The 56,633-nt window shown below is 70.7% G+C and carries 53 protein-coding genes and 3 tRNA genes (1 of these 56 running past the window's edge); 19 read left to right on the forward strand and 37 right to left on the reverse strand.

From position 1 onward, the window contains the following. Window positions 1-78: 78 nt before the first annotated feature. Entirely contained in the window at window positions 79-1,221 is a 1,143-nt protein-coding gene (locus ABD733_RS11950) for a TIGR03364 family FAD-dependent oxidoreductase (RefSeq protein WP_344796483.1), read from the reverse strand. A 106-nt stretch (window positions 1,222-1,327) separates the two neighbouring features. Here ABD733_RS11950 and ABD733_RS11955 point away from each other — a divergent pair, with 106 nt between their 5' ends. After that, window positions 1,328-1,909, forward strand: a complete 582-nt coding sequence (locus ABD733_RS11955) for a phosphatase PAP2 family protein (RefSeq protein ID WP_344796485.1) — start codon at window positions 1,328-1,330, stop codon at window positions 1,907-1,909. A 34-nt stretch (window positions 1,910-1,943) separates the two neighbouring features. Further along, window positions 1,944-2,399, forward strand: a complete 456-nt coding sequence (locus tag ABD733_RS11960; RefSeq protein ID WP_344796487.1) for a MaoC/PaaZ C-terminal domain-containing protein — start codon at window positions 1,944-1,946, stop codon at window positions 2,397-2,399. 85 nt (window positions 2,400-2,484) lie between these two features. Here the strand turns inward: ABD733_RS11960 and ABD733_RS11965 are convergent, their stop codons facing one another. Next, window positions 2,485-2,859 carry a winged helix-turn-helix transcriptional regulator gene (locus ABD733_RS11965; protein WP_344796489.1) on the reverse strand — a complete coding sequence of 125 codons (375 nt, stop codon included), beginning with the start codon at window positions 2,857-2,859 and terminating at the stop codon, window positions 2,485-2,487. Between the two features lie 89 nt (window positions 2,860-2,948). Here ABD733_RS11965 and ABD733_RS11970 point away from each other — a divergent pair, with 89 nt between their 5' ends. After that, a complete protein-coding gene (locus tag ABD733_RS11970; RefSeq protein ID WP_344796491.1) occupies window positions 2,949-3,803 on the forward strand; it encodes an SDR family oxidoreductase in 855 nt (284 codons plus the stop codon). Window positions 3,804-3,861: 58 nt separating this feature from the next. On the opposite strand, the gene ABD733_RS11975 is transcribed toward ABD733_RS11970, so the two are convergent. After that, window positions 3,862-4,086, reverse strand: a complete 225-nt coding sequence (locus tag ABD733_RS11975; protein ID WP_344796493.1) for a hypothetical protein — start codon at window positions 4,084-4,086, stop codon at window positions 3,862-3,864. Between the two features lie 89 nt (window positions 4,087-4,175). Here ABD733_RS11975 and ABD733_RS11980 point away from each other — a divergent pair, with 89 nt between their 5' ends. Next, complete coding sequence (locus tag ABD733_RS11980; RefSeq protein ID WP_344796495.1) at window positions 4,176-4,364, forward strand: hypothetical protein; 189 nt, start codon at window positions 4,176-4,178, stop codon at window positions 4,362-4,364. Window positions 4,365-4,366: 2 nt separating this feature from the next. Continuing rightward, the gene (locus ABD733_RS11985; protein ID WP_344796497.1) at window positions 4,367-4,864 is read left to right on the forward strand and encodes an isochorismatase family protein; all 498 of its coding nucleotides are present in this window, start codon (window positions 4,367-4,369) and stop codon (window positions 4,862-4,864) included. A 216-nt stretch (window positions 4,865-5,080) separates the two neighbouring features. On the opposite strand, the gene ABD733_RS11990 is transcribed toward ABD733_RS11985, so the two are convergent. From ABD733_RS11990 to ABD733_RS12020, 7 genes are all read right to left on the reverse strand, one after another. Then, window positions 5,081-6,520: an MFS transporter gene (locus ABD733_RS11990; RefSeq protein ID WP_344796499.1), complete on the reverse strand. Its 1,440-nt coding sequence runs from the start codon at window positions 6,518-6,520 to the stop codon at window positions 5,081-5,083. Then, entirely contained in the window at window positions 6,517-7,239 is a 723-nt protein-coding gene (locus tag ABD733_RS11995; protein ID WP_344796501.1) for a histidine phosphatase family protein, read from the reverse strand. The genes ABD733_RS11990 and ABD733_RS11995 overlap by 4 nt, the downstream gene beginning before the upstream one ends. Then, entirely contained in the window at window positions 7,239-8,846 is a 1,608-nt protein-coding gene (locus ABD733_RS12000; protein ID WP_344796503.1) for a phospholipase D-like domain-containing protein, read from the reverse strand. The genes ABD733_RS11995 and ABD733_RS12000 overlap by 1 nt, the downstream gene beginning before the upstream one ends. A gap of 78 nt (window positions 8,847-8,924) precedes the next feature. After that, the gene (locus tag ABD733_RS12005; RefSeq protein ID WP_344796505.1) at window positions 8,925-9,653 is read right to left on the reverse strand and encodes a PIG-L deacetylase family protein; all 729 of its coding nucleotides are present in this window, start codon (window positions 9,651-9,653) and stop codon (window positions 8,925-8,927) included. Next, complete coding sequence (locus ABD733_RS12010) at window positions 9,650-10,660, reverse strand: acyl-CoA dehydrogenase family protein (protein ID WP_344796507.1); 1,011 nt, start codon at window positions 10,658-10,660, stop codon at window positions 9,650-9,652. The genes ABD733_RS12005 and ABD733_RS12010 overlap by 4 nt, the downstream gene beginning before the upstream one ends. Before the next feature lie 5 nt (window positions 10,661-10,665). Further along, window positions 10,666-11,367: a glycosyltransferase family 2 protein gene (locus tag ABD733_RS12015; RefSeq protein ID WP_344796509.1), complete on the reverse strand. Its 702-nt coding sequence runs from the start codon at window positions 11,365-11,367 to the stop codon at window positions 10,666-10,668. Next, window positions 11,364-11,972 (reverse strand): class I SAM-dependent methyltransferase, encoded by a 609-nt coding sequence (locus ABD733_RS12020; protein WP_344796511.1) that lies wholly within the window; start codon window positions 11,970-11,972, stop codon window positions 11,364-11,366. Before ABD733_RS12020 ends, ABD733_RS12015 begins: the two co-directional genes overlap by 4 nt. Before the next feature lie 159 nt (window positions 11,973-12,131). Between ABD733_RS12020 and ABD733_RS12025 the strand changes: the two genes are divergently transcribed. After that, window positions 12,132-13,613, forward strand: a complete 1,482-nt coding sequence (locus ABD733_RS12025) for an LCP family protein (protein ID WP_344796513.1) — start codon at window positions 12,132-12,134, stop codon at window positions 13,611-13,613. A 45-nt stretch (window positions 13,614-13,658) separates the two neighbouring features. Here the strand turns inward: ABD733_RS12025 and ABD733_RS12030 are convergent, their stop codons facing one another. From ABD733_RS12030 to rplU, 11 genes are all read right to left on the reverse strand, one after another. Continuing rightward, entirely contained in the window at window positions 13,659-14,126 is a 468-nt protein-coding gene (locus ABD733_RS12030) for a VanZ family protein (RefSeq protein ID WP_344796515.1), read from the reverse strand. A gap of 112 nt (window positions 14,127-14,238) precedes the next feature. After that, window positions 14,239-14,311 (reverse strand) — tRNA-Ala (locus ABD733_RS12035). A gap of 153 nt (window positions 14,312-14,464) precedes the next feature. Continuing rightward, the gene (rsfS, locus tag ABD733_RS12040) at window positions 14,465-14,842 is read right to left on the reverse strand and encodes a ribosome silencing factor (protein WP_344796517.1); all 378 of its coding nucleotides are present in this window, start codon (window positions 14,840-14,842) and stop codon (window positions 14,465-14,467) included. A gap of 66 nt (window positions 14,843-14,908) precedes the next feature. Continuing rightward, window positions 14,909-16,315, reverse strand: a complete 1,407-nt coding sequence (locus ABD733_RS12045; protein WP_344796519.1) for a hypothetical protein — start codon at window positions 16,313-16,315, stop codon at window positions 14,909-14,911. Beyond that, window positions 16,312-17,001: a nicotinate-nucleotide adenylyltransferase gene (gene nadD, locus ABD733_RS12050; protein ID WP_425552920.1), complete on the reverse strand. Its 690-nt coding sequence runs from the start codon at window positions 16,999-17,001 to the stop codon at window positions 16,312-16,314. Before nadD ends, ABD733_RS12045 begins: the two co-directional genes overlap by 4 nt. 62 nt (window positions 17,002-17,063) lie before the next feature. Then, a complete protein-coding gene (locus ABD733_RS12055; protein WP_344796523.1) occupies window positions 17,064-17,291 on the reverse strand; it encodes a hypothetical protein in 228 nt (75 codons plus the stop codon). 54 nt (window positions 17,292-17,345) lie between these two features. Further along, entirely contained in the window at window positions 17,346-18,635 is a 1,290-nt protein-coding gene (locus ABD733_RS12060) for a glutamate-5-semialdehyde dehydrogenase (RefSeq protein WP_344796525.1), read from the reverse strand. Between the two features lie 72 nt (window positions 18,636-18,707). Then, entirely contained in the window at window positions 18,708-19,478 is a 771-nt protein-coding gene (gene proB, locus ABD733_RS12065; RefSeq protein WP_425552921.1) for a glutamate 5-kinase, read from the reverse strand. Between the two features lie 65 nt (window positions 19,479-19,543). Next, the gene (gene obgE / locus ABD733_RS12070) at window positions 19,544-21,169 is read right to left on the reverse strand and encodes a GTPase ObgE (RefSeq protein ID WP_344796527.1); all 1,626 of its coding nucleotides are present in this window, start codon (window positions 21,167-21,169) and stop codon (window positions 19,544-19,546) included. A gap of 114 nt (window positions 21,170-21,283) precedes the next feature. Continuing rightward, window positions 21,284-21,541, reverse strand: a complete 258-nt coding sequence (gene rpmA, locus ABD733_RS12075; protein ID WP_344793570.1) for a 50S ribosomal protein L27 — start codon at window positions 21,539-21,541, stop codon at window positions 21,284-21,286. 17 nt (window positions 21,542-21,558) lie between these two features. After that, window positions 21,559-21,870 carry a 50S ribosomal protein L21 gene (gene rplU / locus ABD733_RS12080; protein ID WP_344796529.1) on the reverse strand — a complete coding sequence of 104 codons (312 nt, stop codon included), beginning with the start codon at window positions 21,868-21,870 and terminating at the stop codon, window positions 21,559-21,561. Between the two features lie 182 nt (window positions 21,871-22,052). Between rplU and ABD733_RS12085 the strand changes: the two genes are divergently transcribed. Further along, window positions 22,053-22,346, forward strand: a complete 294-nt coding sequence (locus ABD733_RS12085; protein ID WP_344796531.1) for a DUF4031 domain-containing protein — start codon at window positions 22,053-22,055, stop codon at window positions 22,344-22,346. On the opposite strand, the gene ABD733_RS12090 is transcribed toward ABD733_RS12085, so the two are convergent. Both ABD733_RS12090 and ABD733_RS12095 read right to left on the reverse strand, forming a co-directional pair. Further along, complete coding sequence (locus tag ABD733_RS12090; protein ID WP_344796533.1) at window positions 22,319-22,999, reverse strand: hypothetical protein; 681 nt, start codon at window positions 22,997-22,999, stop codon at window positions 22,319-22,321. The genes ABD733_RS12085 and ABD733_RS12090 overlap by 28 nt on opposite strands. A 141-nt stretch (window positions 23,000-23,140) precedes the next feature. Continuing rightward, window positions 23,141-25,909 (reverse strand): Rne/Rng family ribonuclease, encoded by a 2,769-nt coding sequence (locus tag ABD733_RS12095; RefSeq protein WP_344796535.1) that lies wholly within the window; start codon window positions 25,907-25,909, stop codon window positions 23,141-23,143. Window positions 25,910-26,211: 302 nt separating this feature from the next. Between ABD733_RS12095 and ABD733_RS12100 the strand changes: the two genes are divergently transcribed. Further along, entirely contained in the window at window positions 26,212-26,820 is a 609-nt protein-coding gene (locus ABD733_RS12100; RefSeq protein WP_344796537.1) for a vitamin K epoxide reductase family protein, read from the forward strand. 135 nt (window positions 26,821-26,955) lie between these two features. After that, the gene (locus ABD733_RS12105) at window positions 26,956-27,828 is read left to right on the forward strand and encodes a DsbA family protein (RefSeq protein ID WP_344796539.1); all 873 of its coding nucleotides are present in this window, start codon (window positions 26,956-26,958) and stop codon (window positions 27,826-27,828) included. A 70-nt stretch (window positions 27,829-27,898) separates the two neighbouring features. Here ABD733_RS12105 and ndk read toward each other — a convergent pair whose 3' ends face one another. The 4 genes from ndk to ileS are packed head-to-tail and all read right to left on the reverse strand — an operon-like array spanning window position 27,899 to window position 33,567. Further along, window positions 27,899-28,318, reverse strand: a complete 420-nt coding sequence (ndk, locus tag ABD733_RS12110; protein WP_344796541.1) for a nucleoside-diphosphate kinase — start codon at window positions 28,316-28,318, stop codon at window positions 27,899-27,901. 56 nt (window positions 28,319-28,374) lie between these two features. Continuing rightward, window positions 28,375-28,812 (reverse strand): DUF4233 domain-containing protein, encoded by a 438-nt coding sequence (locus ABD733_RS12115; protein WP_344796543.1) that lies wholly within the window; start codon window positions 28,810-28,812, stop codon window positions 28,375-28,377. A 5-nt stretch (window positions 28,813-28,817) separates the two neighbouring features. Further along, entirely contained in the window at window positions 28,818-30,341 is a 1,524-nt protein-coding gene (locus ABD733_RS12120) for a bifunctional folylpolyglutamate synthase/dihydrofolate synthase (protein ID WP_344796545.1), read from the reverse strand. Then, entirely contained in the window at window positions 30,334-33,567 is a 3,234-nt protein-coding gene (gene ileS, locus ABD733_RS12125; protein WP_344796547.1) for an isoleucine--tRNA ligase, read from the reverse strand. The genes ABD733_RS12120 and ileS overlap by 8 nt, the downstream gene beginning before the upstream one ends. Before the next feature lie 274 nt (window positions 33,568-33,841). On the opposite strand from ileS, the gene ABD733_RS12130 reads away from it, so the two are divergent. Continuing rightward, entirely contained in the window at window positions 33,842-34,825 is a 984-nt protein-coding gene (locus tag ABD733_RS12130) for a cation diffusion facilitator family transporter (RefSeq protein ID WP_344796549.1), read from the forward strand. 105 nt (window positions 34,826-34,930) lie between these two features. Here the strand turns inward: ABD733_RS12130 and ABD733_RS12135 are convergent, their stop codons facing one another. Both ABD733_RS12135 and ABD733_RS12140 read right to left on the reverse strand, forming a co-directional pair. Further along, complete coding sequence (locus ABD733_RS12135; RefSeq protein WP_344796551.1) at window positions 34,931-36,793, reverse strand: hypothetical protein; 1,863 nt, start codon at window positions 36,791-36,793, stop codon at window positions 34,931-34,933. Between the two features lie 137 nt (window positions 36,794-36,930). Next, window positions 36,931-37,554, reverse strand: coding sequence for a TetR/AcrR family transcriptional regulator (locus tag ABD733_RS12140; protein ID WP_344796553.1), 624 nt, complete (start codon window positions 37,552-37,554; stop codon window positions 36,931-36,933). Window positions 37,555-37,633: 79 nt separating this feature from the next. On the opposite strand from ABD733_RS12140, the gene ABD733_RS12145 reads away from it, so the two are divergent. The 4 genes from ABD733_RS12145 to ABD733_RS12160 are packed head-to-tail and all read left to right on the forward strand — an operon-like array spanning window position 37,634 to window position 42,762. Then, window positions 37,634-39,274, forward strand: coding sequence for an ABC transporter substrate-binding protein (locus ABD733_RS12145; RefSeq protein WP_344796555.1), 1,641 nt, complete (start codon window positions 37,634-37,636; stop codon window positions 39,272-39,274). Window positions 39,275-39,287: 13 nt separating this feature from the next. Then, window positions 39,288-40,241: an ABC transporter permease gene (locus ABD733_RS12150; protein ID WP_344796557.1), complete on the forward strand. Its 954-nt coding sequence runs from the start codon at window positions 39,288-39,290 to the stop codon at window positions 40,239-40,241. Next, a complete protein-coding gene (locus ABD733_RS12155) occupies window positions 40,238-41,107 on the forward strand; it encodes an ABC transporter permease (protein ID WP_425552914.1) in 870 nt (289 codons plus the stop codon). Before ABD733_RS12150 ends, ABD733_RS12155 begins: the two co-directional genes overlap by 4 nt. Next, complete coding sequence (locus ABD733_RS12160; protein ID WP_344796559.1) at window positions 41,104-42,762, forward strand: dipeptide ABC transporter ATP-binding protein; 1,659 nt, start codon at window positions 41,104-41,106, stop codon at window positions 42,760-42,762. The genes ABD733_RS12155 and ABD733_RS12160 overlap by 4 nt, the downstream gene beginning before the upstream one ends. A 111-nt stretch (window positions 42,763-42,873) precedes the next feature. On the opposite strand, the gene proP is transcribed toward ABD733_RS12160, so the two are convergent. Then, window positions 42,874-44,397, reverse strand: coding sequence for a glycine betaine/L-proline transporter ProP (gene proP / locus ABD733_RS12165; RefSeq protein ID WP_344796561.1), 1,524 nt, complete (start codon window positions 44,395-44,397; stop codon window positions 42,874-42,876). 187 nt (window positions 44,398-44,584) lie between these two features. On the opposite strand from proP, the gene valS reads away from it, so the two are divergent. The 3 genes from valS (at window position 44,585) to ABD733_RS12180 (ending at window position 49,725) form a co-directional block, all read left to right on the forward strand. Then, window positions 44,585-47,188: a valine--tRNA ligase gene (valS, locus tag ABD733_RS12170; protein WP_344796563.1), complete on the forward strand. Its 2,604-nt coding sequence runs from the start codon at window positions 44,585-44,587 to the stop codon at window positions 47,186-47,188. Further along, entirely contained in the window at window positions 47,188-47,451 is a 264-nt protein-coding gene (locus ABD733_RS12175) for a hypothetical protein (protein WP_344796566.1), read from the forward strand. The genes valS and ABD733_RS12175 overlap by 1 nt, the downstream gene beginning before the upstream one ends. Before the next feature lie 213 nt (window positions 47,452-47,664). Further along, window positions 47,665-49,725: a M3 family metallopeptidase gene (locus ABD733_RS12180; protein WP_344796568.1), complete on the forward strand. Its 2,061-nt coding sequence runs from the start codon at window positions 47,665-47,667 to the stop codon at window positions 49,723-49,725. Between the two features lie 196 nt (window positions 49,726-49,921). Here ABD733_RS12180 and clpX read toward each other — a convergent pair whose 3' ends face one another. The 5 genes from clpX to ABD733_RS12205 form a co-directional block, all read right to left on the reverse strand. Further along, window positions 49,922-51,202: an ATP-dependent Clp protease ATP-binding subunit ClpX gene (gene clpX, locus ABD733_RS12185; protein WP_344796570.1), complete on the reverse strand. Its 1,281-nt coding sequence runs from the start codon at window positions 51,200-51,202 to the stop codon at window positions 49,922-49,924. Window positions 51,203-51,420: 218 nt separating this feature from the next. After that, window positions 51,421-52,080, reverse strand: a complete 660-nt coding sequence (locus ABD733_RS12190) for an ATP-dependent Clp protease proteolytic subunit (protein ID WP_344796572.1) — start codon at window positions 52,078-52,080, stop codon at window positions 51,421-51,423. Between the two features lie 40 nt (window positions 52,081-52,120). Further along, complete coding sequence (locus ABD733_RS12195; RefSeq protein WP_123506077.1) at window positions 52,121-52,708, reverse strand: ATP-dependent Clp protease proteolytic subunit; 588 nt, start codon at window positions 52,706-52,708, stop codon at window positions 52,121-52,123. Between the two features lie 160 nt (window positions 52,709-52,868). Next, entirely contained in the window at window positions 52,869-54,242 is a 1,374-nt protein-coding gene (gene tig / locus ABD733_RS12200) for a trigger factor (protein ID WP_344796574.1), read from the reverse strand. Between the two features lie 96 nt (window positions 54,243-54,338). After that, window positions 54,339-54,411, reverse strand: a tRNA-Pro gene (locus ABD733_RS12205). 170 nt (window positions 54,412-54,581) lie between these two features. On the opposite strand from ABD733_RS12205, the gene ABD733_RS12210 reads away from it, so the two are divergent. Then, a tRNA-Gly gene (locus ABD733_RS12210) sits at window positions 54,582-54,652 on the forward strand. Window positions 54,653-54,679: 27 nt separating this feature from the next. Here ABD733_RS12210 and ABD733_RS12215 read toward each other — a convergent pair. Next, the gene (locus ABD733_RS12215) at window positions 54,680-55,489 is read right to left on the reverse strand and encodes an alpha/beta fold hydrolase (protein WP_344796576.1); all 810 of its coding nucleotides are present in this window, start codon (window positions 55,487-55,489) and stop codon (window positions 54,680-54,682) included. Window positions 55,490-55,591: 102 nt separating this feature from the next. Here ABD733_RS12215 and ABD733_RS12220 point away from each other — a divergent pair, with 102 nt between their 5' ends. Beyond that, complete coding sequence (locus ABD733_RS12220; protein WP_344796578.1) at window positions 55,592-56,305, forward strand: GDSL-type esterase/lipase family protein; 714 nt, start codon at window positions 55,592-55,594, stop codon at window positions 56,303-56,305. A 22-nt stretch (window positions 56,306-56,327) separates the two neighbouring features. Here the strand turns inward: ABD733_RS12220 and ABD733_RS12225 are convergent, their stop codons facing one another. Further along, window positions 56,328-56,633 carry the end of a response regulator transcription factor gene (locus ABD733_RS12225; RefSeq protein WP_344797031.1) on the reverse strand. Its footprint extends 333 nt past the window's final position, so the window shows 306 of its 639 coding nt (coding positions 334-639); the start codon falls outside the window, past its right edge; it ends in the stop codon at window positions 56,328-56,330.

The raw sequence follows: 56,633 nt of genomic DNA on the forward strand, positions 1-56,633 counted from the left end.
GAGGATCTCCGTCCATATGCACGGATTCACGCACGCACGCACGCGCACACGCACCGGCACACGCACACGCACCCCCACCTACGCCCCGACGGGCTCGTAGATCTCGCTCACGACGCGGTCGGCGAGGCCGAGCCCGGTCGTCATCCCGATGCCGGTGGTGACCGAGACGACGTGCACTCCGTCGAGGGGCTCCTCCACGAGGAACTCCTCGGGCGCAGTCGCGTAGACGCCCTGCCAGCGCTCGACGACCTGGAGGGAGGCGCGATCCTGCCCGAAGAAGTCGGCGGTGGCGTCGAGGAGCACGTCGAACGACGACTCCTGCTGGAACGGCGTCACGGCCGTGTCGCGGTAGTGCGTGTCGCCGACGATCACGGATCCGTCGGGCAGCTGCGTGTACATCTGGTTGATGTCGAGCGCGGCGAACGCAGGATTCTCGTCGTGCAGACGAGCGCGCACGGCCCGCAGCGAGGGCGAGACGCCGAATCCGGAGTAGCGGAGCATCGACCAGCCGGTGAGGACGGGTCCGGCGAGTGGCGCGCGGAGCCCGGGCATCGCGACGCGGAGCATGTCGAGGCCGCAGCGGCGCACCTCGTAGGCGGCGGAGAGCTCGGGGAACAGCTGATCCACGTCGTAGTTGACGGCCACGACGATCTGGTCGGCACCGAATCGGCCGCGGGTCGTGTGCAGTCGGCCGGAGCGGATCGTGCGGACGGCCGTGCCGAACAGGAACTCGACACCGCGCGACTCCAGGTAGGCGGTGATCGCGGACACCGCCTCACGCGGGTTCACCTGGAGGTCGTCCAGGAGGTGCGCGCCGCCGAGGGCGAGCTGCGGCGCGACGCCGGTGGCTGCGACGACCGCCTCGGCATCGAGCATCTGGACGGTCGCCGGGCGCCGAGCGGCGAACTCGCCCAGCGCCTGGAGCTCGTCGGCGTGCTGGGCGACCACGAAGCCGCCCCCGTCGCGCATCCACAGCCCGGCCTCCTCGCGGAGGCGCAGCCAGAGCTCGCGCGACCGGTCGGCGTAGACCTGCGCCGCCCCGGACTGCACGGTGATGCAGGCGTGCCCGAAGTTGCGGATCGTGGAGCCGATCTGCCTGGTCGTCCGGTCCACCACGAGCACTCGCAGCCCGCGGTCGACGGCGGCGAGCGCGTGCCCGAGGCCGACGATGCCGGCTCCGACGATTGCGACGTCCACGGTGCGGTCGAGATCCTTGGCCATGTCGGCACCGTACGACGGCCCGGTAGCCGGGCGGTGAACAGGGCAGGCGGCGCAGCCTGCGTCGGCACTCGGCGATCGCACCAGCGACTCCGCCTACGCTCGGGGCATGGCCCCGTCTCTCCGTCCGCCGTCCTCGTCGCTCAGCCCGAGCATCCTGCCGTCCCGTGTCGTCGATCTCGATCGCAGGGCCGGGCGCAGGATCAACGCCCTCGTCAGCTCGGAGCGGGCCGACCGCGTGCTCCTCGCCCTCTCGACCGCCGCCAACAACGGCGCGCTCTGGTACGGCGTCGCGGGTGTCCTGGCGCTGACCGGACCCCGAGGGCGGCGGTCGGCGATCCGCGGACTCCTGTCGCTGGCGGGTGCGAGCGCGGTCGCGAACCTCGTCGCGAAGCCGATCTTCGGAGGTCCGCGACCGCTGGCCGCCGACATCCCGCTGCGTCGGCAGCTGAAGGTGTTCCCGCAGTCGGCGTCGTTCCCCTCGGGGCACACGGCGAGCGCGTTCGCCTTCGCCACGGGGGTAGCCGTCGAGAGTCCGCTCCGCGCCGCGGTCGTCGCACCGCTGGCGCTCACGCTCGGCTACTCGCGCCTCCACGTCGGGGCCCACTGGCTCTCCGACGTCGCCGGCGGCGGAGTGATCGGCAGCGGCGTGGCGCTCCTCGGCCGGCTGGTGCTCACGCCGCGGCGCTGAGCCGGGCGGTCGACCGCACTGGCAGACTGGCCGGGTGCCTCACTTCCTCGAAGACCTCGAGGCCGGGCAGAGCTTCGTCTCCCCCGGCCGCACCATCACCGAAGCCGACGTCGTGTCGTTCGCCGCGTGGACGGGCGACAACAACCAGGTCCACACCGACGCGGAGTTCGCGAAGTCGACCCGCTACGGCCAGCGCATCGTGCACGGGATGCTCGGCGCCTCGCTGTGTCTCGGGCTGATCTCCCGCACCGGGGTCTTCGAGGGCTCCGCGGTCGCGCTCCTCGGAATCGACGGCTGGACGTTCGAGAAGCCGGTGTTCATCGGCGACACGCTCACCTGCGCCGTCGAGATCCTGTCGACGCGACTGACGTCCAGCGGGACGACCGGGATCGTCGAGAGGCGCGTGATCCTGCGGAACCAGCACGGCGAGACGGTTCAGTCGGGGCGCATGGACCTGATGGTGCTGACCCGGGCCGCGGCGCTGGGCTGAGACGCCTGGCGCGGCGCTGAAGTGAAGCGCCCGAACGGCGTCGGGCTGACACCCGCCGGTGCGGTGCTTCGACTCCCGGCCCCGCTCACCGCCCGCCGACGATGTCGTCGGCGTTGTCCGCGATCCAGTCCATCAGCGGCACCAGGCGCGCGGCGATCTCGTGGCCGCGCTCGGTCAGCGAGTAGTCGACGCGCGGCGGGATCGTCGCCTGCGCCTGGCGGTCGACGATGCCGTCGGCTGCGAAGGTGCGGAGGGTCGACGCGAGCATCTTCTCGCTGATCCCCTCGATCTCGCGGTGCAGCTCGCCCCAGCGGAGCGGTCCGCTCTCGAGGGCCAGCAGGATCAGGACTCCCCAGCGGCTCGTGATTTGCGTCAAGACCGTCCGGGTCGGGCAGTCGGCCGGGTACTTCCCGCCGCTCAGGCCGGGGCGGGTGCGGGAGATGTCGAAACTGACGCTCATGTCAGCAGCTTACAAAAAAGTGCGTACCTGCCGATGGGAAGCAAAGGGCGGCAGCGCCCGTTTGCCCGGGTACGACCGAAAGGAACACCATGCCCATCATCGTCACCGCCGCCTCCGGCAAGCTCGGCCGCCTCGTCGTCGAGGCCCTCCTCGCCCGCGGCGCCGCCCCCTCGTCCGTCGTCGCCACCGCGCGCGACACCTCCCGGCTGTCGGACCTCGCCGAGCGCGGCGTCGCCACCGCGCCCCTCGACTACACGAAGCCCGAGACGATCTCCGCCGTGATCGGCGAGGGCGACACCGTCGTCCTGATCTCGAGCGACGCCGTCGGGCAGCGCATCGACCAGCACCGCGCGGTCATCGACGCCGCGAAGGCCGCGGGGGCCGCCCGGGTCGTCTACACGAGCGCGCCGAAGGCCACCACCTCCGACCTGATCCTCGCTCCCGAGCACAAGGCGACCGAGGAGTACCTCACCGCCTCCGGCGTCCCGTTCACGATCCTGCGGAACGGCTGGTACACCGAGAACTACGCCGGCGAGGTGGCCAAGGCCCGCGAGAGCGGCGAGATCACCTCCAGCACCGGAGACGGCCGCGTCGCGAGCGCCAGCCGCTCCGACTACGCCGAGGCTGCGGCGGTGGCCGCCCTCGACGACTCGACCGCGGGCGCGACCTACGAGCTCTCCGGCGACCGCGCCTGGGACTGGGACGAGCTGGCCGCCGCGATCTCCGAGATCACCGGCACGCCCGTCGCCTACCGCCGCCTCTCCCCCGCCGAGCACGCCGCGCAGCTCGCGGGCTTCGGCCTCGACGAGGGGACCGTCGGCTTCGTGGTCGGGCTCGACGGCAACATCCGCGACGGACTCCTCGGCGAGACGTCCGGCGAGCTCCGCGAGCTCATCGGGCACCCGACCGTGCCGCTGGTCGAGGGGCTGCGGGCAGCGCAGTAGCGAGACCCGGGCGCGCAGGATCAGCGGGAGGCCGGCGGCTGCCGCGTGATCCTGCGCCCTAGGCGGTCAGCGGCAGCAGCAGCCCGCGGATGTGCTGGAACTCGGCTTCGGCGGACTCGGCATCGAGGCGGCCGGCCTCGACGGCGCTCGACACCCGCAGGAGCTCGATGCGGCGTTCGGCGCGCTCCCGCGGCGTCGACTCGGTGTCGTGGTCGATCGCGTCGGAGGCTGCCAGGCGCGCGAGGATCGCGGACCTCGTCCAGCGCTGTGTCACCGTGCTCATGTGGTGCTCCTCTCCCGTGCCCGTGGTCGATCTGACGCAACAGTAGGCCGGGCCGGCGGCGCTCCGGCATCCCCCGAACGGGCCGGACGGTGAACGTCGGACGAAGACGCAGGATCGACTTCCGCCGCGCCACCGGGCCGAGTAGCGTGCTGTCTCACCGCGAAGAGGAGACGACGATGCCCCGCTGCTTCACCGGGATGTGCCGGCCGGACGGCACCTCTGCGCGCCTCGAGACCGGCCGGGCCGCCGAGGCCCGCCTCGTCGCCGGCAGGAGCTGACCGTGAGCGACGCAGCGCTCGTCGTCATGGACGCTCAGCGCGCCATGCTCGAAGGGCCGGACGCACTGCCGAACGCCGAGATCATGATCGCCCGCCTGCGGACCGCCATCGATCTCGCCCGGCGCTCGGACCGCCTCGTCGTCTTCGTGCAGAACGACGGGCCGCCCGGCTCCGTCGACGAACCGGACTCGATCGGCTGGGAGCTGTTCTTCGACCCGCTGCCGGAGGACTGGGTCGTGCGGAAGACGACTCCGGACGTCTTCGACTCCAACCCCGCCCTCGCCGCCGAACTCGCGGCCGCCGGGATCACGCGGCTCGTCGTCGTCGGGATGCAGTCGGAGTACTGCGTCCAGGAGACCAGCCTCGGAGCCGTCGACGCCGGCTTCGACGTGCAGGTGCCGTCGGCGCTCCACGCCACGTTCGACGACGGCCGTCCCGCGGTGGACATCGCGACCGACGTCGAGCTGCTGCTCACTGCCGCGGGTGTGACGATCACGTAGGGCTCCCGCTGTGCTGCCTGCACGCGGGCTGCGCGAGATCGCAGTACCTGTCGCGCCGGGGCACGCGGAGGCGACACATACTGCGATCTCGGCGCCCCGTGCCCGGGCCGACGCGCGCGCCCGCCCGAGATCGCACTTCGACACGCCCCACCGCCCGAAACCCCTGTCGAACTGCGATCTCGGCACGCGCGGCGGCACGCACGCACGCACCGCGACCTACCGCCGCGTCAGCGACCCTCCCGCAGCCGCGGGCAGCCGCCACGCGGGCACGAGCGCGACCAGCAGGATCGCGGCGATCACGACGAACGCGAAGTCGTAGGCGTAGTCGCCACCCGCCCCGAGGCCGCGCCCGACGGCGAGCCCCGCGGAGATCGCGATCGCTCCGAGGGCGATCCCGCTGCCGACGGCGATCTGCTGGATCGTGGAGTCGAGCACGTTCGCCCCGGTCATCTGCGGCTTCTCGACGTCGGCGTAGGTGATCGTGTTGTAGGCGGTGAAGCCGACCGAGCGGGCGGCGCCCGAGATCACGAGGACGACGACCATCAGTCCGAACGGCGTGTCGGCCCGGAAGAACGCCATCGCGACGAGGCAGGCGACGCCGACCAGGTGCGCGGCGACGAGCAGGCGGCGGAACCCGAAGGTGCGGAGCATCCGGGTGGTGGTCGGCTTGATCGCCAGGTTGCCGGCGAACAGGAACAGCACCGCGCTGCCCGCCTGCACCGGCGTCCAGCCGAAGGCGGCCTGGTAGAGCAGCGGCAGCACGAACGGGATCGCGCTGATCACGAAACGGTAGACCGAGCCGCCGCCGAGCGCGACGCCGTAGGTGTGGATCCGGAGGAGGCGGAGGTCGACGAACGGCTTCGGGGCGCGCAGCAGGTGGCGCACGGCGAGCCCGAGCAGGATCAGCCCCACCACCGCAGCGATCACGGTCTGCACCAGGTCGACCGGCGTGATGGTCAGCAGCGTCGTCGCCCAGACGAGCGAGGCGATGCCGACCGACGTGAGTGAGAGGCCGAGCCAGTCGGGCGGTGTGGGCACGCGCTCGGGATCGACCTCGTCGGCCCGCCTCGGCACGATCCGCATCGCGAACGCGAACCCGATGATGCCGAGCGGCACGTTCACCAGGAAGATCCAGTGCCAGGAGGCGTAGGTCGTCAGGAGGCCGCCGACGAACGGGGCCAGGATCGGCGCCACCAGCGCCGGCCAGGTGAGGAGCGCCACCGCGCGGATCAGGTCTTCTTTCGCCGTGACACGCAGCACGGTCATCCGCCCGACGGGCACCATCATGGCCCCGCCGACGCCCTGGACGATCCGCGCGACGACCAGCATCGGCAGCGATCCGCTCAGAGCGCACGCGACGGACGCGAGCGTGAACAGCGCGATGGCCGTGAGCAGGATCGTGCGGCTGCCGAACCGGTCGGCGAGCCACCCACTGACCGGGATCAGCACCGCCACGGTCATGACGTACGCGGTGATGGCGACACCGACGCTCGCAGCGTCGACGTGCAGGTCGCGGGAGATGCTCGGCACGGCGGTCGTGACGATCGTCGAGTCGAGGTTCTCCATGAAGAAGCAGCCCGCGACGAGCAGGGCGAGGGCCTGGGTGCCCCTCGAGGCGGTGCGGATCGCTCTCGGGCTCTGGTCTGCCGTGCTCACGCTCCGGAGCCCTCGGGCGCGGTGGCCGGGTCGGCGACGTCGCGGCCGGTGGGGTCGTCGGCGGCCTCGTCGACGAGCCCCGCGCCTCCTGCCGGCTCGCGGACCCACGAGACGAGGCGCCACCGTCTGCCGCGCTCGTCGGGCTCCCGGAGGCTCTCGAGGTGGGCGAGCCCGGTGTTGAGGAGCTGGTGGGTCTCGGCGAAGTGGTCGACGGCCCCGGCCGCCCGCTGGGCCACCCAGACGCGGATGGCCGCCCCGTGACTGACGACGGCGACGCGGGAGACCCCCTCGCCCGATGCGGTCGACCGCAGGATGGCGTCGTCGAACCGGGCGAAGAAGTCGCGCCCGCTCTCGCCCCCGGGCATCTCGGTGTCGAGGTCGCCTCGGCCCCAGGCGAGCGTGGTCGCGTTGTACAGGCCCTGCGAGTGCGGGTCGGAGCGCAGCTCGAGGTCGCCGGCCTGGATCTCCTTGAGCCCGTCGAGGACGTCGGGCGTCAGACCGGTGGCGGCGGCCAGCGGGGCAGCCGTGAGCTGCGTGCGGAGCAGGGTCGACACGACGATCCGCTCGGGGAGCTCGACTCCGCGCGTCTCGAGGCCCGCGGGCAGAGCCGCGGCCTGACGCTCGCCGAGATCCGTGAGCGGCGCGCCGGGCACCAGCGTGTCGAGCTGGCCGAGGACGTTGGCGGGCGTCTGGCCGTGCCGGATGAGCAGCAGGCGCATCAGTCGTTCCTCGCCTTCTGACCGGCGAGGTGGGCCCAGTCGTGCTCGAAGATCGTATCGAAGTAGGTCGCGGCGGTGACGCTGTCGAGGATGACGCCGGCGTCGCGATTGCTCAGGACCCCTGCCGTGGACCAGTTCTGGCTGCTCACGAGGACGCGGCGACCGTCGACGACGATCCCCTTGTTGTGGACGTTCGACTGGAGACGCACCCGCGTCATGACGTCGAGGCCTGCCGCCTGGAGCTGCTCGAGGAACCCGGCCGTCTCGAACTGGCTCATGATGATCCGCACGTCGACGCCCGCCTTCTGCCGGTCGACGACGGCGGCGACGAGGTCGGCGAACGGCTTCGAGGCGTCGGACGCCGTCTTCGGCAGCTCGATGTACTGGAACTGCAGGTGGAGGCTCGTCTCGGCCGACTCGATGAGCTCGCGGACGGCTGTCACGTAGACGCCGGCGTCGGGCGTGAGGACCGGAGTGACACGGGTGACGTCGGTCGCGGTCCCGGCTGCGAAGAACTGCTGGAACGGCGGCGTGGACGCCGCGGGCACCAGCACCTCGGGGGCGGGCAGCCTCTCGGCCTGAGCCGATGCGACCGCGGTGACGTCGTGAGCCTCGGCCGTCGAGAGGTCGTTCGCGAGGAAGGCCTCGAACGTCGAGGCGAGACCCTCGTCGTGGATGACGACGTGCCAGTCGCGGTCGCGGGTACGGGCCTCGTCAGCATCCGAGGGCACGGTGACAGGGTCGATGTCGGGCTGGTTGGAGTTGTTCCAGTTGCCGCTCGAGAGCCACACGCTGGCCGAGTCCCGGACCGCGACCTTGATGTGATAAGCCGTCGGGAAGATCCAGGCCGCGGCGAGGGGGTCCATGCGGTCGAGGGCCCAGGCCTGCTCGAGACCGTCGCCGAGGTTCTTTGCCAGATCGACGACCGTCGCCTCGTCGGTCTGGTCGGCAGTCGGGTTCTTCGCCGGGTGATCGAGGACGAGGCGGAGCCTCTTCCCGGCCAGCTCTCGCTCGACCGTCTGGAGGACGTGCGCGGAGGTGAAGTCGTAGAGGCCGACCGTGAGCGAGCTCTCGGTGCCGTGGAGGAAGGCCGCGAGCGTCGGCCAGCCGGAGTCGGGGCTCGCGCTGAGCTCGACCGTCGTGCCCGGCGCGAGGTCGACGGGTGCCAGGCTCGCTCCGGCGGGCGGCTGGTAGGGCAGCTGCGGCTTGGAGGCCTCGGGCTGGGCGAAGCCCGAAGCACTGTGCTCCGTCGGCGCCTCGATCCGGTGAAGCGCCGGCGAGGGGCCAGCGACGACCCGCAGCTCGGAGGCGAACGCGGGGACGGCGCCGAGATCGGGCGTCGGACCGGTCACGCGGGCGTAGGCGACGGGATCCTGCACCTGCAGCGCCTTGCTCTCGGTCGCCGCCCGGACGTCGAGCGGCACGCCCTCCAGCTCGGCGGGCAGCGCCGGCGGCTCGCCGACGACGGTCACGACGACGGCGCGCTCGGTCGTGATCCAGCCGTCGCGGAACACGTACCCGGGCCGGACGCTCAGGACCCCCGGCAGCGCGAGGATCGCGGCGCTCCGCTCGATGACGCTCTGGATGTCGCTCGTGGTGATGGCCATGACCTCACGCTAGGCCGAGCGGCCGACACACGGGCGGCTTCTCCACAGATCGATCGACCGAGTCCACAGGTGACCGCCTCAGGCGACGAAGACGTCCGCTCCGCGGTCGAAGTTCTCGAGGAAACGCGGGTGGAGCATCGGGAGCGAGCCGTCTGCGGGCGCGATCTGCGAGACGAAGCGGGCCCGGGCATCCTGCGCTCGCGACCTGTCGTCTGCGTCGAGCGGGACGGCGACCAGCTGCTCCCAGGGGACGTCGGGGTGCGCCGGCGAGCCCCAGTGCCAGAGCCAGACCGGGTACTGCCAGAGCGCGAGGCCGAGCGCGTCGGCGACCTCGAGCCCGATCTCGCCGAGGACCCGGTGGTCGCGGTGCCCGTCGCCGATCCAGGGCGCGAGCACGAGGGTGTCAGCCGGGCACTCGCCGAGGAGACCGGCCAGGCTCTCGACGATCGCTGTGCGGTCCTCTCGGACGCGGCCGTCCGCGAAGCCGAGGAGGGCCGGGGGCCGCCGCACGCCGAGGCTGCCGAGCGCATCCCGGAGCTCGTCGGCCCGCTCGCCGGCCACCTGGCCGCGCGCCTCCCCCTCGAGGCCGGCCCCGCCGTCGGTGACGCAGACGACCAGGACGTCGAGCCCGGACGCAGCAAATCGCGCCATCGTGCCACCGGCGCCCAGGGTCTCGTCGTCGGGGTGCGCGGCGAGGACGACGAGCGACGTGAAGGCCGCCAGCGACGCCTCGGGGAGGGCTGCGAGGCGGTCGGAGCCGAGCCACTCGGACCGCGAGGTCCCGGGCGCCGACGCGTCGAACGTCACCACGTGTCGTCGGAGTCCCGGACCGTGCGCCCGAGCGACAGGTCGTCCCGCTCGCCGTGGTGCTGCCGGACGTAGAGGGCGAGGTCGGCGACCCGCTTGCCGTGCTCGGCGTCCTTGGCGAGCGGCGCCGGGCCGAGCGCGTGCCCGACCTCGTGCACGACCGCCTCGGCGCAGCGGGCGACGGTCGACCGGACGCGCTTGGCGAGGAGGCTGCCGCGCGACCCCTCGGCCTCACCGGCGTCGACGGCGCGGGCAGCTGTCGCGAGCGCCGTGCGCGCCTCCGCCAGGCGGGCGTCGACGGTGCCGACGTGCATGAGCAGGATCGAGTCCCCCTCGCGCTCCGGTCGCCTCGACGCGTCGAGGAGGGCCCGGGCCACGCCGACCGCGCCGCCGAACCAGCACGCGGCGACGCTCATGCCGCCCCAGGCGAAGCCGGCCCGGTCGAGGTACCACTGCGCCTCGCCCACCGGCTGGCACGGGGCGTCGTCGAACACGACGTCGCCGCTCGGGATCTCGGACAGTCCCCGGGCCGACCAGCCCGCATCGGGCACGGTGACGCAGGGGCCTTCGAGGGGGACCCGGAAGAGCCGACGCCGGGAGTCGTCGACCCACGCGGTCACGAGCGCGTCGGAGAGCGATCCGGCGAGCGAGCACCACGGCTTGGTGCCGTTCAGTCGCCAGCCCGCGGGGGTCTCCCGGGCATCGACCCGGAGCCCCGGAGCCTCCGCCGCGTAGACGCCCCAGGTGCCGCCCCGGACGTGCGTGACGCCGGCCTGGTCGAGGATCGTCAGGGCGTCGAGGTGCGGCTCGACAGTGCGGGCGAGAGCGAGGTCGGAGGCGGCGAGACTCGCGAGCGCCTCCCAGACGTCGAGCGTCGCGCCGTTGCCCACGAACGGCCGCAGCGGACCGAGGGCGACGCCGAGGTCGAGGGCCTCGCGGACGTTCTTCGGATCGGTCTCGAGCGTGGTCTGCGTGACCGGGCCCGGCTCGCCGTCGGCGAGCGCCACGCGTCTCACAGCGTCCTCGCGAGGTAGGCGGCGTATCCCCCGGGGGTGCGCCCGGAGGCTCGCCCGGACGTCACCACCTCGGCCGAGTCGGAGGCCGTGATCGCCGCGCCCGCGTCCTGGAGGCGCCGGACGAGCAGGTTGTCCTCGTGCTCCTCGACCGCGTCGAAGCCGCCCGCGCCGAGGTGGGCAGAGGCCCGCAGCCCGAGGTTCGCGCCGTGCACGTGGCCGTTCGGGCGTCCGCGCTCGTGCGTGGCGAGCCACGCGGCATCCTGCTCGGCCGTCAGGTCCGCAGGATCGGGCCGCACGGTCCCGACCAAGACGTCGGTCCCCTCGTCGGCGAGGTCGAGCTGGTGCGTGAGCCAGTTGTCGGGGACGGCCGAGTCGGCGTCGGTGTTGGCGATCCAGATCTCCGCCGGGTCGATGCGGCCGAAGGAGGCCAGCCCGAGGCGGACCCCGTGCTCCCGGGCGGCGCCCACGCGACCGGCATCCGACACGACGAGCTCCGCGGTCCCGCTCGACCGGACGATGCCCTCCGTGTCGTCGGTGCAGGCGTCGGCGACGATCAGGGTGCGGACGACGACCTGGGGGTGGGTCGCGCGGACGGACGCGACCGCGCGGTCGAGGGCGTCGAGGCAGCGGCCGATGAGTGTCTCCTCGTCGCGCGCGGGCACGACCACGAGGGCGTGGGTGATCCTGCTCGGGCTCAACGGAGCTCCGTCCGCTCGGCCACCGACCGCTGATCGCGGCCGACGACGTCGAGGACGAAGTCGGCCTCGACGTGGTGGACCAGCGTCGTGAAGCCGTCGAGCTCCGTCACCGCGCGGTGCACGTCGTCGCCCGACTGGAGGAAGTCGCCCTCCACCGGACGCCAGTGGCACGCAGCGATCGTGCCCGTCGCCGACAGGATTCCGCGGGCCCGCTCGAGCAGGACTCCGAGGCTCTCCAGCGAGAGGTAGTAGCCGACCTCCGAGAGGACCACGAGGTCGAACTCGCCCTCCGGGAGACCGTCGGTCACGTCCCAGCGCTCGACGCGGGCGTGCGAGACCGCGGCGAGGCGCTCGCGAGCCGTGCGCACCGCCTCTCCGGACACGTCGACGGCGAGGATCGAATCGCTCCGCTCGGCGAGGTCGAGCGTCGAGATGCCGACCGAGCAGCCGATCTCGAGGACCCGGCCGAGGCGCTCCTCCGGCAGAGACGCGAGCAGGATCCTGCGCTTCCTGATCTCGTACCAGCGCCGCTCGAGCCCCCACGGGTCGCCCTTCCCCTCGTGCCGAGCGTCGAAGTGGGCTTCCGCGGCATCGAGGGCGATCATTCTGCCGACGGTAGACGCCCCTACCGGATGCGGGCCGCGAAGGCCAAGGGGATTGACAGATCGTCCCCCTGGATGAGAATCACGGGCCTCCGGGATGAGAAACGCCCCCGCTCAGCTATTCTTCGGGTCGATCACTGTTTTCGATGATTGGGTTCCGGAATGTCCGACACGCCCCGAACCCGCCTGCGGGTCCGTCCGCGCCACGTCGTCCGCTGGATCGCCATCGTCGTGGTGCTGATCCTGGTCGCGACGATCGGCTACGCCGTCTACAACTACCAGCACTTCGTCTCCGGGGTGACGCACATCGACGCGCTGCCGGCGTCGACGAGCCAGGCGAAGACGAGCGGTGAGAACATCCTGCTCGTCGGAGACGACCACCGGCCGGCGAACGCGTCCGCTGCGGAGCTGGCCGAGCTCGGAACGACGTCCGACGGCGGGGGCACCAACACCGACTCGATGCTGATCCTGCACATCCCCGACGGCGGCGGCAAGGCCACTCTCATCTCACTGCCGCGCGACTCGTGGGTGTCGATCCCCGGCTACGGCATGGGCAAGCTGAACGCCGCGTTCGCCTACGGGAGCGCGAAGGGCGGCGACTCGGGCGGGGCGAAGCTGCTCGTCGAGACGATCCAGAACCTCACCACCCTGCACATCGACCACTTCGTCCGGATCTCGATGGTCGGGTTCTACGACGTCGCGAAGGCTCTCGGACCCCTGAAGGTGTGCCTCGTCGACGCGGTGGACGATTCGTACTCCACCTTCACGGCACCAGCAGGCGTCTCGACGCTCGACGCGCAGCAGGCCCTCGCATTCGTCCGGCAGCGGCACGGGCTGCCGAACGGCGACCTCGACCGCGAGGCCCGGCAGCGGTACTTCCTGAGCGCCGAGGCGAAGAACTTCCTGAAGCCGTCGACCCTGCTGAATCCGGGCCGGCTGAATGCCGCGCTCACAGCGGTCGGATCCGCCATCCAGACCGACAAGGGCCTGAACTGGCTGACGCTCGCCACCCAGCTCAAGGACATCGCGGGTGGGAACCTCGACTCGACGACGATCCCGGTCTCCGGCACCCCGACGATCTACTCGGGCGGCACGGCCATCTCGATCGTGCAGGTCGACACGGCGAAGATGCCGGCCTTCGTGGCCGCGCTCGACGCCGCACCCGCGTCGACGAGCGGAAAGTCCACCGGCAGTGGCTCGGGCGCCGCCGCGTCCACCGTCACGCCGTCCCAGGTCAGCGTGACCGTCCTCAACGGCAGCGGGGTGGCGGGCGCCGCAGGAACCAGCACCGCGACCCTCGCGACCGCCGGCTTCACGACCTCGACGCCGTCGACCGTCAGCACCCGCGCGGCCAGCACGATCCAGTACCCGTCGTCGATGGCCGCGGAGGCGAGGACCCTCGCCGCCTATGTGCCAGGCGCGACGCTCGAGGCCGTGACCGGGGTGGCCGGGGTGACGCTCGTTCTCGGGACCGACGGGGCGACGGCGAAGGCGAAGCCGAGCACGGCAGGTTCGGGGTCGGGGTCGGGCTCGGGGTCTTCAGGCACCTCGGGGTCGTCCGGCTCGTCCGGCTCGTCCCGCTCTGGCAGCTCCCCCGCCGCCACGAAGACGGCCGCGACCGACGGGATCACCTGCGTCCACTAGCGCGTCGCTGCGCCAGTGCATGAAATCCTCGCCTCGCGCTCCGTTTCATGCCGATCGGGGCGCCTCCGCCGACGTTTCTCCTGCATTAGGCGTCCCACCGTGGCCTCGCGCCCGCGCGAGCGCCACGAGCGCCCCGCCGAGGAGCGCCCCGGCCGTGTTCGACGCAAGGTCTCCGGCCGAGGCGAGCCGGGCAGGCAGCAGCGTGTACTGCGCGAACTCGACCGAGAGGGAGAGGGTCAGCCCGAGGACGCCGGAGACCCACCAGAGCGGACGCACGAACACCGACGCCAGGAGGGCGCCGAGCGGCGCGAAGAGCAGCACGTTCGCCGCGGTCTGCACGAAGTCGTAGTCGACGAAGGCCGGGAGCCCGAGGCCGTGCCAGCGGAGGAGCGTGTGCTGGAGTGTTCCGTCGATAGGCGCGTCGACGCGCGAGGGCCAGAGCGTGACCAGCAGGATCAGCACCACCGCCACCCCGACGGCGACCCACTCGGTGCGCCGCAGTCGTCTCTCCACCCGACGACCGTAGCGGACTGGCTCCGACAAACCTGACCCTGAGAAGACGAAATGGCCCCTTCCGTGGAAGGAGCCATCGTGTCGTACTCGGGTGATTCTTGTCGTACTCGGGTGGATCTGAGGGGACTCGAACCCCTGACCCCCTGCATGCCATGCAGGTGCGCTACCAGCTGCGCCACAGACCCAGATTGGATCGACTCGAAGTGAATCGACCCGAACAGGATTTCTCCTGATTCGATGTTGTTCCTCGCGGAGCAACCTGTAAATCGTACTACAGAAATCGACGCGTCAAGAACACGCAGCGCGGCAGGCGGGCACGGAGAGCTGCGCGCGCAGGATCACGCCTCCTGCGACGTCGTCTCGAGCTCGAGGGCGATGGCGGGGCAGTCGCTCCAGAGGCGCTCGAGCGAGTAGAACTGGCGGTCTTCGTCGTGGAACACGTGCACGACGATGTCGCCGAAGTCGAGGAGCACCCAGCGGCCCTCGGAGCGGCCCTCGCGACGGAGCGGCTTGACGCCCGCCTCTATCATCTTGTCTTCGATCTCGCCGGCGATGGCGATCACGTTCCGCTCGTTGCGGCCGGAGGCCAGCAGGAAGATGTCGGTGAGGGCGAGGGGCTCGGAGACGTCGAGGGCGACCAAGTCTTCGGCCTGCTTCGAGTCGGCGGCGCGGGCGGCGAGCTGAAGCAGCTCGATGGCACGGGGAGTGGCTGTCACGGATTCCTTTTGTGGAAAGACGAATGAGCTCGCGGCGCGGCCGGGAGCGAGGAGAAGAGCTGGGAACTACAGGACGTGGGTCGCGAAACCCGCGATGACGAGTCCAACGATAACAAGAATGACCGCGCCGCCAAAGATGCCAGCGATGATCGGCAGGCGATTGGTCTTGGGCTTGCCCGCCGTCAGGACCACCGCGCGCGTCGAGGTGTTGGCGCTCACGGCCCGGCTCGCCCGCACCGGGGTCGCGTCGGAGTCGGGCTGCTCGCGGTCGCCCTCCTCGAGCATCCGGTCGATGTCGGAGCCGTCGATGCGCTGGGCGTGGTGCGATCCCGTGGCCGCGAGGCTCCGCGGCAGGTCGATCGAGCCGGTGATGATGACCTCGCCCGTGGCGTTCAGGGCCCCGGTGACGTCGGGCAGCTGGTCGTTGCCGATAATGAGCGCGTTGTGCTGGCCGGTCGAGGTGATCGAGCCGAAGTGGGCTCCGACACTCTCGACCGTGTCGTCGTCGAGGTCGGCCTGCGTCGACCAGTGGCCGGTCGGCGGCACGTAGCCGCTCGGCTCCGGCACGGACGCCGGGATCTGCGGCTGACGCGGAGCCGACGGCGCCGCAGCGGCAGGCGCGGGAGCGGCAGCAGCCGGCGCAGCAGCAGCAGGCGCAGCAGCAGCAGGCGCAGCCGTGGCGGGCGCAGGATCAGCCGACCGCACCTCGCCCGTATTACCGGCGGCGGGCTCCGCCTCGGGCGTCGGAGCCGACCCGAGCGAGAAGGGGAAGACGGTGGGCGTCGAGGACGGCGCCGGGGTCGACGACGCGATCCGCTCGGCCACGCCCGCATCGGCCTCGTCGAGCTTCGGCGCGGCACCGTGGCGGCGCGGTCCCGGCGCTGGTTCCGCGTCGTCGGCGGTAGAGGCCCGGACGCCGGACACACTGTCGTTCGAAGGCGCCTCAGCCGAGGGCGCCTCGGCCGCAATCGGAGCGGAGTCCCGGCCGGCGGAGACCGGCATCGGGAGCCCGGCATCCGCGGCCGTCTCGACGTCGTCACCATCGCTGTCGTCGTCCGAAGCGGGGGCCGCGGGCGAGGGGGCACTCGTGCGCGGCGCCTCTCGCGGAGGGACCGGCGTCGTGGCTCGACCGTTCTCGATGTCGGCGACGTGGCTCAGGGCCTCGGAGAGGTCGCGCTCGTGCTCGGGCTTCGGTGCGCGGAGCGGGACGGGATCGGCGGGCGCCGGCGCCGAGGCCTCGCGGAGGGCGCGGAGTTCGCGGCGCGTCGGGGTGTGGGCTGATCCTGGAGCCTGGACCGAGGCGGGGGCGCTCGAGACTGGTGCGGGCGACGGCGACGTGACGGGCATGGCCGAGGGGACGGGGCTGCCGGAGATCACCGAGATGCTCCCGGTGACGGCTTCGCCGGCTTCGCGGGCCCGCTCGAGCTCGCGCACCTGACGTCTGGTGAGGGGCGGCTGGCCGTTGGAACTCATTGGATCTCCGATACGCGGTCGCTTCCGACCGGTGCTGCTGGTTCTGCCGACGCTGGTTCGTCGGCCACCGACACTGGTTGGTCTACCGATACTGGCTCTTCTACCGGCGCTGTCTCGTCTCGGGAGGCGGGGCCCCGGTAGAGGTGGTGCTTGGAGATGTACTGGACCACTCCGTCGGGCACGAGGTACCAGACGGGGGATCCGCGGCCGACGCGACTGCGACAGTCGGTGGACGAGATCGCCAGTGCGGGGACTTCGAGCAAGCTTACTTCGCTCTCGGGGAGACCGCTGACGCTGAGGTCGTGTCCTGGCCGGGAGACCGCTACGAAGTGGGCGAGATCCCACAGCTGCTGGACGTCCTTCCAGTCGAGGATCTGCGCGACCGCGTCGGCCCCGGTGATGAAGAAGAGGTCGGCGTCGGGCCGTTCGCTCCGGATGTCGCGGAGGGTGTCGATGGTGTACGTAACGCCCTCGCGGTCGATGTCGACGCGACTCACGGTGAACATCGGGTTCGAGGCCGTCGCGATGACGGTCATCAGATAGCGGTGCTCGCCCGAGGTGACCGTGTTCTTCATGTACGGCTGGCCCGTCGGCACGAAGATGACCTCGTCGAGGTCGAACTGGGTCGAGACCTCGCTCGCCGCCACGAGGTGACCGTGGTGGATGGGATCGAAGGTGCCGCCCATCACGCCGATGCGAGGGCGCCTCGGGGAGGCGGTTGTCGTCACTGACTCGGCCACGTCGTCGACTAGTCGGTCAGTTCGTGACCGAACTCGTCGATGGGCTGCTCGCGCTGGATCGGGACCTCGGGGTCGAGATTGCGGTTCGCGACGTTCTTGTAGCTGAAGACCACGAAGCCCAGGATCGTGAAGACCGCCGCCGAGATCAGGGCGATGACGGGCGCCGGCGCGAAGGTGGGAGCGAGGCTCTCTTCGGCGGCGGTGAGGGTGGTGGCGAGGGCCGTGACCATCAGCATGGGTTCTCCGTTTCAGCGCGGTGCGACTCGTCGAGTCTAGCCTCGCGAGGCTGACTACCCGCGCACCTGACCGGCACCCCGGACGATCCACTTCGTGCTCGTGAGCTCCGGCAGGCCCATGGGGCCCCGGGCGTGCAGCTTCTGCGTCGAGATGCCGACCTCGGCGCCGAAGCCGAACTCGCCGCCGTCCGTGAAGCGCGTGGAGGCGTTCACCATCACGACGGCGCTGTCGACCTCGGCCAGGAAGCGCTCGGTGGAGCGCACGTCGTTGCTGATGATCGACTCGGTGTGGCGGGTGGAGTAGCGGCGGATGTGGTCGAGGGCCGCGTCGAGGTCGTCGACGATCCGGACCGAGATGTCGAGCGACATGTACTCGGTCGACCAGTCGTCGTCGGTCGCGGGGACCGCGTCGGCGAACAGGGCGCGGGTGGCCTCGTCGGCGTGGATCGTCACGCCGGCGCCGCGCAGGTCGGCGAGGACCGACGGCAGGATGCGGTCGGCTGCGGACCGGTGGACCAGCAGCGTCTCGAGGGCGTTGCAGACGCTCGGCCGCTGCACCTTCGCGTTGTGGACGATGTCGACGGCCCAGCCCTCGTCGGCCGACTCGTCGACGAAGACGTGGACGACCCCGGCGCCGGTCTCGATCACCGGGACCTTCGACTCCCGCACGACCGTGTCGATCAGCTGGGCGCTCCCCCTCGGGATGAGCACGTCGACGAGACCGCGGGCGCGCATCAGCTCTGTGGCGCCACGACGGCCGAACTCGTCGATGGTCTGCACGGCGTCTCGCGGGAGCCCGACGCTCTCGAGCGCCTCCTGCAGCACGCGGACCAGCACGCGGTTGGTGTCTTCGGCCGCGCTCCCGCCGCGGAGGACGACGGCGTTGCCGCTCTTGAGCGCCAATGCCGCGATGTCGACGGTGACGTTCGGCCTCGCCTCGTAGATGGCGCCGACGACGCCGAACGGCACGCGCACCTGGGTCAGCTGGAGGCCGTTCGGCAGGACCTTGCCGCGGAGCACCTCGCCCACCGGGTCGACCAGGGAGGCGATGAGCTCGGTCGCCGTGGCGAGCCCCTCGAGGCGCGACTCGTCGAGTCGGAGCCGGTCGACGAGCCCCGCGGCGAGGCCGTTCTCACGACCGCGGTCGAGGTCGACGGCGTTCGCCCGGATGATCTCCGCCGTGTTCGAGCGCACGGCGTCGGCGATCGCGAGGAGTCCGCGGTTCTTGACGTCGGCGGTGACCGTCGAGAGCGCCCGCGAGGCGGTCTTCGCCCGCTCGAGCGTGGCGACGAGCGCAGGATCGAGGGTCTCGGACTCGAGCCCTCGGGCTTCGGTGATCGACATGCGACGAGTGTAACCGCGGCCTCCGACGGCCGGAACGGCCGGGGAACGACAGGAGGAGAGGCCCGGGGAGCGTCAGCCGTCGAGCGACGGTCGCGCCTCGAACCAGGTGCCGATCTCGGCCCCGTCGAGGGCCTCGGCGACGAGAGGCGTGGAGGTCACGAGGACGGGCGTCCCCGCACCCGCGGCGAGCCGGGCCGCGGCGACCTTCGTGCCCGCTCCCCCGGTGCCGACGCCGGCCGATCCTGCGTCGCCGAAGGTCACGCCGGCCAGGTCGTCGCCGAACGGGACCTCGGCGATCTTGATCGCGCCCTCTTCGTGCGGCGGCCTCGTGTAGAGGGCGTCGACGTCCGACAGCAGCACGAGCAGGTCGGCCTCGACGAGCTCCGACACGAGCGCTGCGAGGCGGTCGTTGTCGCCGAAGCGGATCTCGTGGGTGGCGACGGTGTCGTTCTCGTTGACGATCGGCAGGATGCGCAGTTTCAGCAGGCGCTCCATCGCGCGCTGGGCGTTCGACCGGTGCGTCGGGTTGTCGATGTCGCTCGCGGTGAGGAGCACCTGCCCGGCGACGACGTCGTAGCGGCGGAGGCTCTCCTGGTAGCGGTAGATGAGGATGTTCTGCCCGACGGCCGCTGCGGCCTGCTGCGTGGCGAGGTCGGTGGGCCGGGAGTCGAGCCGGAGGAAGGGCATCCCCGTGGCGATTGCGCCGGACGACACCAGGATCACCTCGGAGCCGCGACCGTAGGCGGCCGCCAGCGCGTCCACGAGCGGCTCGATCTGGCCCGCGTTGCCGCCGGAGATCGACGAGGAGCCGACCTTGACGACGATCCTGCGCGCCCTCGGCACGTCGGAGCGCGACCGGACGCGGCCGAGCGGCGCGGCGTCGGCGGGCAGGCGGGCCTCGGCGCTGGTCACTCGCGCTCGTCGCCCTCGCGGTCGCCCTTGCGCTCGTCGGCGTCGACACGGGCCCCGTCGGCGTCCAGACGGGCCTCGTCTGCGGCGCCCTCGCGGACGGCCGGGTCGACCTCGAAGCCCTCGTCGTCGGTCCAGAGGCCGGCGGCACGCTCGCGCATGAGCTCGGCGCGGGCGTCGGCCTTGGCGTCCATGCGGGCGAAGTAGTCTTCGCGGCGCTCGTTGCGCGTCTGGCGGGACGACTGGTGGAGGCGCGGGTCGGTGCCGCGGGCGCTCGTCATGAGCTCGGCCGTCGAGGTGAGGGTCGGCTCCCAGTCGAAGACGATGCCGCCGGCGCCGCCGATGACGACCGTCGAGCCGGCGACCGCTCCGGCCTTGAAGAGGCGGTCCTCGACGCCGAGCTTGTTGAGGCGGTCGGCCAGGTAGCCCACGGCCTCCTCGTTGTTGAAGTCGGTCTGCAGCACCCAGCGCTCGGGCTTGGCGCCGCGGATCCGGTAGACGTTGCCGTAGGTGCCGCCCTCGACGAGCACCTCGAACTTCGACTCGTTGACCGCCTTCGGGCGGATGACGATGCGCGGGCGGACCAGCTCCTCGGCGGCCTTCGCGGCCCGATCGGCCTCGACGACCTCGGCCAGGGCGAACGACAGCTCGCGGAGGCCCTCGTGCGACACCGCCGAGATCTCGAAGACGCGGTAGCCGCGCCCCTCGAGGTCGGCACGCACGAAGTCGGCGAGGTCGCGCGCCTCGGGCACGTCGATCTTGTTGAGGACCACGAGCTGCGGGCGCTCGAGCAGCGGGAGCTGACCGGCGGGCACAGGGTAGGCGGCGAGCTCGTTCTGGATGACGTCGAGGTCGGTGAGCGGATCGCGCCCAGGCTCGAGGGTCGCGCAGTCGAGGACGTGCAGCAGGGCCGAGCAGCGCTCCACGTGACGCAGGAACTCGAGGCCGAGCCCCTTGCCCTCGCTGGCGCCCTCGATGAGGCCGGGCACGTCGGCGACGGTGAACCGCGTCGAACCGGACTCGACGACTCCGAGGTTCGGGTGGAGGGTGGTGAAGGGGTAGTCGGCGATCTTCGGCTTCGCGGCCGAGATGGCCGCGACGAGGCTCGACTTGCCGGCGGACGGGAAGCCCACCAGGGCGACGTCGGCGACGACCTTGAGCTCGAGGTTCACGTCGCCCTGCCAGCCGGGCGTGCCGAGGAGTGCGAAGCCGGGGGCCTTGCGCTTGGTGCTCGCGAGAGCCGCGTTGCCGAGGCCGCCGATCCCGCCCTCGGCGACCACGAAGCGGAGGCCGGGCTCGTTCATGTCGATGAGGACGGTGCCGTCGTCGTCCGAGACGACCGTCCCGACGGGCACCTGCAGCTCGAGGGTCTCGCCGTTCATGCCGGAGCGGTGGTCGCCCATGCCGGGTCCGCCGTTGGGGCTCGACCGGTGCGGGTTGCGGTGGAAGCCGAGCAGGGTCGTCACACCGGTGTCGCTGATCAGGACGATGTCGCCGCCGTGACCGCCGTTGCCGCCGTCAGGGCCGGCGAGCGGCTTGAACTTCTCCCGCTTGACCGACACGCAGCCGTTGCCGCCGTTGCCCGCCTTCAGGTGGAGCGACACGTGGTCGACGAATGTGGCCATGGGGAGTTCTTCTCAGACTGTCAGGGGTGAAACACGACGGGCGAGCCGAAGCCCGCCCGTCGTTGGAAGTGTGCGCCCGCAGCAGTCCGGCTGCTGCAGGGCGGTGCTGTGTCGTCAGACGGACGCAGCGACGATGTTGACGACCTTGCGGCCGCCCTTGGCGCCGAACTCGACCGCGCCGGGGGCGAGGGCGAACAGGGTGTCGTCACCGCCGCGACCGACGTTGACGCCGGGGTGGAAGTGGGTGCCGCGCTGGCGGACGAGGATCTCGCCCGCGGAGACGACCTGGCCGCCGAAGCGCTTCACGCCCAGGCGCTGAGCGTTGGAGTCGCGGCCGTTGCGAGTGGACGATGCGCCCTTTTTGTGTGCCATGTGTTCTCAGCCCCTGGTTACTTGGTGGTGATGGAGGTGATCTTGACGCGGGTCAGGTCGGCGCGGAAGCCCATGCGCCGCTTGTAGCCGGTCTTGTTCTTGTAGTTCTGGATGACGATCTTCGGGCCGCGGAGGTCGTTCAGGACCTCGCCCTCGACGACGACCTTGGAGAGCTGGTCGCCGGAGAGGATGGTGTCGCCGTCGACGTGCAGGACGGGGACGAAGGTGACGGTGTCGGACTCGGACGCCTTGAGACGGTCGACGGTCACAATGGTGCCCACCTCGACCTTCTCCTGACGGCCACCGGCGCGCACGATTGCGAATGCCATGGGTTGCTCCTTCGATGGCCTGCTTCTCGTGGAATCGGCCTGACTGGTGGGGTGCCCCCCGGCAGCTGCACGCAGAGCGGCAGGCCCGGGGAAGTCTAATGTGCGCGCAGAGAGCGCGCACCAACGCCTCAGACTACCGGGCGCCCTCCGGGCCGTCAAACGCCGACGGGTAGGATTCCAGCGTGACCATCCTCATCGATGAGCCGATCTGGCCCGCGCACGACACCGTGTGGTCGCACCTCGTCAGCGACTCCTCCTACGACGAGCTGCACGAGTTCGCCTCGGCCCGCGGCATCCCGCGCCGGGCCTTCGACCACGACCACTACGACGTGCCGGCGGCACGCTACGACGAGCTCGTCGAGGCGGGGGCGTTCCCCGTCGGCGGCAAGGAGCTCGCGGTGAGACTCGAGGCGAGCGGCCTCCGTGTGCCGCAGTGGCGGAAGCGCTCTCAGTCGCGGTCGTCGGGCGGCGCGTAGATCGAGATCGGCGGCTCGGGCCTCGGAGCCGGTGATGCCCCGGCAGTCGGGGCGGGAGCCGGGGCAGGATCGGGCGCCGGGACAGGGGTCGCAGAGGGAGCCGGGGCCCGGGTCGGAGCCGGGGCGTCCTCGCGAGGTGCGGCCGTGGCATCCTGCGCTCCCTCGCCCGGCTCGACCGGCACGCGGAGGAGCCAGAGCCATGCGACCACCGCTCCCCCGACAAGCACGGCCGTGAGCTGCACGCCGGCCGCGATCGGGATGAAGACGACCCAGAGGGCGATGTCGACCGCATCGCCCGACGAGACGCTGCGGCTGACACCGGTCACGATGCCGACGAGCATGAGCACGACGGTCGCGCCAGTTCCGGCGAGGAGCGCCCTTCGGACGACGGTCGGGAGCGAGGCCTCGCGCAGGATCGGGAGCACCAGCGCCAGGAGCGCGAACGCGGCCAGGTAGAAGGGAAACGGGTACAGCACGAGCGAGCCGAGGAAGAGCCCGATCGGCGACCGCAGGAAGCCGTTCGAGTAGAACGACGGGTCGTACGCGACCGCGTTGCCGAGGAGCTGCACGAACGCGACGGCGAACCGAACGACGATCAGGCACCCGACGGCGACGGCCGCCGTCACCACCGTGTCGAGCCCGGGACGCCGCACGGCCAGGCTCCGCCATCGCGGCCGGCGCTCCGGTCCCCTCGGGGCATGAGGAACGCCCGGTGCGGTCGGCGAGTCGTGCTGGCCGGGCCGGGCGTTCGTCACGGGTGGGGCTCCTCGGGTCTCCGCGCGGAGCCGGTGGGGCTAGGCGTCGTCGGTCGATACTCCCACGCCGAGGATCATCGGGCCGCCGTCGGTGTCGTCCGTCTCGGTGCCCGCGGCCGGAGCCGACGTGATGCCGGCCGAGGCCCGCCTGGAGCGGCTGCGGCCCTGACCCGGCTGCTTGGGCTCGGGGAGCGCCTCGAGGACCGAGTCGAGGATCTGCTCGGCGTCGTGCGTGCTGATGCGGCGCGGGGCGCGCTCCACCTTCGCGACGGGGATGTCGAGGATCGCGACGGTGGCCTCAGGCGACGTGACCGTGGCCTGCGAGCGGCGCGACTGCTTGGCCGGGGCCGATGCGGGAGCGGATGCCGCAGGAGCCTCGGTGACGGTGGGCGCTTCGGCCTCGGTCGCGGCCGCGGGGGCAGCCGCTGCGGCGACCGGGATGTCGATCAGCGTGACGGTGTCGGCCTGCTCGGGAGCCTCGGCAGCGGTCGCCGGAGTCGAGGCGCGTCGGCCACGGCCACGGCGGGAGCGGCCGGAGGCCGGAGCATCGCCCGCGTCGGCGGAACCGGCGCTCCGGGAATCGGACCTCTGCGACTCCGCCTTGGAGGCCTCGGCGGAGCCGGCCTCCACCGGGGTGGCCCCGGCGGCGACGGCGTCGATGGCGGCCTCGACCGCGGCTGCGGTCTCGGACGCGCTCTGGGGCGTGCCGTCGGCGTGCGGCACCGTCGAGGCGGCGATCTTCGCGAGGGCGTTCTTCACGTCGTCGGTGATCGCGTGGATGGTGCCGGTGGCGGGGTGAGCCGCGTCGCCGCGACCCGACGAGCGGCCGCCTCCGCCGGTGCTGCCGGAGCCGCCCTGGCCGCCCGCGGCCTTGGCCCGGCGACGCTCCTGCGACTTCTGGCGGTTCTGCTGCTGCTGCTCCTGCGCCTGCTGGCGGTCGACGCCGATCTCCTGGAACGACTCCATGAGGCCGAGGCCGAGCTTCTTGCGGGTCATCTGCACGAGGCCGAGCGAGGTGACCTCGGCGACCTGGTGCTTCGTGCGGTCGCGGCTCAGGCACTCGACGAGGCGTCGGAGCACGAGGTCGCGGTTCGTCTCGAGCACCATGTCGATGAAGTCGACGACGATGATGCCGCCGATGTCGCGGAGCCGCAGCTGACGGACCAGCTCCTCGGCCGCCTCGAGGTTGTTCTTCGTGACGGTCTCCTCGAGGTTGCCACCGGAGCCGACGAACTTGCCCGTGTTGACGTCGACCACGGTCATGGCCTCGGTGCGGTCGATGACGAGCGAGCCGCCCGAGGGGAGCCAGACCTTGCGGTCGAGGGCCTTGTCGATCTGCTCGTTGAGGCGGAACTCGTCGAACGAGTCGCGGTCGCCCTCGTACGCGCTGACGCGGTCGAGGAGGTCGGGAGCGACGGCCTGGAGGTACTGCTCGACGGTCTCGCGGGTCTCGTCGCCGTCGATCACGAGCTGGTGGAAGTCCTCGTTGAAGACGTCGCGGACGATCTTGATGAGGAGGTCGGGCTCGGAGTGCAGCAGGGCGGGCGCGTTCCCGGCCTCGACCTTCTTCGAGATGTCGGCCCACTGGTTGAGGAGGCGCTTGACGTCTAGCGTCAGCTGCTCCTCCGTGGCGCCCTCGGCCGCGGTGCGGACGATGACGCCGGTGTTCTCGGGCAGAGCCTCCTTGAGGATCTTCTTGAGGCGGGCCCGCTCGGTGTCGGGCAGCTTGCGCGAGATCCCGTTCATCGAGCCGTTCGGCACGTAGACGAGGAAGCGGCCCGGCAGCGAGATCTGGCTGGTGAGGCGGGCGCCCTTGTGGCCCACCGGGTCTTTCGTGACCTGGACCAGCACGCGGTCGCCGGGCTTGAGCGCGAGCTCGATGCGGCGGGGCTGGTTGCCGTGCTCGACGTTGTCCCAGTCGACCTCGCCGGAGTACAGGACGGCGTTGCGGCCGCGCCCGATGTCGACGAACGCCGCCTCCATCGAGGGGAGGACGTTCTGCACGCGGCCGAGGTAGACGTTGCCGATCAGCGACACGTTCTGCGACTTGGCGACGTAGTGCTCGGCGAGGATGCCGTCTTCGAGCACGCCGATCTGGATGCTGTCGCCCTGCGAGCGGACGATCATCTTCCGGTCGACGCTCTCGCGGCGGGCGAGGAACTCGGCCTCGGTCACGACGGGACGTCGGCGGCCGGCATCGCGGCCGTCGCGGCGGCGCTGCTTCTTGGCCTCGAGTCGGGTCGAGCCCTTGACGCGCTGCGGCTCGGTGATGAGCTCGGGCTCGGGGCGCTCGCGCGGCTCGCGGCCGGCTCGGCTGCGCGTGCGCGACGAGGTGACCTCGGGCGCGTCGTCGCCGCGACCCGGGCGCTGCCGCGAGCGGCGGCGGCCCTGGCCGGGATCCTGCTCGGAGTCCCCCTCGTCGTCGAAGTCGCGGTCGTCGTGATCCGGCAGCGGCGTGATCTCGGGGGCGTGGAAGAACAGGCTGGTCGTGGTGAGCGGCGCCTGGAACGGGGAGGCCGGCGCCGGCTCCACCTCGGGGGTCGCGTCGGCCTCGTCGCGCTCGAGCGCCTCGGTGTCGATCAGGTGGTCGGGGGTGGCGGTATCAGACGGCGCGAAGCCGTTCTCGTCGGTCACGGCAGGGGCCTCCTGGGGCGCGTTCGGGTGAGCGACCGGGGCGCTGGGCGCCTCCTCGGTCGGCTGGATCGGAGAAGGAGCTGCAGCCTCGGGCTGCGGCGCGTGCTGCTTGGACCGGAACCCGGCGAACAAGCGGCTTCTTCTCTTCGGACTGTTCTCGTTCTTCTCCACCATCTCTGGTGCAACTCCTCGCCCCGGTGTCGGCCGTGCTCCTCGGAGGAAGCCGGACGCGGCCGGGAAATCATGTGCGCGGTGGGCCGGTGCCGAACGTCTCGTTCTGGCGACCTCGCCCACACGCGAAAACTGTGCTGCCGCGTGAACCCGTGTGGTTCCGCGGGAAATCTGTCTGACCACCGATCCGGCGCTGCCTGTGGCCACGACGGTCGGAAAGCTCGCCCGGCTCTCACCCTGGGACTGTCCCGATTATCGCACGGCTTCCGCCGGAGCGTGGATTCGGGGCATGCCATAATCCGAAGGTGTCGTCACCAACCACGAGTAAGCAGCCCGTCACGACAGCGATCCTGCTGATCGTCGCCGGCCTGATCGGCTTCTACGGCTCGTTCAAGCTGGTGGTCGAGAAGTACGACCTGCTCGAGCACCCGAAGAAGGCGCTCGGCTGCGACATCAACCCGTTCGTGTCGTGCTCGTCGGTGATCGACAGTGCGCAGTCGCACCTCTTCGGCTTCCCGAACCCGATCCTCGGCGTCGCCGGATTCGTCGCGCCGATCGCGGTCGGCATCGGCATCCTGGCCGGCGCCCGCTTCGCCCGGTGGTACTGGATCGCGTTCAACGCGGGCCTGTTCCTGGCCTGGGTCTTCGTGACCTGGCTCTTCACGCAGACGGTCTTCGTCATCGGGGCGCTCTGCCCGTGGTGCATGCTCGTCTGGTCGGCGACGATCCCGCTGTTCTGGATCTTCACCGTGTGGAATCTCGCGACCGGGCGTCTGACGACCAGCGAGACCCTCCAGCGCAGGATGCGGGCGTTCCTGCCGTTCTCCTGGGTCCTGGCCCTGATCAACTACCTGATCATCGTGATCGTGATCCTGCAGCACTTCCCGCTGCTCATCTCCGCCCTGTTCGGCTGAGCCGGGTCCGCCCCCTGGTCCGGTCTGCGGGGATGCGGCTCTCAGCTAATCCATGACGCGTCACCGTAGGGTCCTGCGCGAGCACGCCCACGGCGACGCTCGACGACCGCAGACGCCCAGCAGATACGAGGACGAATGACACCGCCCCCAGCCAACGGACCGAGCAAGCGCGACCGCCGCGAAGAGGCCCGCGAGAAGGCCCGGGTCGCCCGCGAGGCGGCCGCCCGCAAGCACCGCCGCAACCGCGTCTTCCTGATGGGCGGCATCGGTCTCGGCATCCTGGCGGTCTTCGGCGTCATCGCCCTCGTCATCTTCACGTCGATCCGCCCGGCCGGCCCCGGCCCACAGAACATGGCGAGCGGCGGGGTCCTGCTGCAGGGGAACGCGACCACGAGCAAGATAACCGCGGTCAAGACCGCCGCCGTCGAGGCGGGCGCGAAGCCCGTCGCCACCAATCAGAAGAAGCTCGACAAGACGGTCAACATCACCGTCTACCTCGACTACGAGTGCCCCTACTGCAACCAGTTCGAGACGGCCAACGAGGCGCAGATCAAGACGTGGCTGCAGAAGGGCGCGGTCACCTACGAGGTCCACCCGATCTCGATCCTCGACGCGTCGTCGCAGGGCACCAAGTACTCCACCCGCTCGGCCAATGCCGCCATGTGCGTGGCCAACTACGACCCCGACGACTTCCTGGCCGTCAACACGTCGTTCTTCAAGAACCAGCCCGCCGAGCAGACCCCGGGCCTCACGGACGACAAGCTGATCAGCCTGGTGAAGGCCGCGGGAGCGACCAGCTCGAAGGTCGCCTCCTGCATCAGGGCCGGCACCTTCGAGGACTTCGTCTCGTCGCAGACGAAGGCCGCCCTCGGGAGCAAGCTGCCCAACTCGTCGATCGAGAAGCTGACGGGCACCCCGACGGTCATCGTGAACGGAAAGCAGTACTCCGGCTCTCTGACCGACGCCGCGACCTTCGCGTCGTTCGTGTCGAGCCAGGCCACGAGCTAGCCCCCGCTGCGCCGAGAGGAGCCGCCCACCTCGCCGAGGTGGGCGGCTCCTTTCTTCGGGACGAGCGGGGCTAGCTGAACCAGAGTCCGAGCTCGCGGGCAGCGCTCTCGGCGGAGTCGCTGCCGTGCACCAGGTTCTGCTGGACCTTGAGGCCCCAGTCGCGGCCGAGGTCGCCGCGGATGGTGCCGGGGGCGGCAGCGGTGGGGTCGGTCGCGCCGGCGAGCGAGCGGAATCCTGCGATCACGCCGTTGCCCTCCACGCGGATCGCGACGATCGGGCCCGACTCCATGAACTCGACCAGGGGCTCGTAGAACGGCTTGCCGACGTGCTCCTCGTAGTGGGAGGCCAGGAGGGCGCGGTCGGCCTCGACGAGCTTGATGTCGACGAGACCGTAGCCCTTGGCCTCGATGCGGCGCAGGATCTCACCGGTCAGGTTGCGGGCGACACCGTCGGGCTTGACGAGGACCAGGGTTTCTTCGAGTTCGGACACGAGGTCTCCTTCTGTGGTTGTGCGGAGGATGAGACCGACGGGTTCGTCGGCTGTGGTCAGGACTGGTAGTCGCGCGGGTCGAGGCCGGGGTTGGCCTCCATCCACGCGCGGAGGGCGGTGTTGCGGCGGTCGATCGTGATGCCCTTGTAGAGGCAGAAGATCCAGATCGCGATGAAGACGGCGGCCACGACGTACATGAGCACGACGAGGAGGCCGGTCAGGGCGAGCAGCACCTGCACGACGCAGCCGAGCACGACGCCCCAGCGGTAGCGGAGGCCAGCGGCGGCGACGGCCATCACGACGACCATGCCGGCGCCGCCGAGGAGTGCGACCGGCCACGACACGATGCCCGCGCCGCCGACGTTCAGGACGACGAAGAACAGCACGCACGCCTCGAGCACGAGCATGATCGACAGCAGGCTCTCGGTCAGCGACCGCTGGCGCCGAGGGCGACGCACGCGCGGAGCGGCGGCGGGCGTCTCGTTCGTGGACATGCTGCTCACTCCCCTTCGTCGGCTTCGCGGGTGAGGGCGATGACCTCGCCGACCAGGGTGATCGAGCCGGTGACGACGACGCCGCCCTTCTCACTCTCCTCGGCCAGGTCGCGCGCGATCGCGAGGGCCGAGACGACGTTCGTCTCGACCGTGACGCGGTCGGGGCCCACGATGCCGACCGCGATCGAGGCGAGGTCGTCGACGTCGAGGGAGCGGTCGGAGTCGGACTGCGTGATGACGAACTGCTCGACCGCCGGAGCGAGGGCGCGGATGATGCCCGGGGCGTCCTTATCGGCCAGGATCGCGAGGACCCCGACGACCCGGTCGAAGTCGAAGTACTCCCCCAGCGCCTGCGCGAGCGCGTGGGCCCCGTGCGGGTTGTGCGCGGCGTCGACCAGGATCGTGGGCTCCGTGCTCAGGATCTGGAGGCGCCCGGGCGACGAGGCGTCGGCGAGACCGGTCTGCAGGATCTCGGGATCGAGCGGCTGGCTGCCGTTGCCGAGGAACGACTCGACCGCGGCGATCGCGACGGCGGCGTTCTGCGCCTGGTGGCGGCCGAACAGCGGAAGCGCGAGGTCGTCGTACTTCGCCGCGATCCCCTGGACCGAGATGAGCTGACCCCCGACGGCGACGGCCGAGGCGGTGACGCCGAAGTCCTTCGTCTCGAGGGCGAAGGTCGACTCGGTGAGCTCGGCGGCGCGCTTCAGCTCGGTGAGGGCCTCCGGCAGCTGGATCGCCGACACGACGTTCGCGGCCGGCTTCACGATCCCCGACTTGGTCTTGGCGATCTCGGCCACGGTCGAGCCGAGGCGCTTCGTGTGGTCGAGCGCGATGGGCGTGAAGACGGCGACCTGGCCGTCGGCGACGTTGGTGGAGTCCCACTCGCCGCCCATGCCGACCTCGAGCACGACGACGTCGACTGGTGCGTCGGCGAACGACGCGAAGGCCAGCACGGTCAGCGCCTCGAAGTACGTCAGCGGCTCCTCGGCCGCGGCCGCGAGCTCGGTGTCGACCATCAGCAGGTAGGGCTGGATGTCGGCCCAGTTCGCCGCGAGGGCCTTGTCGGAGATCGGCTCGCCGTCGATCACGATGCGCTCGTTGACCTTGACGAGGTGCGGGCTCGTCATGAGCCCGGTCCGGAGGCCGTAGGCCCGCAGGATGCTCTCGATCATCCGGCTCGTCGACGTCTTGCCGTTCGTGCCGGTGATGTGGATCACGGGGTAGCTGCGGTGCGGGTCGCCGAGGAGCTCGACGGCGCGGCGGGTCGCCCCGAGGCGCGGCTGGGGAGCGTTCTCGCCGATCCTGCTCAGGAGCTCCTCGAAGACGGCCTCGGCGGCGAGGGCGTCTCTCGAGGCCTCGTCGGATGCGGCCTGCTTCTCGTCGTCGCGGTCGTCGCGGTCGCGCTCGTCGTCGTCGCCCATCGAGGCGAAGTCGCCGAAGTCGTCGCGGGTCCCGAAGACGTCGGGGAGGGCTCCGGGGTCGAAGTCGTCGTCGTCATCGTGCGGCGGGTTGTTGGTGGTGTCACTCATTGCGCTGGACCTTGACTGTCACGGCCGACCCGGAGCCGACGGGGACGGCGCCGGGGCCGGCCTCGCCCTCGCGGAGGTCGACCTCGAGGTGGGTGGTGAGCGTCTCCGCCATCAGGAGGTCGCGGTGCGCCTCGACGGCGGCCTCGGCGGCCTCGTCGACTCCGAGGGTGAGACGGATGCGGTCGCCGACGTCGAGGCCGGCGGTCTTGCGGGCCTGCTGCACCGCTCGGATGACGTCGCGGGCGAGGCCCTCCGCCTCGAGCTCGGGCGTCGTCTGCGTGTCGAGCAGGACGAAGCCGCCTCCCGACACGAAGGCGATGGCGCTCGCCTCGTCGGCGACGGTCAGCTCGAGCGAGAACTCCCCCGGCAGCAGCTCGACGCCGCCGACGACCACGTTCTCGCCGCGCACCTCCCAGTCGCCGCGCTTGGACGCGGGGATGACCTGCTGGACCTGCTTGCCGATCCTGGGACCGGCCGCACGGGCGTTGACGGTGAGCCGGCGAGTGACGCCGTAGTCGCCGAGGCTCTCCTCGGTGAGGGTCGCGAAGCGGACGCTCTTCACGTTGAGCTCGTCGCGCAGGATCGCCTGGAACGGCTCGAGCCCCTGAGGATCGTCGGACACGACGGTCACGAGCGCCAGCGGGAGCCGGACGCGCTTGCCGGTCGACTTGCGGAGCGCGAGGCCCGCGGAGGCCGTCTCGCGGACACGGTCCATCGCGTCGACCAGGTCGTCGTCGGCCGGGAACGCGGAGGAGTCGGGCCAGTCGGTGAGGTGGACGCTCCGGCCGCCGGCCAGGCCGCGCCAGACCTCCTCGGTGACGAGCGGGGCGAGCGGCGCGGCGACCCGGGTGACTGTCTCGAGCACCGTGTAGAGGGTGTCGAAGGCGTCGCGGTCGGTGCCGTCCCAGAAGCGGTCGCGGGAGCGCCGCACGTACCAGTTGGTCAGCACGTCGGCGAAGTCGCGGAGCTTGGCGGTGGCGAGCGGCGAGTCGAGCGCCTCGAGGTCGGCGGCGACGTCGTCGACGAGCCGACGGGTCTTCGCGAGCAGGTAGCGGTCGAGCACGTCGGAGGAGTCGGTGCGCCAGGTGGCCTGGTGCCCCGCGTCGCCCGCCGCGCCCGAGTAGAGCGTGAAGAAGTAGTACGTCGACCACAGCGGCAGGAGGAACTGCCGCACGGCCTCGCGGATGCCCTCCTCGGTGACGACGAGGTTGCCGCCCCGGATGACGCTCGACGACATCAGGAACCAGCGCATCGCGTCGGCGCCGTCGCGGTCGAAGACCTCGTTGACGTTCGGGTAGTTGCGGAGCGACTTCGACATCTTCTGGCCGTCGGAGCCCAGGACGATGCCGTGGCTGATGACGTTCGAGAACGCGGGCCGGTCGAAGAGCGCCGTCGACAGCGCGTGCATGACGTAGAACCAGCCGCGGGTCTGCCCGATGTACTCGACGATGAAGTCGGCGGGGCTGTGCGAGTCGAACCACTCCTGGTTCTCGAACGGGTAGTGGACCTGGGCGAAGGGCATCGATCCGGAGTCGAACCAGACGTCGAAGACGTCCTCGATCCTGCGCATCGTCGACCGACCGGTCGGGTCGTCGGGGTTCGGCCGCGTGAGCTCGTCGATGAAGGGCCGGTGCAGGTCGCGCTCGCCGTCGGCGTTCAGCGGGAGACGGCCGAAGTCGCGCTCGAGCTCGGCCAGCGAGCCGTACACGTCGACGCGGGGGTGCTCGGGGTCGTCGCTCTGCCACACCGGGATCGGGGAGCCCCAGTAGCGGTTGCGCGAGACCGACCAGTCGCGGGCTCCCGCGACCCACTTGCCGAACTGCCCGTCTTTGACGTTTTCGGGCACCCAGTTGATCCGCTGGTTGAGCTCGCCCATGCGGTCGCGGTTCTCGGTCACGCGGACGAACCACGACGAGACGGCCTTGTAGATCAGCGGGTTGCGGCACCGCCAGCAGTGCGGGTAGCTGTGCTCGTAGCTCGCCTGGCGCAGGAGCCGCCCCTCGTCGCGGAGCTTCTGGGTGATCGGCTTGTTCGCGTCGAAGACCTGGAGGCCCGCGATGTCGCCGAACATCGGCAGGAAGCGCCCGCCGTCGTCGACCGAGATCAGGACCGGGATGTCGGCCTTCGCGCAGACGAGCTGGTCGTCCTCGCCGTAGGCGGGAGCCTGGTGGACGATGCCGGTGCCCTCGCCGGTGGCGACGTAGTCGGCGACGAGGATCTGCCAGGCGTGCTCGGTGCCCCAGGTGTCGAGGTCGGCGTAGTAGTCCCAGAGGCGGTCGTAGCGGACGTTCTCGAGTTCGCGGCCGAGCACGGTCGACTCGACAGCGGCGACCGCCTCCTCGGCGGACGCGTACCCGAGGTCTCTGGCGTAGGCGGCGACAGTGTCGGAGGCGAGGAGGAAGCGGGCGAGGCCGTCGGCCGACCCGTCGGAGGCGCCGAGCGGCCCGGAGGCCACGACGGAGTACTCGATGTCGGGCCCGACGGCGAGCGCGAGGTTGGTGGGGAGGGTCCACGGGGTGGTCGTCCAGGCGAGGGCGCGGACGGCCGTCAGCCCCAGGACCTCGGCCTTCTCGCCGACGAGCGGGAACGTGACGGTCACCGTCTGGTCTTGCCGCATCCGGTAGACGTCGTCGTCCATCCGGAGCTCGTGGTTCGACAGCGGCGTCTCGTCGTGCCAGCAGTAGGGCAGCACCCGGAAGCCCTCGTAGGCGAGGCCCTTGTCGTAGAGGGTCTTGAACGCCCAGAGGACGCTCTCCATGAACGTCGTGTCGAGCGTCTTGTAGTCGTTCTCGAAGTCGACCCAGCGGGCCTGGCGGGTGACGTACTCCTGCCACTCGCCGGTGTATTCGAGCACCGACTTCCGGGCGGCCGCGTTGAACTCGGCCACGCCCATCTCATCGATCTGGTGCTTCTCGGTGATCCCGAGCTGGCGCATGGCCTCGAGCTCGGCGGGGAGCCCGTGGGTGTCCCAGCCGAAGCGGCGGTGCACCTGCTTGCCGCGCATGGTCTGGAAGCGAGGGAACACGTCTTTGGCGTAGCCGGTGAGGAGGTGGCCGTAGTGCGGCAGACCGTTGGCGAACGGCGGTCCGTCGTAGAAGACCCATTCGTCCGAGCCCTCGCGGCGAGCGATCGACTCGCGGAAGGTGTTGTCGCGCTTCCAGAAGGCGAGGATGCCCCGCTCGACGTCGGGGAGGTTCGGTGAGGCCGGGACGCTGCTAGTAGCCAAGGGATTCTCCAGTGCCGGTGCTGCTTACGCACGATCGTGCACGAGGACGCCCGCCGGACGACTCCGGCGGTCGCGGTACCACCCCGCTTGCCCTCTCGACTGCTCGAGCGGGCCTCTCTTCTGCGGCTGTGACGGGCCTGCCCCGCCCGGTTCTACTGACGACCGCTCTCGCGACCGCGTTCTTCCGGGTGCTCCCCGGTGATGGCCGGATCAGTGCCCCTCCAGCTTACCGGCCGCGGGGCCCTGAGGAAGCCCGGCAGGGCACACTGGGGGAATGACCACTGACTCCCCGCAGCCGACCACCCAGTCGGAGAGCACGCTCACCGTCCTCATCGCCTTCGGAGCCAACTTCCTCGTCGCGGTCGCAAAGACGGTCGCGGCGTTCCTGACCGGCTCCGCGTCGATGGTGGCCGAGTCGGCGCACTCCTGGGCCGACACCGGCAACGAGATCTTCCTCTACGTCGCCGAGCGCCGGGGCGGGCGGAGGCGCGACGTCGACCACCCGCTCGGCTACGGCAAAGAGACGTACGTCTGGTCGATGTTCGCCGCGTTCGGCCTCTTCACCGTCGGCGCCGTCGTGTCGATCTACCACGGCATCCAGGAGCTCACCTCGACCGCGGAGGAGACCGACTACCTGGTCAACTACATCGTCCTCGCGGTCTCGTTCGTCCTCGAGGGCATCTCGTTCACGCAGGCGTTCCGGCAGGCCAGGGGAACCGCGAAGAAGCGCAGGATCCCGCTGCTGCGCTCCGTCCTCGGCTCCTCCGACTCCACCCTCCGCGCCGTGTTCGCCGAGGACAGCGCGGCCCTGATCGGCCTGCTGATCGCGTTCCTCGGGATCCTGCTGCACCAGCTGACCGGCGTGGCGGCGTTCGACGCGATCGGGTCGATCCTGGTCGGCGTCCTGCTGGCCCTCGTCGCGCTGGTCCTGATCGACCGCAACCGCCGGTTCCTCGTCGGGGAGAGCCCGTCCGACCAGCTGGAGTCGACGCTGCTCCGCCGCCTGCTCGCGCGCGACGACATCGCCCGGGTCACCTACCTGCACACGGAGTTCGTCGGGCCGGCCCGCATCTACCTCGTCGCGGCCGTCGACATGGTCGGCAACGACGACGAGGAGCACGTCGCGGTGGCGCTCCGGCGCGTCGAGCGGGAGATCGAGGACCACGACCTCGTCGAGGAGGCCGTGCTGACCCTGTCGACGCCCGACGAGACGAGCCTGGTGCCGACCCACGCCGACGTGTCGGGGCCGCTCGTCTGACCCGCGCGTCGCCTTCGCCCCTCGGCACACGCAGTCCGGCCCGGCACACCTGTCGTATCAGGTGTGCCGGGCCGGAGTGCGTGTGCGGACGGACCGCTGCCGGAGCTACTCGGCGCGGCGGCGCCGACGTGCGGCGACGAGCAGCGCGCCGCCGGTCGCGAGGGCGGCCAGAGCCAGTGCGATCTCCGGGCCCGAGTTCGAGCCGGTGAACGCGAGCTGCGCAGGATCGGATGCCGTGGCGATGTACGGCTTGCCCACGAGGGTGACCGGCAGCAGATCGGCGGCGACCGAGTAGGTGCCGGAGGGCGAGACCGCGAAGTCGGTGAAGAGGTAGCTACCCGGCTTCAGGGTGACCGTCGTCGTCCACTTCCCGTCTGCGCCGACGCGGATGCTGTGGTCGTCCGCTGGGAGCAGTGAGGGGACGGTGCCCGGGTCGTCCGAGAGGACCGGGAAGACCTCGTCCTCCGAAGCAGCCGAGACAGCGGCGAACAGCTTGGGGTAGAGCTTCGTGAAGAACGCCTCGGCGTCTTTCGGCGACTGGAGGGACAGCACGATGTCGTCCCCGGGCGTCCCGGTCCCTGCCACGGTGGTCGTGAGGTACCCCGGGGCGTCCTTGGTCGCGGTCCCGGTCACCTTGAGAGAACCGTCGTCGGCGATCGCACCGTCGCCGTCGTCACCGCCGCTCACGGAGACCTCGTCTCTCGGGGAGACACGCGCCTTCGACTTCGACGTGAACGCTGCGCGGAGTCGATCGACGCGCGCCTCGGCCCGAGCGACCGGGTTCGTCGATGCGATCGCGGTCGAGTCGCTCGCGGCCGAGCCCGTGCCGGCGAAGAGGCGGAGAGCGGCCTTCGGCTCGACGGCCGTCGACGAGACGCCGGCCGCAGGGGTGGTGCTGGACGCGACGACGCCGCCTCCGACGGACTGGAACCCCTCGTCGGTCGGATAGGCGGGCTTCGTGATCGTGGGCGGCAGGACCGTGCCGGCCGGGATCGTCGTCGTCAGCTCGATCGGGTTCGTGCTGGCGGACGCGACCGTGATCTCGCGGTCGCTGTCCGTCCCCCCGAGCTGCACCTGAGATGCCGTGACGCTCACGTCGCCGTAGGTCAACCAGGCGCTTCCGCTCCAGGTTCCGTCGTCGGCGACGACGATCTCGTCGGTCTGCAGGCCGCCTCCGAAGCCGCTCTCGTCATCGGACGTCGAGCTCGCAGCCACCGTCAGTTCGATCTCGTCGCCCGGCGTGCCCGTCCCGGTGAAGTCGACCGGTTTCGCGAACAGCGAGAGGCCGAAGGGCAGCAGGCCCTTCTCATACGCGGTCCCCGACGCGGGCGTGTCGAGGGTCGGCGTGGCGCTCGTCGGAGCGTCGAAGACGGCGTCGAAGTAGCTCGAGTCGAAGACGGTCTTGCCGTGGACCCCGCCGACCTCGAGGAACTGGTCGTAGGGAGCGTCGGCCGCGAACGTGTACGAGAGGGTGAACGTCGTCGATGTGGTGGTCACGGAGGCGAGTCGGGTGCCGTGATCGGACTCGCCGTCGTAGTCGTAGCCGTCGTAGAGCGAGATCACCGAGCCGGTCGGAGCGGTGCCGGTGAGGGTGAGAGTGCGCGGCGAGCCGTGGATGTACACCGTCCCCTCGTCGTTGTTCACGTTCGGCGACGTGATCGTGAGGCCTCGCGGCTCGACGACGGGTGCGGCGTTCGCGGTGGGCGAGGGCGTCACGGTGGGTGCGGCCTTCGCGACAGGCGAAGGCGACACGGTCGGCGTCGGCGTCGCACTCGGGGTCGCGGCGGGCGTGACCGGCGAGGTGGCGCTGGCGGTCGGCGTCGCGGTCGGCGTCGCGCTCGGCGTCGCGGCGGGCGTGACCGGCGCCTGAGCAGCGAGCGCGGGAGCGGCGGCGAGCGTCGTGCCGCCGGCGCAGAGGAGGAGGGCGGCCGGCACCACGAGGGCACGGCGGAAGGCGGAGTTCTTCACGGGGAGAGGCGTCTTTCGGGTGTGAGTCGTCGGGCGTCCTGTCGCCCTGACCCACCCCCGAGCTGAGGAGTCCGCCCGGTGATCGCGCGCGGTCCGATGACAGTAGCACCGGGCCGCTCACCCCGGAGGATGACTTCTCACCCCCGATCGGGGCCGGTGCGGGTCAGTCCTCGGGCGACCGCTCGGACGGCTGGCTCGACGAGGTCGACCAGCCGGCCGCGACCGATGCCGGCGCGCGCCCAGGCCACAGTCGCAGCACCCGCGGCGGCGAGGAGCGTCGCTGCGGCGACCTGCGGACCCGTGGCATCCTGCCGCTCCCCCGCGCGCTCGGCGAGGAAGCCGGCGACCCGCTTCTGCTGGGCGACGAAGCGCGAAGCCGCCGATGCGGTCAGGTCGTCTCCGATCCGCATGGCCTCCCCCTGCGACAGGGCCCAGGGCACGCTCTGATCGTCGTGAGACGCCGCGACGGCGACCAGGGCGTCGGCGACGAGGTGCGCAGGATCGCGTCCGCTCGCGGAGTCGGCCGCCTCGCGCAGGGCTCCCGGCAGCCGTTCGAGGCTCTGGTCGAGGTCGAGCCACAGCAGATCGGCCTTGCCGCCAAAGTAGTTGAAGAAGGTGGCACGGCTGACGCCGGCGCGCTGGGCGATCTGGTCGACGGTCGTGCCGGCGTAGCCGTTCTCGAGGAACAGCTCGCTGGCGGCGTCGGCGAGAATCTCGGCGGAGGAGCGCCGGGGCCGCCCCGCTCTGCTGGTGGATGTCACGTCAGCATTCTCCAGGTATGCTCGTGGAGGCCCTTATTGTACCGGGTCTAGAAATCTCGATCCCCTCGCTCGGAGTCTCATGCGCACCCCGCTCCTCGCCGCCGCCGGTCTCGCCGCTGCAGCAGCTCTCGTCCTGTCCGGCTGCACCTCCGGGTCGTCCTCGGCCGGCGGCGACTCGAAGCCCGTCCGCGGCGGCACCCTCACCTACGCGACCGGCGACGCCGAGCCCACGTGCCTCGACCCGCACGTCGGCGGCAACTACCCGCAGGCCCTCGTCGCGTCGCAGTACCTCGAGGAGCTGGTCTCGAAGAACAGAGCTGGTGAGATCATTCCCTGGCTCGCGACCTCCTGGAAGCAGTCCGCCGACGGACTCACCTGGACCTTCTCACTGAAAAAGAACGTGTCGTTCACCGACGGGACCGCCTTCGACGCCGACGCGGTCGTCGCGAACATCGAGCACGTCAAAGATCCTGCGACCCTGTCGAGCACCGGCTACCTCGCCCTCGGCAAGGTCGAGAAGGCCGAGGCCCTCGACGCCCACACGGTGAAGATCGACCTCTCGAGCGCCGACTCGTCGCTGCTCGACTCCCTGTCGATGCCGTGGCTCGCGATCGAGTCGCCCACGGCGCTCAAGCGGAGCCAGGCCGTGAACTGCGAGTCGCCGGTCGGCACCGGCCCCTTCGAGGTCACCAAGTGGGTGAAGCAGCAGTCCGTGACGATGGTGCGGAACGCGAAGTACTCCTCCCCGCCCGCCGACGCCGCACACACGAGCGACGCCTACCTCTCGAAGATCGTCTGGCGCTTCATCCCCGATTCGGCCTCCCGCTACGCCGCCCTCCAGTCCGGCCAGGTCGACGTGATCGACAACGCCCAGCCCGACACCCTCGTGGCCGCGGCGAAGAGCAGCCAGATCAAGGCCATCGACGCTCCCCGCCCGGGAGCCTCCGACCGGCTCGAGCTGAACTCGTCGCAGGCCCCGTTCGACGACGAGAGGGTCCGCCAGGCTTTCATCATCGGCATCGACGTGAACGCCGGCATCAGGAGCCTCTTCTTCGGCACCGCGAAGCGGTCCTACTCGCTGCTGTCGAGCGTCGAGAAGGACGGCTACAGCGACAAGGCGCTCTTCGGCGTCGACACGAAGAAGGCGACCGCGCTCCTCGACGAGGCCGGTTGGACGAAGCGCGACTCGAGCGGCTACCGCACGAAGGACGGCAAGCGCCTCACCGTGCGGTTCCCGGTGAGCACCAACCAGTCGATCCCGGCCGAGCGCTCGCTCTTCGAGCAGATTCAGGCAGAGGGCAAGACGCTCGGCTTCGACGTCGAGATCTCGGAGCTCGACCTGTCGAGCTGGTACGGCGCTCTCGCGAAGCACGACTACGAGATCGTCTCGGCGCCCTACACGAAGGTCGGCCCCGGCGTCCTCGACATCCTCTACAACTCGTCGAGCATCACGCCGGCCCCGTCGGGCTACTTCGCCAACAACGCCCAGGTGAACGACCCGAAGCTCGACGCCCTGCTGAAGCAGGCCGGCGAGGAGTCCGACCAGGCCAAGCGGAAAGCCCTGTACGTCGAGGCCCAGAAGACCGTCCTCTCGGGCTACTACGTGCTGCCGCTCTACGACCAGCAGAACCACTACCTCTACCGCACCTCGGTGCACGGCCTCCGGGCGCTGCCGACGGTGTCGACTCCGACGCTCTACGACACCTGGCTGACGAAGTGAGGCGAGCTCGGCCGTGACCCGGCGGGCTCTCGCGTGGCTGGCCCGCAGGATCATCGGAGCCGTGGTCGTCCTGTGGGCCGTCGCGACCCTCATCTTCTTCGCCATCCGGCTCGTGCCGGGTGATCCTGCGGAGGCGATCCTCGGCGGCCCCGGGTCGCAGGCGTCAGCGGCGTCGCTGGCGCTCGTGCGACGCCAGTACGGCCTCGACCAGCCCCTCGTCGTCCAGTACCTCGACCAGCTCGGACGGCTCGCTCGGGGCGAGCTCGGCACGTCGTACTCCCTGAAGCAGAGCGTCGCGTCGGTGCTCGGTGCGCAGCTCCCGCCGACCCTCCTGCTGGCCGCGGTCTCGCTCATCGTCGCCTGGCTGCTCGCGATCGCGGTCGCGTGGTGGAGCTCCGGAGGGGGCAGGATCGCGAACGGCCTCGCCTCGACCCTCGAGGTGGTCGCCTCGGCGGTGCCGCAGTTCCTGCTCGCCAGCGTGCTGATCGTCGTGTTCGCGGTCCAGCTCGAGTGGCTGCCGCCGGTGAGCTCGGGGACGCCCTCGGGGCTCGTCCTGCCGGTGATCACCCTGGCCGTGCCGGTCGCCGGGTTCCTCGGGCAGGTCACGCGCGACTCGCTGCTCGACGCGTCGGCGGCGCCGTTCGCACTCTCGGCCCGGGCTCGAGGCGAGGGGCCGACGGGCGTCTTCGCTCGACACCTGCTCCGCCACGCTGCCCTCCCGGGCCTCGCCCTCTCGGGCTGGGCGTTCGGCTCCCTCCTGAGCGGCGCGGTCGTCGTCGAGTCGGTGTTCGCCCGGCCCGGACTCGGCCGCACGCTCCTCGACGCCGTGACCCTCCGCGACATCCCGCTGGTGACCGGCGTCGCGCTCGCCTCGGCCCTGGCCTACGTGACCGTCGTCGCGCTCGGCGACCTGGCCGAGACACTCGTCGACCCGCGGGCCAGCACGCCTTCGGAGGCCGCCTCGTGACCGCCCTGCCCGAGCTGCCGACCACCGCGGCTGCTCGCCCCGCCGGTCGCCGGACCCGCGACCGCCGCTGGCCGCTGACGGTGGCCGAGACGGTCTCGGCCGCGATCCTGCTGGTCATCGTGGTCGCCGCCGTCGCGCCCGGCCTCCTCGCGCCGCGCGACCCGCTCGCCATCGCGCCCGCCGACGCCTTCTCGGCCCCCTCGCTCGCCCACCCGTTCGGCACCGACGACTCCGGGCGCGACCTCTGGTCGCGCGTGGTGCACGGCGCCTCGGCCTCGCTCCTCATCGGACTCGCGGCGACCGCCATCGGCACGGCGCTCGGTGTCGTCCTGGGTGTCGCGGCGGGAGTCGGGCGGCGGGCGACCGACGCGGCCGTCTCGCGCCTCCTCGAGGTGCTGTTCGCGCTGCCCGGGCTGCTGCTCGCGCTCGTCATCATCGCGTTCACCGGCCCGGGGCCGGTGCCGGCGACCCTGGCCGTCGGGCTCGCGACCGCTCCGGGCTACGCCAGGATCGTGCGGACCCAGGTGCGACGTGTCCGCTCCTCGGAGATGGTGGAGGCGGCCCGTGTTCTCGGCCGCTCGCCGTGGTCCGTGCTGACCCGGCATGTCCTGCCGAACGCGCTGGCGCCCGTCCTGGTGCTCGCTACCCTCGGGGTCGGCCAGGCCGTCGTGTGGGCCTCCTCGCTGAGCTACCTCGGGCTCGGGTCGCCGCCGCCCGCGCCGGAGTGGGGCGCGATGCTGGAGGCCGGCCGGACCTACCTCGCGGTGGCGTGGTGGATGACGGTGTTCCCGGGACTCGCGATCGTGCTGACGGCGGCAGCGACGACGGTGCTCGGGCGGCGGCTGTCACGGCGGGGGCGGGCGTGAGCGCGGGCACTGGCCTGGCGGTCGTGGGCCTCCGCGTCTCGTTCGCCGGCACCGCGGTCGTCGACGGCGTCTCGTTCACCCTCCGGTCCGGCGAGTGCCTCGCCCTGGTCGGCGAGTCGGGCTCCGGCAAGAGCGTCACCGCGCGCGCCCTCCTCGGCCTGACCGGCGGCACGGTGAGCGCCGACCGCCTCGACCTCGACGGCGAGTCGCTGCTCGGGCTGCCGGAGCGGGCCCTGAGACGGATCCGCGGGCGACGGATCGGCCTGATCCTGCAGGACGCCCTCGTCTCGCTCGACCCGCTGCGCCCGGTCGGCCGCGAGATCGACGACGTCCTGCGCCTGCACACGCGGCTCTCGGCTGCCGAACGGCGACAGCGGGTGCTCGAGGTGCTCAGCGAGGTGGGAATGCCCTCGCCCGAGACCCGTCGGGCGCAGCGGTCGGGCGAGCTGTCGGGAGGCCTCCGGCAGCGCGCGCTCATCGCCGCAGCCCTCGTCGCCCGTCCCGACGTGGTCATCGCCGACGAGCCGACGACCGCCCTCGACGCGCAGGTGCAGCGCGTGGTCGTGGACCGGCTGGCGGCGCTCCGCGACTCGGGCACGGCGGTCCTCGCGATCAGCCACGACCTGCAGGCCGTCCGGCGGCTGGCCGACCGCGTGATCGTGATGAGGAGCGGCAGGATCGTCGAGGAGGGTCCGGTCGAGCGGATCCTCGACGACCCCCAGCACGAGTACACGAGGCGGCTCGTCGCGGCGCTGCCGGCCGGCAAGGCGCGGGGCACCCGCCTGTCGGTGACGGCCGAGCCCGGTACATCTCCCCCGACCGGCGCCACGGGCGTCGTATCCGCAGACACCGAGCAGGATCAGGCCCCCGCGTCGGTGCTCCTCCGCGCAGACGGCCTCACCCGCACGTTCTCGAGCAGCACCTTCTCCGGCAGCAGGTTGTCCGGCCGCGCGGGCACGACGCTCGCCGTCGACGACGTGTCGCTCGAGCTCAGGGAGGGCGAGACGCTCGGCCTGGTCGGCGCGTCGGGATCCGGCAAGACGACGACCGCGCGCCTCCTGTTAGGCCTCGACACCCCGGGATCCGGCACGATCGATCTCCTCGGCGAGCGCTGGAACCCGCTGCCGGAACGCGAGCGTCGGCTCCGGCGGCAGGCGCTCGGGGCGGTCTACCAGGACGCCCTCTCGTCGTTCGACCCCCGCTGGACGGTCGGCAGGATCCTCGACGACGCCCTGGCGAGCGGGCGCTCCTCCGGTCGCAGCGCCCGCACCGCCGACGTCGAGGGCCTCCTCGCCGAGGTCGGGCTCGCCGCGGAGGTGGCCGTGCGGTTCCCGGCGACGCTCTCGGGCGGTCAGCGGCAGCGGGTCGCGATCGCCCGAGCCCTCGCACCCCGGCCACGAGTGCTGATCTGCGACGAGCCGGTGTCGTCGCTCGACGTCACCGTGCAGGCGCAGGTGCTCGACCTCCTCGACGAGCTGCAGCGGCAGCGTGGGCTGGCGTACCTGTTCATCTCGCACGACCTCGACGTGATCCGGCACGTGAGCGACCGCGTCGCGGTGATGGAGGCCGGCAGGATCGTCGAGCACGGCCCCGCCGAGCAGGTCTTCTCCGAGCCGCAGCACCCCTACACCCGGGCCCTCCTCGCCGCGTCGTAGACGCTGCCGCCCGACGTCTCCCGGACGGATCACCCTGTTGCGGCAGGGTGATCTGTCCGCGAGACGTTGGGCGGCGACGGCGGGCTATCCGTGGGCGGGCGGGGCCGGGGGCTACCTCGCGGGGACGGGCTCGTCCTCGGCGGGCGACGGCGCGACCGGCGGCGACGCGGGCCGCACGATGTCGATCGGCCCCGACTGCGCGTACTCGAGCGCCCAGTCCGACTGCGAGACCTCGCTCGACTCGTCGGCGTACGCCGCCACGAGCTCGCGGGCCTCCTCCTCGGTCGCGACCGACGGCCCCGACCCGAGGAGCGGCGAGTTCGCCGTCTCCTTGGTGAACCACACGGCGACCAGGCCGATCACGGCCGCGAGCATGAGGTAGAACGCCGGGATGTCGCGGGCCCAGGCGAACCCGCTCTTCGTCGCCCAGGCCACGAGAGACTCGGTGACGAGCGGCGTGGTCCCGCCGAAGAGCGACACCGACACGTTGAAGGCAATGGCCAGGGCCCCGTAGCGGATGATCGTCGGGAAGAGGGCGGGCAGCGTCGACGGCATGGTCGACGTGAAGGTGACCAGGACGAGGCCGAGGATCAGGAGCCCGGCGAATACGAGAGGTGTGGAGTCGGTCTGCACCATCTTCAGGGCCGGCCACGACAGGACGAGGAAGCCGGCGCATCCTGCGAACAGGACCGGACGGCGGCCGAAGCGGTCGGACAGCCGCCCACCCAGGCCGATGACCGCCATCATCAGCAACATGACGACGATGACGAGCACGAGGCCGTTGGTCGCGTCGCGGCCGAGGGTCGTCGTCAGGTAGGTCGGCATGTACGACAGGAGCATGTAGTCGGTCACGTTGAAGACGAGCACGAGGCCGATGCAGATGAGGAGCGCGCGCCAGTTCTCGGCGAACAGCCGCAGCACGGGCGTCTTCACGGCCTCGCGGGCCGACGCCTCCTCCTGCTGCCTCTGGAATGCCGGAGTCTCCTCGAGCCTCAGCCGCAGGTAGAGGCCGACGATGCCGAGCGGCCCCGCGATCAGGAACGGGATCCGCCAGCCCCAGCCGAGCAGGGCGTCCTCCGGCAAGGCGAACTGCAGGATCGTGACGAGCGACGCCCCGAGGACGTACCCGCCGAGCGTCCCGAACTCGAGCCACGAGCCCATGAAGCCGCGCCGCTTGTCGGGCGAGTACTCGGCGATGAAGGTCGCGGCCCCGCCGTACTCGCCGCCGGTCGAGAAGCCCTGCACGAGGCGGGCGAGGAGCAGCAGGAGCGGCGACCACACCCCGATCGCCCGGAAGTCGGGCAGGAAGCCGATGGCGAAGGTGCCCGCGGCCATCATGATCATGGTGACGGCGAGCACCTTCTGCCGGCCGATCCGATCGCCGAGCGGGCCGAAGACGGCGCCGCCGATCGGGCGCACGACGAACGCGGCGGTGAAGGTGGCGAAGGTCAGGATGACGCTCAGCGTCGGGCTGAGCGACGGGTAGAAGACCCGGGCGAGGGTCGTGGTCAGGTAGGCGAAGACGCCGAAGTCGAACCACTCCATCCCGTTGCCCAGGGCGGCCGCCGCGACGGCGCGCTTCAGTTGCGATTCCTCGACGACGGTGACGTCGTCTGTAGTCAGTCTTCTTCTCATGTACGCGCTTCACTCCCGGTTTCGTGGCAAAAAACCCGTCGAGCGTACCAGACGGCAAAATTTCACTCGATCGGTGCCGGTTCTGGGAGGGCGTGGCTCCGCGGGATCGATCGCGTAAAGTGGGCGAGAGAAATTCAGGCACCTCCCCACCGACACGGTGCCGTCCATATCGAACAGGAGCAGCGCCATGCCACGTCCCATGCCCGAGAAACCGGCCCTCGAAGGGCTCGAAGCACACTGGGGCCCGCAGTGGGAGGCCGACGGCACCCACCTGTTCGACCGCGACTCCGCCATACGCGACAACGTCTTCTCGATCGACACTCCCCCGCCGACGGCGTCGGGCAGCCTCCACATCGGGCACGTGTTCAGCTACACGCACACCGACGTCAAGGCGCGCTTCGAGCGCATGCGCGGCAAGAGCGTCTTCTACCCGATGGGCTGGGACGACAACGGCCTCCCGACCGAGCGCCGCGTGCAGAACTTCTACGGAGTCCGCTGCGACCCGACCCTCCCCTACGACCCCGACTTCACCCCGCCGTTCGAGGGCGGCGACAACAAGTCGTCGAAGGCCGCCGACCAGCTGCCGGTGTCGCGCCGCAACTTCGTCGAGCTCTGCGAGCGCCTCACGCTCGAAGACGAGAAGCAGTTCGAGGACGTCTGGCGGAAGCTCGGCCTGAGCGTCGACTGGACCCAGACCTACCGCACGATCGGCGACGACAGCCAGGTCGTGGCGCAGAAGGCGTTCCTTCGCAACCTCGCCCGCGGCGAGGCCTACCAGGCCGACGCCCCGACGCTGTGGGACGTCACGTTCCGCACCGCCGTCGCCCAGGCCGAGCTCGAAGACAAAGACGTGCCGGGCGCGTACCACACGCTCGCCTTCCACTCCTCGACCGGTGGCGACGACATCCTGATCAAGACGACGCGCCCGGAGCTCCTGCCCGCCTGCGTCGCCCTCGTCGCGCACCCCGACGACGAGCGCTACCAGGGCCTGTTCGGCACGACCGTCCGCACGCCGCTCTTCGACGTCGAGGTGCCGGTGCTCGCGCACCACCTCGCGCAGAAAGACAAGGGCTCCGGCATCGCGATGGTCTGCACCTTCGGCGACACCACCGACGTCGTCTGGTGGCGCGAGCTCGACCTGCCGAACCGCGCCGTCATGGGCTTCGACGGCCGCTTCATCAGCGAGGCCCCCGCCGCCATCGAGTCGGAGGCGGGCCGCGCGGCCTACGCCGAGCTCGCGGGCAAGACCGTCTTCAGCGCCAAGGCCGCGATCGTGTCGCTCCTCGAGGCCTCGGGCGAGCTCGTCGGTGAGATCGAGAAGATCACGCACCCGGTGAAGTTCTTCGAGAAGGGCGACAAGCCGCTCGAGATCGTGTCGACCCGCCAGTGGTACATCACCAACGGCGCCCGCGACGAGGAGCTCCGCGCGACTCTGCTGAAGCGCGGCGAGGAGGTCGCCTTCCACCCCGACTTCATGCGCGTCCGGTATGAGAACTGGGTGAAGGGTCTCTCCGGCGACTGGCTCATCTCGCGCCAGCGGTTCTTCGGCGTGCCGATCCCGGTCTGGTACCCCCTCGACGCCGACGGCAACCCGGTCTTCGACCAGCCGATCGTCCCAGCCGAAGACGCCCTGCCGGTCGACCCGTCGAGCGACACCGCTCCCGGCTACGACGAGTCGCAGCGCGGCGTCGCGGGCGGCTTCCAGGGCGAGGTCGACGTGATGGACACCTGGGCCACCTCGTCGCTCACGCCGCAGCTGGCCGGCAAGTGGGAGCAGGATCCTGCGCTCTTCGACCTGGTCTACCCGTACTCCCTGCGGCCCCAGGGTCAGGACATCATCCGCACCTGGCTCTTCTCGACGGTGCTCCGCGCCCAGCTCGAGGGCGACAGCGTGCCGTGGAAGAACGCCTCCATCTCGGGCTTCATCGTCGACCCCGACCGCAAGAAGATGTCGAAGTCGAAGGGCAACGTCGTCACCCCGGCCGCCATGCTCGACGACCACGGCTCCGACGCGGTCCGCTACTGGGCGGCCTCCTCGAGGCTCGGCACCGACGCGGCCTTCGACCCGCAGAACCCGAAGCAGATCAAGGTCGGACGCCGACTGGCGATCAAGGTGCTGAACGCGGCCAAGTTCGTCTACTCGTTCGAGCTGCCGTCGGGCTCGTTCGGCGTCACGAACCCCCTCGACCGCGACCTCCTCGCGAACTTCGCCGTGGTCATCGACTCCGCGACGCGCTCGCTCGACGAGTACGACCACGCCAAGGCGCTCGAGACCATCGAGAAGTTCTTCTGGACCTTCTGCGACGACTACCTCGAGCTCGTGAAGGAGCGGGCCTACGGCGCAGCCCCCTCGTCGGGGACGGACGGGGCGGCCGGCCAGGCGAGCGCGGTGCTCACGCTGCAGTCGACGGTCGACGGCCTGCTGCGCCTGCTGGCCCCCTACCTCCCCTTCGCCACCGAGGAGGTCTGGTCGTGGACCCACGACACCTCCGTGCACCGCGCGGCCTGGCCGACGGTCGAGGAGCTCGGCTCCCACGATGAGCCGACCGGCCTGGTCGACCTCGTCGGTCAGGCGCTGATCGGTGTCCGCCGCGCCAAGACCGACGCCAAGGCCTCGCAGAAGACTCCGGTGACCTCGGCCGTCGTCACGGCGCCGGCAGCCTCGCTGGAGCTCCTGCGGAAGGCCGCGGACGACCTCGCCGCCGTCGGCCGCATCGAGTCGCTCACGCTCGCAGAGGGCGACGAGCTCGCCGTCACCGAGATCGTCCTCGCCGAGCAGCCGGCCTCCTGATGCAGCTCGGCACCCGCTGGTCGGTCGGCGGCGACACCCCGGGGAACCTCCCCGAGGCGGTCGTCGCCGCCGTCCGGCGCGTCGAGGGAGAGCTGGCCGCGCAGGATGTCGACGCGTCGACCTGGCGCTGGACCCTCACCTGGCTGGAGCGGAAGCCCGTCGTCGAGCTCGACGACGGCACGGTGATCCGGTACGACGCTGCGGCCGACACCGCGCACGTGCACGAGCCGAGCGAGTCGGAAGCGGACGACGACGACTTCTGAGGTGCGCCCGGCGACGGCGGCGCCACACGTCGGCGCCGCACGGCGGCGCCGCACGTCGGCAGCGGCGCCGGTCCGCGGCGCGGTGCCGCTGCCGACGGGCGGCGCCTACTGCGGCAAGGGGCCCGCCCATCGCTGCGAGAACCCACCGATGTCGTCCGATGACGGCTTGACCGCCCTCTCCACCACCAGAACGCCGAGGCATAGGCTGGCGCGATGACGAACCCGTTCTCCGCGCCGAGCCCGCTGCCGTTCTCCCTCCCGCCGTTCGCCGACATCACCGACGACGACTACCGGCCGGGGTTCGAGGCGGGGTTCGCGGAGCAGCGCGCGGAGATCGGCGCGATCACGGGCGATCCTGCGGCTCCGACGTTCGAGAACACGATCGTCGCCCTCGAGAGGTCCGGGCGCCTGCTCGCGCGTGTCGAGGCGGTGTTCGGCAACAAGTCGTCGAGCGACTCGAGCGATGAGACGAACGCCCTCGAGCTGGAGCTCGCACCCGCGTTCGCGGCCCACGCCGACGCGATCCGGCTCGACCCTCTGCTCTTCGCCCGGATCCGGGCCGTCTACGACACGCTCGGCACCGAGGCGACGGCGCACCTCGACCCCGAGGAGGTCTACCTCGTCGAGCGCTACCACTCCGAGTTCAGCCGGGCGGGAGCCGGCCTCGGCGACGACGACAAGGAACGCCTCCGCGACTTGAACTCGCTCTTGTCGACCCTCACGACGCGCTTCGAGAAGAACCTTCTCGCCGACACCAACGACCTCGCCGTCCTGGTCGACGACGCCGCCGAGCTCGACGGCCTCGACGACGACACGATCGCCTCCCTCGCCGCCGCAGCCGCCGAGCGCGGGCAGAGCGGCTACCTGATCACCCTCTACCTGTTCACCGGCCACCCGCTGCTGGCGTCGCTGACGAACCGCGACCTCCGGGCACGCATCATGGCCGCGTCGAGAGCTCGCGGCAGCCGCGGCGGCGAGAACGACAACCGGCAGATCCTGCTCGACATCGTGAAGCTCCGCGCCGAGCGGGCGGCCCTCCTCGGCTTCGAGACGCACGCGGCATACGTCACCGCCGGCGAGACCGCGAAGTCGCCCGAGGCGGTCCGCGACCTCCTCGCGAGGCTCGCTCCCCCGGCCGCCGAGAACGCCCGCGTCGAAGAGGCGGCCCTGCAGGAGATCGCCGAGCAGGATCACGCTTTCTCCGGCCGCATCGAGGCGCACGACTGGGCGTTCTACACCGAGAAGGTCCGGAGCGCGACGTACGACTTCGACGCGAGCGCCATGCGCCCGTACTTCGAGGCCGAGCGCGTGCTCCGCGACGGCGTCTTCTTCGCAGCCTCCGGCCTCTACGGGCTGACCTTCGCGGAGCGCCCCGACCTCGTCGCCTACCACCCGGAGGCCCGCGTCTTCGAGGTCGGCGACGCCGACGGCAGCCCAGTCGGGCTCTATCTGCTCGACCTCTACACCCGCGACTCGAAGCGCGGCGGTGCCTGGATGAACCCGCTCGTCTCGCAGTCGGCCCTCCTCGAGCCGCTGCCCGTCGTCGTGAACAACCTCAACGTGCCGAAACCGCCCGCAGGATCGCCGACCCTCCTCACCCTCGACGAGGTCACCACTCTCTTCCACGAGTTCGGCCACGCGCTCCACGGCCTCCTCGCGCGCGTCGGCTACCCGCACTTCTCGGGAACCAACGTCGACCGCGACTTCGTGGAGTTCCCCAGCCAGGTGAACGAGATGTGGATCCTCTGGCCCGAGGTCCTCGAGAACTACGCCGTCCATCACGTCACCGGCGACCGCATGCCCGAGGAGCTGGTCGCCAAGCTCCTCGCCGCGGAGGGCTTCAACCAGGGCTTCGAGACCTCGGAGTACCTCGCCGCGGCCCTCCTCGACCAGGCCTGGCACTCGCTGACCTTCGAGCAGGCGTCCGAGCTGGGCTCCGTCGACGACGTGGCGGCCTTCGAGGCCCGGGCCCTCGCAGCCGTCGGACTCGACAACCCGGCCGTACCGACCCGCTACTCGAGCACGTACTTCGCGCACACCTTCGCGGGCGGGTACGACGCGGGCTACTACTCGTACATCTGGAGCGAGGTGCTCGACGCCGACACCGTCGAGTGGTTCGGCGAGAACGGCGGGTTGACCCGAGCCGGCGGGGCGAGGTTCCGGGAGCGGCTGCTCGGAGTCGGCGGCTCGAAGGATCCGCAGGAGGCCTACCGCGACTTCCGCGGCCGCGACGCCGTGGTCGAGCCGCTGCTGGTGCGGCGGCGGCTGGTCTGACGGCGGCGGGGTTCCTCGCGCCCCCGCCGTCGGCGCCGCAGGTCGGCGGCGGCACCGCGCCGCGGCGCCGTGCCGCTGCCGACGCGCCGCGCCGACCGGCACGAGCGAAGGCCCCGCGCGAACGCGGGGCCTTCTGATCACGCCGACTAACGGGGCGGTTAGCGGGGGTCTGGGGTGGCTGAGCGGAGACCGCTGCTCACGCCGACTTCTCGGTGCGCTCCGTGATGGAGCGCGGGACGATCGTGGGGGCGGCGTTCTCGAGCACCGACGCCTTGGTGACGACGACACGGCCGACCTCGTCGTTGGAGGGGACGTCGAACATGATCGGCCCGAGCACCTCCTCCATGATGGCGCGGAGGCCGCGAGCACCGGTCTGACGCAGGACCGCGAGGTCGGCGATGGCCTCGAGGGCGTTCTGCTCGAACTCCAGCTCGACGCCGTCGAGCTCGAACATGCGCTGGTACTGGCGCACGAGAGCGTTCTTCGGCTTCGTCAGGATCTCCATCAGAGCCTCCTGGTCGAGCTGCGTGACCGTCGTGACGACGGGCAGTCGGCCGATGAACTCGGGGATCAGACCGAACTTGTGCAGGTCTTCGGGAAGCACCTCGCTGAAGAGGTTGGCGTCGTTGCCCTTGTTGTAGAGCGGCGCCCCGAAGCCGATGCCGCGCTTGCCGGCGCGGGAGGAGATGATCTCTTCGAGCCCCGCGAAGGCCCCGGCCACGATGAACAGGACGTTCGTCGTGTCGATCTGGATGAACTCCTGATGCGGGTGCTTGCGGCCGCCCTGCGGCGGGACGGAGGCTACGGTGCCCTCGAGGATCTTGAGGAGGGCCTGCTGCACGCCCTCGCCCGAGACGTCGCGCGTGATCGAGGGGTTCTCGGCCTTGCGGGCGATCTTGTCGACCTCGTCGATGTAGATGATGCCCGTCTCGGCCCGCTTGACGTCGTAGTCGGCGGCCTGGATGAGCTTGAGCAGGATGTTCTCGACGTCTTCGCCGACGTAGCCCGCCTCGGTGAGGGCTGTCGCGTCGGCCACGGCGAACGGGACGTTCAGCCGCTTCGCGAGGGTTTGCGCGAGGTAGGTCTTGCCGCAGCCCGTGGGACCGATCAGCAGGATGTTCGACTTCGCGATCTCGATGTCGTCGCCGAGCGAGTCGGCGGACGCGAGAGTGTTGAGCGAGCGGATGCGCTTGTAGTGGTTGTAGACGGCGACGGAGAGGGCGCGCTTCGCGGGCGCCTGCCCGATCACGTACTCCTCGAGGAAGTCGTAGATCTCGCGGGGCTTCGGGAGGTCGAATTCGCTCGAGGGCTCTTCGCCGGCCTCGGCGAGGCGCTCCTCGATGATCTCGTTGCACAGTTCGACGCACTCGTCGCAGATGTAGACACCCGGACCGGCGATGAGTTGCTGAACCTGCTTCTGGCTCTTACCGCAGAACGAGCACTTGAGCAGGTCGGCACTTTCACCAATGCGTGCCATGCTCGGCCTCCTAAGGCGTGATGTGACCTGTTGGTCGTGGTTGAACGAGCCTAACCCGAACCGCCGACAGTCGAAGCATCGTGACTCGGGAATCGCCGGGCGAGGGCCGTGACGGTGGTTCGTACCCGACCCCGGGAGCGCTTGGCCCCGTGATCCTGCGCGACGAAGCCCCGCGCCGAGGACGACGCGGGGCTTCGAGGTGCAGCGGTGAGCGGGTGCTACTTGGTGAGCGCCAGGTTCTTGCGCGAGGTGAGCACCTGGTCGATCAGGCCGTACTCGAGGGCGGCGGAGGCGCCCAGGATGTTGTCGCGCTCGATGTCGCGGTTGACCTGCTCCGGCGACTTGTTCGAGTGCTTCGACAGCGTCTCCTCGAGCCAGGTGCGCATGCGGAGCACCTCGGCGGCCTGGATCTCGATGTCGGACGCCTGGCCGCCACCCTGGCCCCCCGTGGAGGGCTGGTGGATGAGGACGCGGGCGTTCGGCAGGGCGAGGCGCTTGCCGGGGGTCCCGGCGGCGAGCAGGACCGCGGCGGCCGAGGCGGCCTGACCGAGGCAGACCGTCTGGATGTCGGGGCGGATGTACTGCATCGTGTCGTAGATCGCCGTCATGGCCGTGAACGAGCCGCCGGGCGAGTTGATGTAGAGCGTGATGTCGCGGTCGGGGTCCATCGACTCGAGCACGAGCAGCTGGGCCATGACGTCGTCGGCCGAGGCGTCGTCGACCTGGACACCCATGAAGATGATGCGGTCTTCGAACAGCTTGGCGTAGGGGTCCTGGCGCTTGTAGCCGTAGGCGGTGCGCTCTTCGAACGAGGGGAGCACGTAGCGCGAGCCCGGTGTCTCGAAAGCGCGGGCTCCACCCATCATTGGCAGTTCCATTTTCTGTTCCTTCTGGTCAGTGCGGGTCGGTGGGGTGGAGTTATTCCTGGTCCGTGCCGGCGCCACCGATGACGTCGGAGGCAGACGACCGGATGTGGTCGACGAAGCCGTACTCGAGGGCCTCCTCGGCGGTGAACCAGCGGTCGCGGTCGCCGTCCTCGTTGACCTGCTCGACCGTCTTGCCGGTCTGCGCGGCCGTGATCTCGGCGAGGCGCTGCTTCATCGACAGGATCAGCTGGGCCTGCGTCTGGATGTCGGACGAGGTGCCGCCGAAGCCGCCGTGCGGCTGGTGGAGGAGCACCCGGGCGTTGGGCGTGATGTAGCGCTTGCCCTTCGTGCCGGCGGTGAGGAGCAGCTGGCCCATCGAGGCGGCCATGCCGATGCCGACGGTCACGATGTCGTTCGGCACGAACTCCATGGCGTCGTAGATGGCCATGCCCGCGGTGATCGAGCCGCCGGGCGAGTTGATGTAGAGGTAGATGTCTTTCTCGGAGTCTTCTGCGGCAAGCAGGAGAAGCTTCGCAGCGATCTCGTTGGCGTTGTCGTCTCGCACCTCGGAACCGAGCCAGATGATGCGGTCTTTGAGAAGTCGGTCAAAAACACTGTTGGGCAGTGTTACGTCGGCCATGTGGTGCTCCCATTCAGTTGTCGCTTGAGTACGAACTTAGAGGGTGCAACGCACGGTTTCCGGGCTGTTCGCCCACGGCAGAGTGACGGGAGCGGGCCCCGAAACGACAGAAGAGGGCAGGATCCGCGGATCCTGCCCTCTTCGATGTCTCTACGGCCGCTTACGCGTGGTCGTGACCCTCGTGGTCGTGACCCTCGTGGTCGTGACCGGCGTGGTCGTGACCGGCGTGGTCGTCAGCGTCGTCGCCGCCGACGCCCGCGGACGCCGTGAAGGCGGACAGGTCGACGTCGTTGCCCTTGTCGTCTTTCACCGTGGCCTTCGACAGCACGACGGCGAGAGCCTTGGAGCGGGCGACCTCGCCGACCATCGACGGGATCTGGCCGTTCTCGTCGAGGACCTTGATGAACTCGCCGGGCTCCATGCCGTACTGCGCGGCGCCCTGGATGAGGTACTGGGTCAGTTCGTCCTGCTCGACCTTGACCTGCTCCTTCTCGGCGATGGCGTCGAGGAGGATCTGGTTGCGGAAGGCGGACTCGCTCGACTCCTTGACCTCGGCGCGGTGCTCGTCGTCTTCGAGGCGGTTCTCCTGCTCGAGGTGACGGTGCACCTCGTCTTCGACCAGCTTCTCGGGGATCGGGATCTCGACGCCCTCGAGGAGCTTCTCGACGACCTGGTCGCGGGCCTGAGCACCCTGCGTGAAGGTCTTGGAGCGGCCCAGCTGCTCTTTGAGGTCGGCCTTGAGCTCGTCGAGAGTGTCGAACTGGCTGGCGATCTGGGCGAAGTCGTCGTCGGCCTCGGGGAGCTCACGCTCCTTGACGGCGGTCAGGGTGACGGCGATGAGAGCGGTCTCGCCCTCGCGGTCGCCGCCCAGGAGCTTCGACTCGAACGTGGTGGACTCGCCCGCCGTGAGGGAGTCGAGCGCTTCGTCGATGCCCTCGATGAGGTCGCCGGAGCCGATCTCGTAGGAGATGCCCTTGGCGTTGTCGACCTCGGTGTCGTCGATCGTGGCGATCAGGTCGATCTGAGCGAAGTCGCCGGTCGTGGCGGGGCGGTCGACGGTGATGAGGGTGCCGAAGCGGGTGCGGAGGTTGGTGAGCTCCTCGTCGACCTCCTCGTCGGTGATCTCGACGGAGTCGACGGTGAGCGCGAGGCCCTCGTAGTCGGGCAGGTCGAACTCGGGACGCACGTCGACCTCGACGGCGATCAGGAGGTCGCCGGAGAAGTCCTTGACGTCGGGCCACTCGACGACGTCGGCCTCGGGGCGACCGAGGGGACGGAGCTCGACCTCTTCGACCGCAGCGCGGTAGAAGGTGTCCATGCTCTCGTTGACGGCGTGGTTGAGGACCTCTTCGCGACCGACTCGCTGGTCGATGATGGGCGGCGGCACCTTGCCCTTGCGGAAGCCGGGGATCGACACCTGCTCGGCGATGTGGCCGTAGGCGTGGGTGATGCCGGGCTTGAGGTCGTCGGGGCTCACCGCGATGTTGAGCTTGACGCGCGTGGGGCTGAGCTGCTCAACCGTGGTCTTGACCAATGTCGTAATTCTCCTGTGTCGTGTGCTGCCTGTGGTGCGTGCTGGAGCGGTGGTGCGTGCTGGAGCTGTGCTGCGTGCTGGAGCTGTCGTGGCGAGTCGGGGCGACAGGACTCGAACCTGCGATCTTCCGCCCCCAAAACGGACGCGCTAGCCACTACGCTACGCCCCGGTCGTACCTGCCTTGTGCGGCGGCTGTCTCGATGGTCCCCGTTGAGGGCGGGGCGAAACGGCCCCGTGAAGTCTAGCCCGTAACGGAGCCGCGAACCTGATGGGCGTGGAGAATGCCCTATGCTTGCTACTCGCAAGCCGCGTGGCGCCTCTCGAGGGGCCGCGTTTTGCGGGGATGTAGCTTAGTGGTAAAGCCTCAGTCTTCCAAACTGATGATGCGGGTTCGATTCCCGTCATCCCCTCCCTCGGTCTCACAGCGAGACTCCCCGTCAGGCAGACCTCCGGCCGTCGTCCGCCAGGAACGCCCGGACGGCCTCCGACCACTGCGGGAACGCGTCCAGATGCGCGTCGTGACTCCCCGCGGCGAGATCGACACGCACGACGTCGGGGCGGCGACCCGCCAGGGCCTGCCTCGCCGCGTCGTCGAACATCCCGTCGGCCGCGAAGACGACGAGGGTGGGAGGCGTGACACGGGCCCACTCGTCCCACGCGGGCCTCTCGTCCACCGCCGCGATCGTCTCGATCATCACGTCGACATCGAAGCGCGGCCACAGTCCGCCGCTCTCCTCGCGGAGGTCGGCGGCCCACGCCCGCCCGAGCGCCGAGTCTCCGAGGAACGCCTGCGCTTCGGCGCGGTCTCGGAACGGCCTGGGCCAGGACTCGAAGAAGGCGCGCATCGCGATCCTGCTCTCGGCCGTGCCGTCTCCCCCCGCGCCTGCCTCCAGCAGGATCAGGCGCTCGACGAGATCGGGCCTCGCCGCGGCCACGAGAAGCGCCGTGTGGCCGCCCATCGACTGCCCGATCAGCGTGACCGGCTCTCCGGCGAGGGCCTCGATCACGTGCACGACATCGTCGACGTGCGCCTGCCTCGACACGTCCGCCGGGCGGCGGGTGCTGGCCCCGTGACCTCGAGCGTCCGGTATCAGCACTCGGCGCGGGGCGAGCGATCGCGCGGTCTCCTCCATCTCGAGGCTGCTGCCCGCGAGGCCGTGCAGGATCACGACGGGCGCACCCGGTCCTGCGTGGTCGGTCACCGAGAGCGAGACTCCCGCCCGCTCCACCGTCCGTCTACTCGTCACGCGGAGCGGTGAAGCGTCTCGGTCATGCGACGACAGTAGCGACCACCCTGACTGGGGTGCGTCGAGCCCGCTCATCCGCGTCATAATTCTCCAGTGCGAACGGTGACCAGAGCTCTCGTCGGCGGCCTCCTGGCCGCCTCCCTAGCCGTCGTCGCAGGATGCTCGGCGGCGCCCCGGTCCGAGCCGGAGGCCGTCGCGGACACGCACGTCGCCGTGCCGACCGAGCAGGCGGCGCCGCAGGGCGCGCTCGGCACCCCGGCCGACCCGGTGCGGGTCGCCGTCGTCGGCGACTCGCTCACCGCGGGCGGCGGCCGCATGCTCTCGTGGGGGCTGACGCCCGACACCTGGATCAGCTACGCCAAGGGCGACGGCGTCGACTATGTCGGCGGGTGGGCCAAGGGCGGGACCACCGTGCAGGAGCAGGCCGCGCACGTCCGGCCGATCTCCGACGTCGACGTCCTGGTGCTCATGGCGGGCACCAACGACGTGCGGCTCCACATCGGGTTCGCGGAGGCCGCGGCGAGCTACGACAGCATCGTGTCGACGATCCACGCGAAGCACGTCATCGTCGGGGCGATCCCGCCCTACGACCGCGATCCGAGGGCCGCCGCCGTCTACGAGCAGCAGCTCCGCCGCTACGTCGCCACGAAGGGGTGGGACTTCGTCGACCCGTGGGGCTTCGCCCGCGACGGCCTCCGCTACCGCGCCGGCATCTCGGTCGACGGCATCCACCCGGTGACGGCCGGGTACCAGCGCCTCGGCGAGAACTACCGGGCCGCGATCCTGCGCGTGGTGTCGACGCCCGTCGCCGGCTGAGCGGGCCCGAGAGGCCCGCGGGTCAGCTCTGCAGGAACGCCAGCACCGCCAGGACCCTCCGGTGGTCGCTGCCCGAGTCGTCGAGCCCCAGCTTCTGGAAGATCGACGTCACGTTCTTCTCGACGGCGCCGGTGCCGATGAAGAGGGCCTGGCCGATGGCTGAGTTCGTGCGGCCCTCGGCCATCAGAGCGAGGACCTCCCGCTCTCTCGGGGTGAGAGCCGCGATCGGATCGCTCCGCCGGCCGAGGAGTGCGGCGACGACCTCGGGGTCGAGCACGGTCGCACCGTCGCGGATGCGCGAGAGCGCCGACCCGAGTTCGTCGATCGA

Source organism: Frondihabitans peucedani (assembly GCF_039537585.1).
GTDB lineage: Bacteria > Actinomycetota > Actinomycetes > Actinomycetales > Microbacteriaceae > Frondihabitans > Frondihabitans peucedani.

Coding starts and splice junctions, on each gene's coding strand:
- ABD733_RS11995 (WP_344796501.1), bottom strand. CDS start 7,239: ATGCGCCTGCTGCTCATCCGGCACGGCCAGACGCCCGCCAACGTCCTC.
- ABD733_RS12105 (WP_344796539.1), top strand. CDS start 26,956: ATGACACCGCCCCCAGCCAACGGACCGAGCAAGCGCGACCGCCGCGAA.
- ABD733_RS12180 (WP_344796568.1), top strand. CDS start 47,665: ATGACGAACCCGTTCTCCGCGCCGAGCCCGCTGCCGTTCTCCCTCCCG.
- ABD733_RS12120 (WP_344796545.1), bottom strand. CDS start 30,341: ATGAGTGACACCACCAACAACCCGCCGCACGATGACGACGACGACTTC.
- proP (WP_344796561.1), bottom strand. CDS start 44,397: ATGAGAAGAAGACTGACTACAGACGACGTCACCGTCGTCGAGGAATCG.
- rpmA (WP_344793570.1), bottom strand. CDS start 21,541: ATGGCACACAAAAAGGGCGCATCGTCCACTCGCAACGGCCGCGACTCC.
- rplU (WP_344796529.1), bottom strand. CDS start 21,870: ATGGCATTCGCAATCGTGCGCGCCGGTGGCCGTCAGGAGAAGGTCGAG.
- ABD733_RS11970 (WP_344796491.1), top strand. CDS start 2,949: ATGCCCATCATCGTCACCGCCGCCTCCGGCAAGCTCGGCCGCCTCGTC.
- ABD733_RS12055 (WP_344796523.1), bottom strand. CDS start 17,291: ATGCTGATGGTCACGGCCCTCGCCACCACCCTCACCGCCGCCGAAGAG.
- ABD733_RS12175 (WP_344796566.1), top strand. CDS start 47,188: ATGCAGCTCGGCACCCGCTGGTCGGTCGGCGGCGACACCCCGGGGAAC.
- clpX (WP_344796570.1), bottom strand. CDS start 51,202: ATGGCACGCATTGGTGAAAGTGCCGACCTGCTCAAGTGCTCGTTCTGC.
- ABD733_RS12115 (WP_344796543.1), bottom strand. CDS start 28,812: ATGTCCACGAACGAGACGCCCGCCGCCGCTCCGCGCGTGCGTCGCCCT.
- ABD733_RS11965 (WP_344796489.1), bottom strand. CDS start 2,859: ATGAGCGTCAGTTTCGACATCTCCCGCACCCGCCCCGGCCTGAGCGGC.
- ABD733_RS12145 (WP_344796555.1), top strand. CDS start 37,634: ATGCGCACCCCGCTCCTCGCCGCCGCCGGTCTCGCCGCTGCAGCAGCT.
- ABD733_RS12190 (WP_344796572.1), bottom strand. CDS start 52,080: ATGGAACTGCCAATGATGGGTGGAGCCCGCGCTTTCGAGACACCGGGC.
- ABD733_RS11975 (WP_344796493.1), bottom strand. CDS start 4,086: ATGAGCACGGTGACACAGCGCTGGACGAGGTCCGCGATCCTCGCGCGC.
- obgE (WP_344796527.1), bottom strand. CDS start 21,169: ATGGCCACATTCGTCGACCACGTGTCGCTCCACCTGAAGGCGGGCAAC.
- ABD733_RS12130 (WP_344796549.1), top strand. CDS start 33,842: ATGACCACTGACTCCCCGCAGCCGACCACCCAGTCGGAGAGCACGCTC.
- ABD733_RS12000 (WP_344796503.1), bottom strand. CDS start 8,846: ATGGCCATCACCACGAGCGACATCCAGAGCGTCATCGAGCGGAGCGCC.
- nadD (WP_425552920.1), bottom strand. CDS start 17,001: ATGGGCGGCACCTTCGATCCCATCCACCACGGTCACCTCGTGGCGGCG.
- ABD733_RS12020 (WP_344796511.1), bottom strand. CDS start 11,972: ATGATCGCCCTCGATGCCGCGGAAGCCCACTTCGACGCTCGGCACGAG.
- ABD733_RS12095 (WP_344796535.1), bottom strand. CDS start 25,909: ATGGTGGAGAAGAACGAGAACAGTCCGAAGAGAAGAAGCCGCTTGTTC.
- valS (WP_344796563.1), top strand. CDS start 44,585: ATGCCACGTCCCATGCCCGAGAAACCGGCCCTCGAAGGGCTCGAAGCA.
- ABD733_RS12060 (WP_344796525.1), bottom strand. CDS start 18,635: ATGTCGATCACCGAAGCCCGAGGGCTCGAGTCCGAGACCCTCGATCCT.
- ABD733_RS11950 (WP_344796483.1), bottom strand. CDS start 1,221: ATGGCCAAGGATCTCGACCGCACCGTGGACGTCGCAATCGTCGGAGCC.
- ABD733_RS12025 (WP_344796513.1), top strand. CDS start 12,132: ATGTCCGACACGCCCCGAACCCGCCTGCGGGTCCGTCCGCGCCACGTC.
- ABD733_RS12195 (WP_123506077.1), bottom strand. CDS start 52,708: ATGGCCGACGTAACACTGCCCAACAGTGTTTTTGACCGACTTCTCAAA.
- ABD733_RS11955 (WP_344796485.1), top strand. CDS start 1,328: ATGGCCCCGTCTCTCCGTCCGCCGTCCTCGTCGCTCAGCCCGAGCATC.
- ABD733_RS12045 (WP_344796519.1), bottom strand. CDS start 16,315: ATGAGTTCCAACGGCCAGCCGCCCCTCACCAGACGTCAGGTGCGCGAG.